The following is a 44,073-nucleotide window of genomic DNA, read 5'->3' on the forward strand; positions in this document are numbered from 1 at the left end:
CGCACGCGAACTTCTTCCTCGCGGCCGACGTCAACGTGCCTGCCGCTGTGAGCGCGTTTCCGGGTGAAAACTACCAGGCGCCGAAGAGCTGGACCGAAAAGGCGTATCACAACCTGATTTACTTCAATAAGCCCGAAACGGGTGGGCACTTTGCGGCATGGGAAGAACCGATGATCTTCGCGAATGAAGTGCGCACGGGGTTAAGGCCTTTGCGTGCGTAAAGTGCGACGCGCTCCGATGCGCATGCGTCGGAGCGCTCGTCGATGTAGTCGTGCCAGTCGGGTCCACGCGAATGTCGTACTGCGGGAGAGTCCGTTCCATTTCGATCGAAAGTACGCATTCGCACCGACGGTTTATCGTATTTACTCTATCGCGTGCGACGGAATAGCCTTGCTCAGCTACTGGGACACGATGAACTATCTTCACGTCCAAGCCGACCGGGTTGCCGTTGACGAATGTATGGTCGTCGGCAGGCGATCGACAGCGGCTTTTGCACCACACCCTGAACTATTTTTCGCCATATCCCGCTGGCTTAGTGTCTGAAGTACCTTTTGAAGAGGCGCGCATCATGAGCAGCAATACCGCTAACTTGCCGGTCATGGAGTACGACTGGAATGACAAAAGAATCCGGGAGATCGCTGAGAACATCCGGCATGCCCAGAAGGCGGGCTGGCCTGACGTCCTGACGTACGTGTACCGAGGCGACGATGACATCCGGAGATTGTCACTGCGAGGCATTCCGCGAATCCAGAGTCGGGATGAATACCCGTTTGCCAGCACTTTGGAAAATGAGGGAAGCGTCTGGGTTGGCCACGCCTCAGTAGAGCAGCAGACCGCGCAGCGCGACTTGATGAACCGTTTTTATCGGAGCAATGGCGCGTACCAGAAGGGAGCCACCTTCAAATTCCGCGTCAGCGTTATTAACTATCCTGTCCCAACGTGACGAACGACGAATTCGCAGCGGGCCTTCCTTTTGTCAAGCCGCTTGAGCCGCCTCGATCATATTGCTCGGCTGGCACGACCATGCCTTGACGCGGACGGCCGTAGCGACTCGTCAGCGCCGGTGACGCCGCGACCTCGATCACGAGTTCGCCCTCATTTCGCGGCCTGCGGCGCTTGAGGATATCCACGGCGATGCCAGATTCGATTGCGCGCGGGCCAGCCAAAACCGGCTGTGCAGCTTGCAGCCTTCGCCAATGTCCGGTCCCGCCTACCGGTGAGTTGTCGAGGCATGGACATCCGAAGTCCCGCCTCGATCTGGTGAACCTTGGCCCGGTCGTACAGGACGTCAGGACAGGGCTTCACATCGTGGCCGGCATCGCCGCGTGCATACCCACGGCCGTAATACAGACTCATCGCCCTCGAAACATGCTTGAGCTGGAACTGGAGAGACGCATCGGACACGAGTCCGGATGCCTGCATGTTGACCGTTCCCGTTCGCCTCAACTGGTGCCAGGCCAGTGGCCAGACCTTGCCCACAGCAAACCGCCCCGAATCGAGCGTGGGTGTGACGAGACGTGCCAGATCACGATCCTGTTGCGTAATGCGCAGCACGTCCAGATCAAGCAGTTTCGGATATCGACGCAGGACAGTGAGGTAACTGGGACTGACATGTCGAAGGTGGTAGTCGGGCGTGCGGCCAACGTTCCACGGCTCATGAACATGGGTCTACAAAAAGGGATTGCGCGCATGTTCTGGCGCGAGCCGTACGACTGGATTCGCTTGCGCACATGAGATCCGAAGCCGCGCAACAACGTACATTGCTTCCACGGCGACCCTGACCGAAGGCGACGCAATCCAGATCGCCTCGTTGTCCTGCATCGTCTTCGTCGTCACACCGCGCAACGTGCAGATCGGGCCGAACGCGGGATCGTCTTCGACACGAAGGCAGTCTGCCCGGAGGTTCCATCCTTCCTCGATCCGCATCAGCGTAAAGTTCAGCAGGTAAGCAAGCCCGGCACGACTGATCAGGGTCAGGTATCCGGAAAATGAATCCACACCGATCGATGCGTTGCCGTACTGGCGCCCGCGAGGTCCTACCCAGCGCTCAAGCAGTCCGTCAATACCGAACCTCCCGGCCGTCAGCGCAAAGGGGCCAAAATAGCGCTTGCGGCTTCTCGCCCCGGTAGCGGAATCTGGCTGGAAGAATGGATTGGCCGCCGATGACCTGCGCGCCTCAAACGCTGCGGAGAGCGAGCCGTAGTTCCGGGCATAGGCCTCGATGCAAAGTGGAAGCATTCCTCAACACGTTCCCGGTGTGCGAGGAAATCGTCGAGGCATGTGCGTAGCCGGTCCACCTCGTATTGCCAGATGCGCGGGGGAATATAAGGCGTCTGCCATGCCTCGTGTGCGGGAAGTGCAGCCTGCAAGCAGGCTATCCCTTCGCGGTCCAGGAGCGTGAAACCGAGATCATCGCGCTGCTCGTGGATGGCCTGCAGAATTCCCGCAAGTTCGTTCGCCCCCGCTCGGGAAATCACCTCGGGTACGACGCGTTGCCGATGCAGCAGGTAGTCGGTCCAGTGAATGAATACGTCGATGACCGTATTGAGGGTCATCGCAGCTCCGCCGTCATCCGCCCACGCGAAGAACCGGCGCACGCAATAGATGCGGGACCTGGCCGTCTCCTTGCCGCCACCACTCACAAGGACGCTGGCAATCTCTGAGTGTATCCGCTGAACGAGTGCTATCCGCTCGGGAACGGGTATCCCCAGGTCTCCGCCGGCAATCAGGGCAGAAACATGATTCGGCCGGGCTGCGGCCCCTCCGCGATAAATCAGGCCGAGTAAATTCCGGGCGCGTGCGTTGCCGCGTATTCCCCGTTCCTGTTGGGTCAACCCTACCGCAAGTGTAGGGAGGTGCCCCATCCCGCCGCCCGTTGGCCATCTGCAAAATCCTGATACGGGAAGGCGTGACGATGCACCTGGTCCCGTGATCGCAGAGCCCGACGGCAGCGCGCCCCCGGCGCTGACCGACTCCTCAGCGGAGGTCCTATGTTCAGTACCCTCGCATATCGCAACGGCGCGGCGGCGCTGTTGCTACTGCTGTTCGCGTTGCCGTCTTTCGCGCAGTCGTTCCGCGTGCAATGTCCGCTCACCACCACACTGCATCCGAATGCGTTGCCGGCAGGCGCGGGCGAACCTGCCTACACGGGCCCGTCCTTCACGGGACCGACCTCTCAGCCGACCAACGTCGTGAACGGCGCGATCAAATGCCAGCAGATCTCGGGCGGCGACGGCTATGCGACGATGGCCGACGGCACGCAGACGTATCTGTTTGCATTCGGCCCATTGTCCGGTCTCGCGGACATCAGGAAGGGACTGCCCGGTACCCAGTTCGCGTCGGTGTTCAATGTGGTCGGCACGGCCGCCGATCCCAACTACAACGGCGCGATCGGTCTCGTGCCCGATCCGGACTCGACGCCGCCGGGACAGTTGACGGGCCACGTCGATCCGCGCCAGATCATGGACGTGGGCGTGATGAACGGCAACATGCCCGCGCCGACCATGGCCATCGACGAGGACGACGAGTTCTTCCTCACGCTGACCAACGTCGGCATGATCATGCGGCCCGACCTGTTCGAGCAGCATACGGTGCACTTCCACGGCTATCCGAATGCGTCGTCGTTCTACGACGGGGTGCCGGACGCGTCGGTCGCGATCAATATCGGCGCGAGCTTCACGTACTACTACCTCGCACCCGACGCCGGCACCTACTTCTGGCACTGCCACATCACGCCGCCTGAGCATTTGCAGATGGGCATGGTCGGGCAGATCTTCGTGAGACCGCGCCAGAACCGCGTGGCGGGCGGCGCAAAGCTCTACGATGCGCTGCTGCAGCAACAAAAAGATCCGCGCACCGCGTGCGGCAACGACATTCTCTGCTCGACGCCGCTGCCGCCGCCGAACGGATACATGCACGCGAACAACAAGAACGGCACGCCGACGCTCTACGCGTACAACGACGGCGACGGCACGACGGCCTATGACGTCGAGTACCCGGTGCAGATTCACGGCTTCGATCCGAACTTCCACTTCGTGGGCATGACGTTCAATCCGGAGCCCTTCACCGACATGAAGGACAAGTACTTCCTGCTCAACGGCCGCAGCTATCCCGACACCGTCACGCAAGGTCCGATACAGACGCCCGTCGCCGACGGCTCGCAGCACTTCTCGCAGCCGCTGCCCGCGCTCATCAACATCCCGTCCGGCGGCAAGGCGCTCTTGCGGATCTCGGACCTCGACACGAGCGAATTCCAGACGCTCGCCTCGCTGGGGATTCCGATGCACGTGATCGGTATCAACGCGCGCCTGCTGCGCGACCTGGCGGGCAACGACATGACCTATATGACCAACTCGATCACGCTCGGCGGCGGCGAGTCGATCGACGTGATTCTCGATGCGAGCGATACGAGCCTCTACGCGCCGGGCTCTGTCTTCTATCTGTACACGCCGAACCTCGATCACCTGTCGAACGATGCCGAGAACTTCGGCGGATTGATGACCGAGGTCCACATCTGTCGTCATTCGGTGGACCCGACCACGAAGTCCTGCACTTAGGAGATGAGCCGTGGGCAAAATCATCGACAACCTCTGGCGCGCAAGACACGCGCGCCGCCGCCCGGCGCTGCGTTTCACGTTCGCCCACGCGCTCTTCTGCGCGGCTCTCGTCACGCTGCTGTACTGTCTGAATGCGCACGCGGCCGCGCCCGGCATCACGGGGACGAGCTTCGATCTCAGCGCCGAGGCCAACCGCATCAGCCAGCCTGACGGAACGAGCGTCTACGCGTGGGGCTACGGCTGCCACACCGCGCCGTCGGGTTTTTCTCCCGCCAACATTCCCGGCGCGAACTGCCCGAGCATGCAGGTGCCTGGGCCGACGCTGATCGTGAAGCAGGGCGACGTCGTCACCGTCACGCTGACGAACAACCTGCCCGAAGCGGCGGGCAATACGTCGATCCTGTTTCCCGGCTTCCAGGTCTGCGCCGCCGTGCTCAACACGGACGGCACCTGTCCGACGACGCTCACGGGCGTGCCCGGCCTGCTCACGCGCGAGGCGACGCACGGCAACAGCGTGACGTACAGCTTCGTCGCTTCGACGCCGGGCACGCATGCGTACTACAGCGGCACGCAGGGCGACCTGCAGGTCGAGATGGGCCTGTCGGGCGCGATCATCGTGCTGCCGACTTCGGCGCCCGGCGCGCTCGCCGTGCCCGCGGGCTGCCGCGCCGTGCAGGGGACGCTGCCCGACGGCCAGCCCGACTTCCGCAATGCGGCTGCCGCGTACAACCATCCGTCGACCTGCTACGACCGCGAGTACCTGTTCCAGTTTTCGGAGATGGACCTGCGCATCCATACGCAGGCGGAGCAGGAAGCGAGCAAGGCGTGCTCGCAGCCCACGGGCTGCATGTCAGTCGAGACCGAGCCGTATCACCCCGCGTATTTCATGATCAACGGCCGCTCGATGCCCGACGACATGGACTCGAACTACGCGCAGCAGTATCCGCATCAGCCGTACAACGGCAATCCGCACATGCATCCGGGCGAACTCGTGCTGTTGCGCGTGATCGGCTCGGGCCGCTGGCAGCATCCGTTCCACGAGCACGGCAATCACGTGCGCGTGCTCGCGCGCGACGGCAATCTGCTGCTGAGCAAGACGGACGCAACGAAGCTCGCGGGGCCGCTGCTCTTCACGACGACCACGACGCCCGGCCTCGCGATGGACGGCATCTTCTACTGGACGGGCAAGGGTCTGAACTGGGACGTCTACGGCCATACGGCGGGTGACGGCAGCGTCTGCATTCCCGATGCGAACGGCTACTACACCGTCAACAGCAATCCGCCCGCGCCACCCAATGCGCCGAACTACTACGAGTGGTGCGCCGATCACAACAAGCCGCTCGAAGCGCATCCGTTCGGCAATGTCGGCAGCGGCGGCCCCGTGACGTTGCCCGATGCGCGCGTGCTGACGAACGGCCCGTGGTACGGCGGCAGTCCGTATCTCGGCCCCGACGCGACGATCCGCGCGACCTCGTTCACAGGCACGACGCCGCCTAGCGGCACGATCGCGAATCCGCCGACCTCCGAAGCCGGATTCGCCTACATGTGGCATTCGCACAATGAGCGCGAGATCACCACGAACAACATCTTCCCTGGCGGAATGATGATGATGATGCTCGTCGATCCGCAGGCGTTCACGATCAACGAAGGCAATTAGAGAGACGGGGAGAATCGCGATGAGATCCAGCGATTTCAACAGTACGCTTGCCGGCCTCGTGAAGTGCGCCGCGGCGGCAGCGCTGATGACTGTAAGCGCGATGGTCTGCGCGCAGAGCGTGACCCTCACTGCAAAGGCCCAGACGATTGCGCTTCCCGACGGGCAGGTCGTGCCGATGTGGGGCTACGGCTGCTCGGCGGCGGCCGTTGCGCCCGCAACCTGCGCGGCGACGAATCAGGGCGCGGGCGCGAACTGGTCGCCCGTCGTGATCACGACGCCGCCCGGCTCGCTCACGATCAACCTCACGAACAGCCTGCCTGCCCAGGTGCCGACGTCGCTCGTCATCGTCGGCCAGCTGGGCGCCGGTCTCGGCAGCACGGCGACGTCGACCGCGAGCCCCGCTCACCCGACGCAGACGGCGACGACCTGGCCCATTGCCGGCACGGGCAGCGGCGCGAGCTTCACGCCGCCCGTGCAAGGTTCGCGCGTGCAGTCGTTCTCGACGGAAGTGACGATGGGCAACACGACGGCGCTCACCTGGAACAACCTGCGCCCCGGCACCTATCTGATCGAATCGGGCACGCACCCGTCGATCCAGGGGCCGATGGGCCTCTATGGCGTGCTCGTCGTCACGACGCCGCCCACGGCGGGCTCGCCGCAAGGGACGGCCTATCCGAACGTCAAATACGATGCGGACCTGCCGCTCGTGCTGAGCGAAATCGACCCCGTGCAGAACCAGGCCGTGGCGACGGCCGGCGCCACCCCGGGCTTCAGCGAGACGCGCGTGTGGTCCGGGCTGTCGGGCGGCTGCGGCGATCCCGCGTCGGCGACCTACGGTACCTGCTATCCGCCTGCCGTGAACTACGATCCGCGCTATTACCTGATCAACGGCGTCGCATTCGATCGCTCGAATGCGAATGGCTCCGCGTTCCCCGTGACGGCGCCCGCATCGACCACGACAGCGACCGGCCAGATCCTGCTGCGCTTCGTCAACGCGGGCCTGCGCATGCATGTGCCGTCCGTCGTCGGCGCGCAAACGGGCACGCCGCCCGTGTCCGGCTTCTCGCTGATCGCCGAGGACGGCAACGTGCTGCCGGGCAATCCGCGCGTGCAGAGCGCCGTGTTCCTCGCCGCCGGCAAGACCTACGATGTCCTGATGAACTCGCCGCCGACGGGTGCGTTCGCGCTGCCGCTGTTCGACCGCCAGCTGAGCCTGTCGACCAACAACCAGCGCGACGGCGGCATGCAGGGCTATATCAGCGTGAACGGCGGCGCGTTGCCGACCTCGGCGGCGGGCAATGCGAACGCGAAGGCGAACCCTGACTCGTACTACCTCGTCGCGGGCAATACGCTCTCGGTCTCCGACCCCGGCAAGGGCCTGATCGCGAACGACGTGGGCGTCTACGGCGTGCAGATCAAGACGCAGCCGACGGGCGGCACGCTGACGCTGAATCCCAATGGCACGTTCACCTATGTGCCGAATTCGGGCACCACATCGGACAGCTTCGTCTATCAGGCCAACGGCAACCCCGCATTGACGGCCACCGTGACGCTCAACGCCTGCTCGGGGAGCCAGAGCTGCCAGTCGGGTCCGCCCATCGCGTCGGATGACGCATACAGCAGCAATATCGCGTCGCAGCTTCATGTCGGCGCGCCGGGCGTGCTCGCCAACGACCATGATCCGGCGGGGCTGCCGCTCACGGCGGCCATCGTCGGTGGCGCGTCGGGCGGCACGGTGACGCTCAACAAGGACGGCTCGTTCAACGTCGCGCCCAATGCTCCGCCCGTCGGCAATGCGACGGCGACAGTCACGTTCCAGTACACGGCCGTCAATTCGCAGAGAACGGCGAGCGCAAACCCGGCGACCGTCACCGTGACCTTCAAGGGCGGCAGCGGTCTCGTCGTCGCGGTCAAGGACGCGAAGGTGGGCACCCCCATCAACGACTACCGCTGGATCATCGAGGAAGACCGCACGTTCCAGATCGATCCCGCCTGCCAGGTGAACTCGTCGACGCGGCCAGCGTCATGCCCGCCGCTGCCCGTGCCGAGCCTCGGCACGAGCTTCCACACGAGCTATATGCCCGTCGTCGCGGCGGGGTGTGTGGGCACGGTGTCGTGCGAGTCGGGACAAACCGTGTTCGATCCCGGCACGAACACGCACGTGCCAGCCGTGTGCGATGTCGGCAACGGCGTGTGCCGCACGGATGCGGCCCAGCAAACGCCTGTCGATCCATCGCAGGTCGCGCTCGATCCGACGAAACACTACTACCTGTCGATCCTGCCCGGCGACGCAGGCAACACGTTCACGGCCGGCGCGGGCGCACCACAGCCCGTCAACCCGAATAATCCGGATGGCCCGCAGAGGCAGTTCGATATCGCGAAGGATTGCCCGTCCGGTCCGGGCGGCGCGGACTTCGCGCCCGGCACGGGCACCTGCGGACACGCAATGGGCGGCGCGGCGATTGCGCCCGCGCAGCACGCCGTCAACGTGCTGTTGCAGCAGACGCCGTTGCAGACCGCGAAGATATCCGTGTTCGTGTTCGAAGACGATGCGCCCGTGAACGGCGAAGTCGACGTGAGCGGCGGCACCGACGCATTCGGCACGGCCCGCGAGCCGGGCCTCGGCGGCTTCGAAATCAAGCTCTTCGACGACGCGGGCGGCACGGGCGATGCGACGGGCCAGATGACCTACGACATGTTCAACATGCCGCTGTCGAATTCGCTGCAAGGCACGATCGATCCGAGCACCGGGCTCGACGCCTGCCCGATCACGAAGGCGGCGAACGACGGCCTCGTCGGCATGATCCCGACTTGCCCGAAGTTCGAATCGGACGGCAAGACGATGTCGCCGCTCGTGGGCCAGGCGATCATCGCGAACCTGATGCCGGGACGCTACGGCGTCGTCGCGACGCCGGCTGCGGATCGCATCGCGAGAGGCGAAGAGTGGCTGCAGACCAATACGCTCGACGGCCAGAAGGCTCACGACGCGTTCATCAAGGTGGGCGGCCCCGCGTACTTCCAGGAGTTCGGACCGGCGGGCTTCCACGTGACGATCGGCTTTGCCAATCCGAAGATCATCAACGCGCGGCTGCCGGGCATCTGCAACGGCGTGGCGTGCAATAACGGCATCACGGGCAAGATCACGAATCTGCACTACAGCCGTCCGCCCAACGAAAACCTCTACAGCAGCGGCTCGCGCGATTCGCTGGGCTTCACGCAGTGCTATGTGAGCGTCGGCGATCCCGATCTCGAGGACGTCGCGTTCACGAAGTGCAACGCGGACGGCACGTTCAGCATCAATGGCCTGCCAGACGGTCTGTTCCGCATCACGGTGTTCGACCAGTGGAACGACCAGATCGTCGACGGTCTCGCGACGGCCGTGCAACTGAAGGGCGGACAGGTGCAGAACGTCGGCGATCTGCCCGTGCTGCAATGGCATACGAACCTCTATACGCGGACCTACATCGATACGAACGCCGATGGCGTTTCGCAGGATAGCGAGCCCGGTCTCGCGCTCGTGCCGACCAATATCCGCTTCCGCGACGGCAGCTATTCGAACTTCAACAACACGGATCTGAACGGCTACGCGTCATTCAATGAAGTGTTCCCGCTCTTCAACTGGTACATCGCCGAGGCCGACACGACACGCTACAAGCAGACGGGCGTGCATGTCGTCTACGACGCGGGCGGACCGCCCGACGGCACGCCTGGCGGCGGCAACTCGTCGATTGCGGCGAACTTCGCGAACACGCAGGAATCGGCGACGTCGCATCTGCCGTCCGACCTGCGCGTGCCTGGCGCGATCTACTGCAACGACGCGGACTGCAGCGACCGCTCGGGGACGAACCCGTCGACGGGCCGCATCGATCCGCCGTGGGTCACGACGATGGGCTGGCAGGGCTTCTCGGGCCAGAACTCGTTCATCGAGTTCGGCAAGGCGCCGTTCGGTGCCAACGAGAACGGCGGCATTCATGGCGAAGTGATCTATGCGTCGACGCGACCGTTCGACGATCCCGCTCTGCTGCTGCATACGAGCTGGACGCCCAACGTGCCGAACGTGACGGTCAATCTGTACGCGGAAGGCACGGCGCCCGACGGCACGCAAAGCCTGACGCTGGTCGATACGACGAAGACGAGCAGCTGGGACGACTGGGCCCAGGGCTTCCGTTCGGACGGCAAGCCGAACATGAACTGCCCGGGCCAGGAAACCACCGATCCGTTCTTCTTCACGCTGAAGAACAGCCCGCAGTGGCTCGATCCGCAAAAGCGCCCGCTGCCTTATAACGCGCAGTTCAAGTGCTATGACGGCATGCACGCGTTCAACCAGTTGCAGCCCGCGCCGTACGACGGGATGTACCAGTTCCCGAGCGTGACGGGACGCGATCCGTCGAAAGGCATGCCGACGGGGTCGAACTGCACGATCTGCAGCAAGCAGGCCGATGGCTCGTACATGCTGCCTCCGGGCAAGTATGTGGTCGAGATCATCGTCCCGCCGGGCTATGAGCTAGTGAAGGAGGAAGACAAGAACATCCTGATCGGCGACAACTACATCGCACCCGTCACGCAGCAGTTCGGCGGGCTGGGCAACATCTTCATCCTGCCCGACCAGGCGGCCGTGAACTCGACGTACAACCGCAACAACGCGCAGAACCCGACCACCGATCTCGGCTCGTCGCCGCGTCACGAAGGCGACACGGGCAGCGTCGAGACGTTCTGGCCGTGCGTCGGCGCGCTGCGCGTCGTGCCGGATTACATCAGCCTGTTCCCCGGCTCGCAGGAAGTCGCGCCGTTCGCGGGCGCATCGCGGCACCTGTGCGATCGCAAGGAAGTCGTGCTGACGGACCAGATGTCGGTGCTCGCGAAGTTCTGGGTGTTCAGCTCGACGCACGTGGCTGCGCACTTCACGGGCTTCATGCTCGACGACTTCTCGTCGGAGTTCGATCCGTACTCGCCGCAGTTCGGCGAGAAGTTCGCGGTGCCGAACGTGCCCGTCTCGCTGAAGGACTTCGCGGGCAACGAAGTGAGCCGCGTGTATTCGGATCAGTGGGGCATCTTCAACGGGATGAACTATTCGACGTGGGAAGTGAACCCGCCGAACCCGACGGGCTACGCGCCGACGATGATGGTCGCCTGCATGAACGATCCCGACATGCCGGACCCCGCGCATCCGGGGCAGACGATCCGCGATCCGCTGTTCAACCCTGCGTACAGCCAGTTCTGCTACGAGATACCGTTCATGCCAGGCCAGACGCAATACATGGATACGCCCGTCGTGCCCGTGTCCGCGTTCGCGGACGGCTACAACCCGCCCGATTGCGCGTACCCCGATGCGACGCCCGCGATCTCGTCGGTGACGGGTGACACGAGCAACGGCGGCGCGGGTCCGTGGGTGAGCGCGGCCAACCATACGCTGACGATCAAGGCGCTCGGCGACCAGCAGGTGCTGAACCACGCGTATGGCGGTCCGGCGGCGACCACGTCGCCGTACAACCAGAAGTTCGTCACGCGGCACTATGGCTTCGGCGCGCAGCAAGGCACGGGGTCGGTGACGATCGGCGGCGTGAATGCGCCCGTGACTTCGTGGTCGGATACGCAGATCGTCGTCAGGGTGCCGTTGCTGTCGGCCACCCAGTCGAGCTGCACGATCCAGCAGCGCGGCGTCATCACGCAGACGCGCTGCGGCGAACTCGTCATCACGTCGGGCAACGGCAAGAAGTCGATCGACACCGTGACGGTGACGATCGGCGGCAAGGCGCCGACCTATGTCGCCGGCGAGAACGCAACGAACAACGCGATCCAGACGGCCATCGACAAGGCGACGCCGGGCGACATGATCATCGTCGGTCCGGGCAACTACAACGAGATGCTGCTGATGTGGAAGCCGGTGCGCCTGCAAGGCGTGGGCGCGCCCACCGTGGTCGTGAACGCGAACACGCATCCGTCGGGCAAGGTCGATCCGTGGCGCAGACAGGTCGACTGCCTGTTCGGCGTCGCGCTCAACGGCAGCCCGATCACGTCCGGCAATCCGTACGATCCGTCGGGAACGTACGCGTGCTCGGCCGCGATGCAACGCCAGGTGGATGCGATTCCGCTCGAGCCGACGGTAGGCTGGGACAACACGCTCAACGGCAATCTCGGCGAGCTGCTGATGGAGCCGACCTTGATGGGCGCGTACGAAGGCGCGGGCATCACCGTGCTCGCGAAGGGCGTGCGCGACGTGCGCGTGGGCGGCCGGCTGCAGCCCGATCCGAACTGCACGGCGAACGGCATCTGCGTGCCGCTCACGGCCAGCAACGCGGATTGCAGCACGTATTCGAGCAACTTCCTGTGCAATCCGTCACGTGTGGACGGCATCACGTTCACGAACAGCTCGCAGGGCGGCGGCGGCATCTTCCTGCACGGCTGGAACCACTATACGGAGGTGTCGAACAACCGTGTCTTCAGCAATGCGGGCACGCTGACGGGCGGGATCACGGTCGGCCAGGTCGAAGTGCCCGACGGCACGATCGCCGCCGATGGCTTCACCGAGGAGCCGTTCGCGTACAACACGCATGTCAACGTGCACCACAACTCGGTGACGTCGAATGCGTCGTACGGCGACGAGATCAACTCGACGACGCCTTCGTCGGCAGCGGGCGTCACGTTCTGCTCGGGCGCGGACAACTATCACTTCAACTACAACTGGGTCTGCGGCAACATGAGCAGCGGCGACGGCGGCGGTGTCGCGCACTTCGGCTTCAGCTACAACGGCGACCTGTCGCACAACTGGATCCTGTTCAACCAGAGCAACAACCCGACGCTGCCGACATACGGCGGCGGCGTGATCGCCCAGGGCGTGCCGCCCGACGGCACGTTCTGCGAGAACAACCCGGTCGATATCGACTGCGCGCCGCAGCTCTCGGATGGCGTCGGGCCGGGGCTCGTGATCGACGGCAACCTGATCGTCGGCAACACGGCCGAAAGCGGCAAGGGCGGCGGCCTGCGCCTGCAGAACATCAACGGCACGGACGTGCAGCGCAGCCCGCGCACCCGCAGCCGCTGGTACGAGGTGAGCGTGACCAACAACATCATCGCGAACAACGTGGCGGGCTGGTCGGGCGGCGGCGTGTCGGTGCAGGACGCCGTGCGGGTGAACTTCATCAACAACACGGTGATGTCGAACGACTCGACGGCTTCGGCGGGCGTGCTGTTCAATACCCCGCTCGCGGCGCAGGCCAACGTCGGTCCGCCGAACTGCACGACGGTCGGCTCGGAAACGACGTGCAGCCCGATCACGACGTCGACGATGCAGCCGTCCGGCCTCGAGACCGCGAAGCACACGCAGAACTTCCTGACGGCGTTCACGGCGGGCAACGCGGGCTGTCCGGCCGGGCAGGACTGCAGCCACTTCTCGTTCCCGGTGCTGAACAACGATGTGTTCTGGAAGAACCGTACCTTCTACATCACCGTGGGCGGGCTGAATCCGAACATCCCGGGCTTGCAGAACACCGTCACGCTGAACCCGACGCTGAACCAGGCGGGACATCAGACGGGCTACTGCGATCCGAATGCCGTGTACTGGGATATCGGCACCTATGGCGATACGAAGCCGTCGGATCACTCGTCGGGCATGAGGCTCACGCCGCAGTACTCGATCCTCACGGATGCGGGCGACTATCCGAACGCGCACAACAGCGGGGCGGACCCGAACGTCGTGAGCATGTACTGCAACGGCGCGCGCGTGCCGCCCGAAGGCGGAGGCAATGGCTTCGCGGTGCCGCCCGGCATTGCCGACACCGTGCTGCCCAATCCGCTGTTCGGCCTGCTGCCGTCGGCGACGCCGGATGAAGGCAACCAGTGGATCAACATGTCGTACGGGCCGCTGTCGCTCTTCAACATGACGTTGAGTTCGGGCAGCACGGGCTATGGCTTGCCGCTCGGCAACTACTCGATCAAGACGGGGTCGCCTGCCGTCAATGCGGGCACGAACGCTGGTGCGCCGAATCACGACTTCTTCGGCACGCAGCGTCCGCAGAGCGGCGCCTATGACATCGGCGCGGTGGAGCTGCCGCGCACGGGGCTCTTCGCTGGCGCCAACCTGCCGTTCGCCCCGGGCGCGCTGCTCGACCTGCTCAACCAGGTCTTGGGCACGGGCACGGCGGGAACGGGCGGTACGCAGGCGAACGCGACCACGGGAGTCGTGCAATGAGACGCGCGGCGAGAACGGCCGCGGCCGCGTGGCTCTGCTGTGCCGCATTGCCGGCGATGCCGGCAGCGGCGCAGCAGACGCAACCGGCGCAACAAGTGCAACCCGCGCAGCGGGCGCAGAAGGTTGCAATGCACGGCGGCGACCCGCACGCGTCGCACTATGTGCCGATGAAACTGCCGGGTCACGCGCGCGCTTTCTATCAATCGGTGCGCGGGATCGACAACATGAGCGTGCGGCGCACGGCGTCGGGCAATCTCCTGCGCTTCAGCTATCGCGTGACGGACCCGGCGCTCGCGAAGCTGCTCGGCGACAAGGGCACGACGCCGTATCTCTACGGCGAGGCCAATCATGTGCTGCTCGAAGTGCCCGTGATGGACAACATCGGCCAGTTGCGTCAGACGGGCACGCTTCAGGTCGGCCAGGAATACTGGATGGTGTTTTCGAACAAGGGCAATCTGGTGAAAGCGGGGGACCGCGTCCACGTGCTGATCGGCTCGTTCCATATCGACGGACTGGTCGTCGAATGACGCACGGCGCGTGCGCGGCACGACATTGAGGAGATCGACATGACTCGGGGCATTCTGATGGCGGTTTGCACGACGGGAGCGATAACGGCGAGCGCGGTCTCGCACGTCGCGCTGGCGGCGGGTGGCGGCGGCATGAGCGCGGCGCAGGTCGTCGAGCGCAACGTGGCCGCGCGCGGCGGTTTGCAGGCGTGGCGCGCCGTCGGCACGATGACGATGAGCGGACAGATCGACGTCGGCGGCAAGAAGCCCGTCAAGCTGCCGTTCGTCATGACGATGAAGCGGCCTCACAAGAGCCGCTTCGAGCTGAACTTCGACAACCAGGTCGCGTTCCAGGTCTACGACGGCGTGCAGGGGTGGAAGGTACGGCCGTTCCTCGGCCGCAATGTCGCGGAGCCTTATACGCCTGCTGAAGCGAAATCGGCGGCGGAAACAGCGGACCTCGACGGCCCGTTGATCGACTATGCGGCGAAGGGCAGCCAGGTCGCGTTGCAGGGCATGGATACCGTCGAAGGGCACCGTGCATACAAGCTTCTGCTGACGACGAAAGATCACGCGCAACGGCATGTGTGGATCGACGCGTCGAGCTATCTGGAGTCGAAGATCGAAGGCGATCCGCGCAAGCTCGACGGCCGGATGCACGCGGTTTCCGTCTACTACCGCGACTACCGTCGCGAGAACGGACTGATGGTGCCGCATCTGGTCGAGACGCAGGTGACGGGCGTGAAGCAGAAGCATCAGATGACGATCGAGCGCGTCACCGTGAACCAGCCCGCCGACGATGCGCTCTTCGCGAAGCCGCAGTTGCCCGCGCAGCCGCAGTCCGCGCCCGCGAAGGTCGCGGGCAGATGACATCGCGCGTTCGAGGGGGGCCGATCATGAAACGCTTCACGTCATGGCTGCTGGCGGGCTGTGTGTCCGCGCTCGCATGGGCGCAGATGCCCGCCGCCGAGCGGTTGCTCACGGTCGACGAGATCATCGCGAAGAACGCGGCCGCGCGCGGCGGCGACGAAGCCTGGCGCAAGGTCCGCACGATGATCTGGATGGGACATGTCGAAAGCGCGAATGCGCCGAATCCGAACGCGCCCTTCATGCTGGCGATGCGGCGGCCGAGCAGCACGCGCTTCGAGATCACTGCGATGAACCAGCGGATCGTGCGCATATTCGACGGCAAGGAAGGCTGGAAGATACGGCCGTCGTCAGGCGGCGCGCCGGATGTGCAGCCTTATACGCCTGCGGAAATCCGCTATGCGCGCGACGAGCAGGTGATCGACGGGCCGTTGCTCGATCACACGGCGAAGGGCATTGCGGTGGCGCTCGACGGCATGGAAGCCGTCGAAGGGAAGAACGCTTACCGGCTTGCCGTGACCTTGCCTTCGGGCGCGCATCGGCATGTGTGGGTCGATGCCGCATCGTTTCTCGACATCAAATACGATCGCGAAGCGCCGAGCCTTTCGCGCACGCCTGTCACGATCGAAGTGACGTATCGCGATTATCGCGAAGTCGATGGCTTGCAAGTGCCGTTCGTGATCGAAAGCGGCGTGACGGGCGCGGCGAAAAAGGACAGGCTCGTGCTCGAGCGGGTCTCGGTGAATCCGCCGCTCGAGGACGCGATGTTCATCAAGCCCGCGTTGCCGGGGCGGCGCGCATCGGTGGCCGTGGGCGTGAGCGGCATGCCGGCGCTGCGTCGCGTGCCTTAGCCATGGCGCGCGGTCTCATCGCGAGAGCGGATGCGTTGCCGGGGCGCCTGCTGCGTCTGCTGTTATCGAGCGCGCTTGCCGCCGGCTTGCTGATGTGCGCGCATCACGCTCGCAGCGCGCCGCCCATCGATGTCGGCGAAGCGATCTTTCGCGACGGCATCGCAGGCGATGGCCAACCTGTCGAGGCGACGCATCAGGGGCAAGTCGCGATGCGGGGCGCGGCGGCGGCGTGCGTGAATTGCCATCGGCGCAGCGGGCTCGGCTCGAAGGAAGGCAACACGACGATCCCGCCCATCGCCGCGCAGTATCTGTTTCATCCACCCGCGCAGAGCCCGGACGAACTCACGATACCGTTCATCGACGGCATGCGCACCAGCCGCGCGCCTTATACGGAAGCGACGCTCGCGCGCGCGATCCGCGAAGGCATCGATTCCGAAAGCAAGCCGCTCGGTTATCTGATGCCGCAATTCGCGCTCAATGACGCGGACATGCGTGCGCTGATCGATTACCTGAAGACACTCGACAGGCGCAGAGCGCCCGGTGTGACGGACACCGTGCTGCACTTCGCGACGATCATTACGCCCGACGCCGACCCTGTGAAGCGGCGCGGGATGCTCGATGTCCTTCAACATTATTTCGCCGACAAGAACGCGGCGCCGCTCGGCGCGACGCCCGCGTTGCGCTCGTCGCGCAAGATGATGTTCATGGTGAACCGCCGTTGGGAACTGCACGTGTGGGAACTGCATGGCGCGCCGGACACATGGCAGGCGCAATTGCGCGAGCATCTTGCGCGGCAGCCGGTGTTCGCCGTGCTGTCGGGCCTGGGCGGCAGGAACTGGGCGCCCGTTCACGACTTCTGCGAGCGCGAACAGGTGCCGTGTCTGTTTCCGAATGTCGAAGTGCCCGTCGAAAGCGAGCACGACTTCTATTCGATGTATTTCTCGCGCGGCGTGCTGCTCGAAGCGGAGCTGATCGCGAAGCGAATACGCGAGCCTGTGGGCCCCTCATCCGCGCGCCCCGTCAAGACGGTGATCCAGGTCTATCGGGCGGGCGACAGCGGCGAGGCGGCGGCCCAGGCGCTCGCTGCGGATCTCAGGAAGCAGGGCGTTGCCGTCGAGAATCGCGCGCTGCCCGCCAATGCGCGCGTCGCGACGGCGCTGCACGGCGCGGCACATGCGGGCGCGCTCGTGCTATGGCTCAGGCCACCCGACATCGCCGCGCTCGGCGATGCGCCGCCCGCTTCGACGGCCGTGTACTTGTCCGGGCTGATGGGCGGGCTCGACAGCGCGCCGTTGCCTTCGCGCTGGCGCGACAGCGTGCGCGTCGCGTACCCCGTCGATCTGCCGCAAGGCCGGCGTGTGCGCGTCGACTATGCATTCGGCTGGTTCGCGATACGGCACATTCCCGTCGTCGATGAACGCGTGCAGGCCGACACCTATCTCGCGTGCGGGCTCCTCGCGGAAACATTGAGCCATATGGTCGATGCTTTCGTGCGGGACTATCTCGTCGAACGCATCGACGACATGCTGGAGCATCGCATTCTCACCGGCTACTATCCGCGCCTGACGCTCGCGCCCGGCCAGCGCTTCGCATCGAAAGGCGGGTATATCGTGCGCTTCGCGCAAGCCGTCCCGCTGCACGTCGTCGCGGATAGCGACTGGATCGTGCCATAGCCTTCCCGCGTCGCATGCGGCCGTCGCGGTTTGCAGTCAACTGCTGGCAGGCAGCATCCGCCGGTATTTCTCGAGCACGCGCGGCACGTAGGCGCGCGTTTCGGGAATCAACGGAATCCGATAACCGGCGCGTATCACCGCGTTTTCTCCGGCGTTGTACGCGGCGAGCGCCAGCTCCATGTCGTTCTTGAACAGATCGAGCAGGAAGCGCAGATAACGTGCGCCTGCGAGCACGTTGTCGCGCGGGTTGAACATGTCGCCGTCGGAGAAGCGGCGCGCGGTATCGGGCATCAGCTGCATGAGGCCCAGCGCGCCTTTATCGGAAACGGCGCGCGGGTTGTAGCGCGATTCCACGTCGATGACCGCGCGCAACAACTCGGGCTGCACGTGGAAAGTCTCGCTTGCCTCCGCGATCACGGTTTCGAACTGCGTGCCGTCGACGCGAGAGGATGAAGTGCCGCCTCGCTCTTTCCCGCCGCTCGCGGATGCAGGCGCGGCGACGATCAGCGACATGCCCGCCTTGCCGGGCGTATCGGTCAGCACGACGGCGCCCGTTTTGTCGACCTTGCCGAAGATGTCGGCGTGCGCAGGCTGCGCGAGTGCGAAGAACACAACCCAGACTGCGACGGATGGCGCGGACGCCGGGTGTGCTGGTCGTGTCGCTGCATGCCCGCGCATGATCGTTCTCCGCTGGTGCTCTGATTGTGTTGCGCGGTCCAGCGGGCAGCAATGGGGCGAGTCCCCCTTTTTCGGACGCGCAAGCGGAGGGCTTTCACCCACTGTACAGAAACGTTACAGATGGGCGAGGTTTGGCGGAGGGTTGTTTTGCCGGCGTACCGGCGAGTGGATGCGAGCATGGGAAGCAAGTCAGGCGGCTCGAACCGGCATGGGTGATTTCTGCCAAACGCCCCGCGCTTTGGCATCGGTTTTCTCTTTTGGCCGATTATTACGGAGCTTTGAAATCGGGAGGAACGAATCAGAAATGAAACGTTTTTGAGGGCAGTTTTTACCGGTATTTGACGCTTCTTAAACAACCCGACACCGGGGCAGGCCGCGCAAACTTGGCAAGAAGCTTGCTGTTTAAGAGCCAAACGCGGGCCTGGACCGGGCTTGGGCGCGCGATGTCAGGTATGCGAAATATATGAGTAATGTTCACGAAAGTAACAATAGAAAGAAGAAGAATTTTGTGCTCGCTGCTCCATAGCCCGCACACTTCGGAAACCGAGGAGCCGAACGTGAATATCAAACATCGGGTGATCATCGCAGAGGACCACGACCTGCTGCGCAATGGACTGCGTTCGATGCTATCGGCGCAGGGCGAATACGAAGTGATAGGCGAGGCGCGCGACGGGAAGGAAGCATGTCAGCTCGCCATGACGCTTGCGCCCGACCTGATCCTGATGGATCTGTCGATGCGCGGCATGAACGGCATCGATGCGACGGCGGCCATCAAACGGCGTTCGCCACTCGTGCGCATCATCGCATTGACGGTGCATCAGAGCGAGGAGTATGTGCGCGAAGCGTTGCGCGCCGGTGTCGACGGCTATGTGCTGAAGGACGTGTCGTTCGACGAATTGCTCTTCGCGATGCGTACCGTGATGCACGGCAAGAAGCATTTAAGCGCCGACGTCTATGGCTTCATGGTCGACTCGTTCGTGACGGGACGCGAGATCGCCTCGCCGAAGAAGGCGTGGGACCTGCTGACGGCACGCGAGCGCAGCGTGTTGAAGCTGATTGCGGAAGGGCGGACCAACAGGCAGGTGGGCCAGTATCTGAATCTGAGTCCGAAGACGATCGAGAAATACCGCGCGAGCGTGATGCACAAGCTCGCCATCGAGAACGTCACGGAACTGGTGCTCGCAGCGATCAGCATGGGACTGCTGACGTCGCTCGCATCGAAATGCGCGGAGCCGGAGACGGACGACAAGCTGTATCACCTGCGCGTTGCGGGCGCGCAGGCCGACGAGGAAACGGGCGATGCGCAGAACGGCGCGATGCCGCGTCTGAGCGGTACGGCGGCGGGCTAGTGCTGTCCGCCTGCTACGCGTCGACAGTACCGCAAGCAACGCGTGAAGACGTAAAGACGTAGCGCTAAAGACGCCAGCGCGCGGACACTTCGGTGCCGCCGTCATCGCATGCGTTCATCGTGAATGCGCCGCCTTGCGCTTCCACGCGATGCTGCATGCCGATCAGGCCGAGCCCATTCGAACTGGCGTCGTCGGGGCGAAGGGGATGTGTGTCGTAGCCGGCGCCGTCGTCGCGTATCGATAGAAGCAGATGCGCGGCTTCGCGCTGCAATTCGATGCGGATCTCCGAAGCGGCTGCATGCTTGACGATGTTGTTGAGCGCTTCCTGGACGATGCGAAAGATGTCTGCCTTCAGATGCTCGGGGATTTCACTATCCTCGACGCCGCACGAAAGCACGACGCGCAATGTCTCGACGCTTTGCTCGACACGCCGGCAAAGCGTGCTCAGTGCAGCGGGCAGCCCCAGACGTTCCAGCGCGAGCGGCCGCAATTCCCCGCATATCTGCCGCATTTCGCCGATCGTGTCGCGTATCTGCAGCACCGCTGCATCGAGCAGTTGCGCGGCATCGTCGGCTTGTCCGCGACGCAGACGCATGCGCGCATCCTCGACCATCAGCTTGATCAGCGTCAGCGCCTGGCCCATGCCGTCGTGAAGCTCGGCGGCGAGGCGTTCGCGTTCGCGCTGCTGGCCCCGCGTGAGCCAGATCGACCGCCTGTACGCATCCTTAAGTGCTTCTTCGAGCGGCGTCGTTTCGCCATACGCGGGCAGCGGCTCGACGAACAGCAAGAGGCGCAGACGTCCATCCGCATCGCCCGACGCAAACGTCTGCTGATACACGTGCAACGGCATCCGATGGCCGGTTCGGCCTGCGAGCGTCACGTCGAACGAGCGGAAGGGCTCATTTGCATCGACGGCGTATAGCTGCCGTTCGACATCCGCGCGGTCCTCTTCGTGCGCGATGTCGGCGATGCGCTTGCCGGCGAGTTCGGCGCCCGTGTAGCCGAGCAGCGCGGCCGCGCTGCGATTCATGCTGACGATGGCGCCGCTCGATGTCGTCACGGCGAGCGCCGCGCCGCGCGCGTCGCTGACGTGCGCCGATTGCGGCTCGGTGTCGCGCATGGCTTTGCCCAGCTTGCGCATCGCATCGATCAGATCGCGCAGCTTCACGGGCGGTTCAGGCGGCGTAGTGGCATCCATGGGCGCTCCCGGCTGGTTGACCCGAAAAACTTTCAAGCCGCTCGGGGATTGTAGGCTGCGAGCCGCACGCGCCGCAACGGGTCACGTGCTGCGATACGTACGGGGGATAGCGTCCCTCATAAGGCGGGTCATCCCGCAGGTGGAAGTCTCCTACCGTGCTTTGGGTAGCTTCATCCAATGACGCTCCCAACCCGATTGACGAGACTGAACGAGCAAGGGCGAATTGCGCGCCGGGCCCTGGTTCGCAGCCCGTTGCTTCATGAAGAGGAGGTTGCGATGAACACCCGCAAGTTCGTAATCGGCGCGCTCGTCCTGACGGGCGCGGGACTGACCGCGCAAGTCGCGGTGAGCGCCGACGCGCAACAGATGCCCGCGGCCGATGCGCAGATGGAGGCGCAACATCGCGACGCTTCAATGAACATGGACGAGGCCAAAGCCGACGATGCCATTGCAGATGCCGTCGAGAACAGGCGCGATGACACGATGCAGGACAGCGCGTCGAAAAATGCCGCGATGCAAGGCATGACGGCAAAAGAGCGGGTGATGAAGGAGGCCGCGTCGGCGGGCATGGCCGCGCGGGACACGACGACGGAAGAAGCCGCCGCGCCTCATGCCCACGCAATGCCCGCCGACATGCCGATGGACAGCATGCCGATGCCCGCCGCGCACGACGCGACGGCGCCCGCCGAGGCGATGCCCACTCACGACGACCCGTCGAACGACAAGCTTCACTCGATGACGGACGGACACGAGATGCACGCTCATCATCACGACATGGCGCCGGGCACGACGCGCACCACGGCCGACTACACGTTGCCGCCCGTCACGCTCGTGCGCGACGACGGCAAGGCCGTGTCGCTCGTCGACGAACTGAACGACGGCCGCCCCGTCGTGCTGACTTTCATCTACACGTCATGCACGACGATCTGCCCGATGATCAGCCAGACCTTGGAGCAATTGCAGAACGAACTGGGCAGCGAGCGCGACAAGGTTCACATCGTGTCGATCTCCATCGATCCCGAAGAGGACACGCCCGCGCGGCTGAAGGCCTACGCGGAGCGCTTCGGCGCAGGTCCGCAATGGCAGTACTACACAGGCACGGTCGAAGCGAGCGTCGCGGCGCAGCGCGCGTTCAACGTCTATCGCGGCGACAAGATGAACCACACGGCCGTTGCATTCTTCCGCGCCGCGCCGGGCAAGCCGTGGCTGAGGCTCGACGGCCTCGCGACACCCGACGAGCTGTTGAGCGCATATCACGAGGTGGTCGGCAGCAACGGTTCGTGAACCCGCTGTGCGGAGGTGCAACGTGGAGAAGATCCACCGTGTGCTGATTGCCGAAGACCAGCCGCTGCTGCGCGGCGGACTGTGCTCGATGGTCCGCGCGCTGCCGCAATACAGCGTCGCCGGCGAGGCGAGGGACGGCGTCGAGGCGTGCAGTCTCGCGATGTCGCTGCTCCCTGATCTGATCCTGATGGATCTGTCGATGCCCGGCAGGAGCGGCGTCGAAGCGATCGCGGACATCAAGCGACAGGCGCCGCAGATACGGATCATCGCGCTGACCATCCACGCGAGCGACATGCACATGCGCGAAGCGCTGGCAGCGGGCGTCGACGGCTACGTGCTCAAGGACACATCGTTCGACGAGCTCGTCGAAGCGATGCGCGTCGTCATGCTCGGCCTGCCCAACGCGACCCTCGACGAATATGGCGCGCGGCATGGCGAGCCGCGCGGTCTCGCGTCGAACGTGCAGCACGCGCAGACCTGGAGCGCGCTCACCTGCCGCGAGCGCACCGTGCTGCGCCTCGTCGCGGAGGGATGCACCAATCGCGAAGTGGGGGAGCAACTGCGCCTGAGCCCCAAGACCATCGAGAAACATCGCGCGAGTCTGATGCGCAAGCTCGGCGTGTCGAATGCGACGGGACTCGTGCGCGTGGCGTTCGAACTCGGCGTGCTCGCGCTGCCCGAGGAGGCGGGCAATGGGTTGAACTACTTCATCTGAGGTGGCCGGAACTGGAGGGTCTTTACCCATTCGTTTGCACGAGTCTCCCTACTTCGCGCGCATGCGGACGTGAACAAGAATGCACTCAGGCGTCCTGGCCGCGCGAAGCGCGGCAGTCATAGGGAGGACAACAACGTGAGCGACATCCGGTTCATGTCCCCATGCGGCAAGCCTGGTGCTGCGCGTGCACGACAGGCCGCACAGACCGCACGCGAAGGTGGCTTCACGCTGCTCGAACTCCTCGTGGTCATGGTCATCATCGGTCTTCTGGCGGGCCTCGTCGCGCCGCGTTACTTCGAGCAGGTCGGCAAGTCGAATACGAAGATCGCGCGCGCCCAGATCGAATCGCTCGGCAAGGCGCTCGATCAATACCGGCTCGACGTCGGCGCCTATCCGACCACGGAAGAAGGCTTGCAGGCGCTGATGACGAAGCCGCAGGACGCGCTGCACTGGAGCGGCCCCTATCTGCAGAAGGCCGTGCCGCCCGACCCGTGGGACCGTCCCTATCAGTACCGCGCGCCCGGCGAACACGGCGACTACGACCTGTATTCGTATGGCAAGGACGGCCAGCCGGGCGGCTCGGGTGAGAACTCGGACGTGATTTCCTGGTAGAGGGAAAAGGGGCGCTTGAGCATGCCTGAGCAAGGCGATGTGAGGAGAAGCGACGTGAAGTACGTGCTGCGGGTCTTCGATACGAGCGGGGCGGTGCAGACAGTGCGCGTCGAAAGCGATTCGACGGCGGCTGCGGCGGCGATCGCGCGCGCACGAGGATTGAGAGTCGTGTCGGTGCGCGGCGAACGCAGCGGTACGCAGTTACGCATGCGCGCGCCGGCGCTCGTGCGCGGCAAGTTCAACGTCGAACTCTTCGCGCGCGAACTCGCGGCGCTGCTGTCGGCGGGCGTCGGTGTCGTCGATGCGCTGCGCACCCTCGCGAGCAACGAGCGGCGCGAAAGCTCGGCGGGCGTCTATCGCGGATTGCTGCGGCGTCTCGAAGAAGGACAGTCGTTGTCGGCGGCGCTCGAACAGGCCAGCGACGTGTTTCCCGCCGTGCTCGTCGCATGCGTGAAGGCGAGCGAGCAGACGGGCGGTCTCGCGGACAGTCTCACGCGCTATTCGCGCAACAGCGCGATGCTGCACGAACTGCGCGCGCGCGTGGTATCGGCGGCGATCTATCCGACGGTGCTGCTCGTTGTGGGCGCTATCGTCGTGCTCTTCCTGCTGGGCTTCGTCGTTCCGCGCTTCGCGACGCTGCTCGAACATAGCGGGCGCGAGCTACCGCTCCTTTCGCAGCTGCTGATCGCGTGGGGCAGCCTGGTTCACGCGCACGACAAGACGCTGGCGATCGCGCTCGCCGTATTGACGGTCGCGGGCGCCATCATCCTGCGTCGTCCGTCCACGCGAGACTGGATCGCCGATCGCATGCTCGCGTTGCCCGGCATCGGCCAGTACTTCCGCGTGTTTCGCCAGTCGCAGTTCTTTCGCACGACGGCGATGCTCGTCGACGGCGGCATTCCCGCCGTGCGTGCTTTCGATCTGGCGAGGGGACTCGTTGGCCGTTCCGATCAGGCGGCGCTCGGCCGCGCGCTCGATCAGGTGCGCAACGGCGCGAAGATCTCCGACGCGTTCCAGCAGGCGTCGCTCGCCGACGCGATCACGTACCGGCTGCTGACCGTCGCGGAGAAGACGGGCGGCCTCGGCCCCGTGCTCGACCGGATCGCCGCGTTTCAGGAAGCTCAGGTTGCACGAGCAATCGATCTGATCTCGCGGCTGATCGAGCCCGCGATGATGATCTTCATCGGCGTCGTGATCGGCGGCATCGTCGTGCTGATGTACATGCCGATCTTCGAAATCGCGTCGAGCGTTCAATAGCAGGCGAGGGCGTCATGGACACGGCGAGCATCGCGAACGGAATCGACGGCACAGGCAGCGTCGATCTGCGCGACGCGTTGCGCGTGCTCGCCGAACGGCATGGCTCGGGCGTGCGCGCGATCGAGGATCTGCTCTCGCAAACAGCGGCGAGCCAGGATGAAGTGCTCGCGCGGCTCGCCGCGCAATGTCACATGCAGCCCGTCACGATGCAAAGACTGAACGGCATGCAGCCGGACTTCGATATCGTGCCGTTCGTCGAAGCGACGACGCGTCTGTGCATCTGCTTTCGCGATTCCGATGAAGGTGATACAGAACCACGCCACGGCCTGCTGTTCGTGATCGCCGATCCGCTCGACCGGCGCACGCGCGGCAGCATCGAGCAGCGCATGCGCGCGCGGCCCACGGTGCCTTATCGCTGGGCGCTCGCGAGCGTCGGCGATATTACCGCGTGGCTCGCGGTGCGCGAGAAAGACGTGCGTGCGATGGACTCGCTCGCGCTCGACCAGACGAGCCAGCATGCCGTCGATCCCGCGTCGCTCGCGTTGACGCTGCAAGGCATCAGCAGCGACGACAGCGCCGTCGTGCGTCTGCTCAACTCGACGATCTACGACGCGCTGAAGATGATGGCGAGCGACATTCACCTCGAATGCCGCGCCAACGGGCTGATGATCAAATGCCGCGTCGATGGCGTGCTGACGGTGGTCGGGCGCGCCGAAGGACGAGATGTCGCCGATCAGGTGCTGTCGCGCGTGAAGGTCATCTCCGAACTCGATATCGCCGAGCGGCGCGTGCCGCAGGACGGGCGCTTCAAGGCCGTCTACGCGGGCCGCGAAATCGACTTCCGCGTGTCGATCATGCCGAACCAGTTCGGCGAAGACGCGGTGTTGCGCATTCTGGACCGCTATCAGCTTTCGCAGGCATCGGGTGGGCTCACGCTCGAAGCGCTGGGATTTCAGCACGAAGACACGCGCTTCATGCGCACGGTCGCCGCGATGCCTTACGGCATGCTGCTCGTGACCGGACCGACGGGCAGCGGCAAGACCACGACGCTCTACGCGATCCTCACGGAGATCAACGACGGCCTCGAAAAAATCGTGACCATCGAGGACCCTGTCGAGTACCAGTTGGGCGACATCCTGCAGATCCCCGTCAACGAGGCGAAAGGGCTGACCTTTGCGCGCGGCCTTCGCTCGATTCTGCGTCACGACCCCGACAAGATCATGGTCGGCGAAATCCGCGATCCGGAGACGGCGCAGATCGCGGTGCAGGCGGCGTTGACGGGCCACCAGGTCTTCACGACCGTGCACGCGAACAACGTGTTCGATGTGATCGGCCGCTTCACGAACATGGACGTCGATCCGTACAGCTTCGTGTCGGCGCTCAACGGCGTGATTGCGCAGCGGCTGTTGCGGCAGTGCTGCCCCGATTGCGTGACCGAGGATACCGTCGATGCCGACACGCTCGCGCGCTCGGGCATCGATCCCGATTCGGCGGGCGGCTATCTGTTCCGGCGCGGCACGGGATGCGCCGCGTGCCGTGGCAGCGGCTATCGCGGGCGCCGTGCCGTCGCGGAGGCGCTGCGCATGGACGATGAACTTCGCCAGCTGCTCTCGGAGCGCGCGCCGCTCACGCAGATCAAGGCAGCCGCATTCCGCCGGGGCATGAAGACGCTGCGCGGCGCGGCCGTGAAGCTCGTGCAGAAGGGCGAGACGACGCTCGAGGAGATCAACCGTGTCACCATGGTCGAATGATTCCCGCGGCAGGGCTGTCAACGTCGGCATCGGCACGCGCGAGATTGCTGTGAGTCCGCGCGCGTCGCGATCGTTGCATTGGGGGCGTTTTCGCAAGACGGCGCCGGCGAGCGAGCCGCGCAGCGTGCTGATGCCCGACGCGCAGCGCTTCACGGAGACGGGCGTTTTCGACGCCTTGCGCGCCGCGCTCGATCCGTCATCCGGCGACGCCGCGCCGCCCGCAAAGCAGGCGCCTTCGCGAAACCGTGGCGCGCACATCGTGCTCGACGACTTCTGGGGCAATCACGCGATATTGCGCGGCGACTTCCGCACGCTGCGCACGCGTGAGATCGACGAGGTCGCGCGCGCGCATTTCGTCGATACGTATGGCGTCGACGCCGAAGCGATCGTCGTGCGCGCCTGCGTGCAACGCGGAGGCCGCGCGGTGTTCGCGAGCGCGTTGCCGCGCACGCTGGTCGATGGCATCCGCGCGACGGGCACGGCGGCGGGCGTCGATGTCGAGGCGCTGAAACTGTGCCTGCCGGAAATGCTCAATCGCACGCTGAACAAAGTCCCTCGCGCAAACGCGATGCTCGTCTTCGCTGCCGATGCGCTGATGCAGGCCGTGCTGATCGAAGCGGGCCACTGGGTCGGCTATGACGCGCAGCGTCTCTTCGATGGCGACGCGGATGATCCCGCGCGGATCGCCGCGCTCGCGGAGCAGGCGTTCGAGCATTGCGCGGAAGGGTCGAAGGCGAGACGCCAGGACTGCGCGCTCGGCCTGTACGGTTTCGATGTCGATCACGCGTCGCTGGAGGCAGGCTTCGCGAGCGTGACCGTGCTTGTGTCGTCCGCTGCGGACACAGCCAATGAGAGGGGCAACGAGGCAAGCCGCATGACAGCCCCGAGCTTCGCGTGCCGTCTGCTGGAGTACGCGAAATGATCGAGCCGCTTCGCATCGACTTCGCTCGCAACCGGCCGCGACTTGCGCCGGCGGGGCTCGTCGTGCTGGGCGTTGCCGTCGTGCTGTTGCTCGCGAGCGGCATGCTGCTGTGGCAGGCCTACGACGACAACGGTCGCGTCCAGGAGCGGGTCGAAGAAGCGCGGCACCGGCTGTTCGCCAAGACACATCACGCCAGGGCGCAGGCCACGCCCGCCGCGATGCATGCGGAAAAACAGACCCTCGCGGTATTGCGCGAGCTGACCGTGCCGTGGCAAGACCTGCTGTCGATCCTCGAAGACTATCCGGACCACGACGTCGCGCTGATCGGCATCGACCACAATCCCGTGCAGAGCCAGATACGCATCACGGCGGAAGCGAAGAACTTCGACGCGATGATCGCGTACCTGCGCTACCTGCAATCGAGCAAGCTGCTGCGCGAGGCCGTGCTCAACGATCACGAGATCGAAGCCAACGTTCCGGGTACGCCTGTCCGGTTTCAGATCACGGCCGTATGGAGCCGGTCATGAACGAGCCGCTCATGACCGCCGATTCCGTGCGCGAGCGCCTTCTGACCTTGCGCTTCGAGCTGGTGCGCCGCTTCGGCGTGCCGGGACTCGCGGGCGTCGTGTTGCTGTGCGCGGCGGCCGTCGTGGCGAATGGCGCGATGCGCATGCAGGCCGGTACGCGCGATCTGTCGAATGAAGTCAGCCCCGCGCGAGCCGCGAAGAAACCGGACGTTGCCGGCGATGCGCGCGCATCCACCGACGCAGCGATGCTGGAGACCCTGCCCGATCTCTTTCCGCGCTTTGTTCATAGCGCGGACGACATTGCGGCGATACTCGCGCGTGCCAGCGAAAACAAACTGACCGTCGGTTCCGCCGAATATCTCGTCGTCGCCGACTCAGGCGGACGATACGTCCGCTATCAGATGCTGCTGCCCGTCAAGGATCAGTACGGCGCCATCCGACGTTTTCTTGCGGCGGTGCTGAACAACCTGCCGAACGCGGCATTGCGCGAGATACACGTCGAACGGCCCGCCGTCGACGGCAGCGTCCTCGATGCGCGGGTCCGGTTCGAACTCGTCTACGGGACGGCGAGGCCATGAACACGAACCTCGTTCGCCGCGGCGTGCTCGGCCTGTGCCTGATCGCAACGATCGCACTCTCGGTGAAGGAGTGGCGTGCGTCGCAAGGTTCGGCGGCGATGGCGGCCGTGAATCCCGCACGCCGTGGGGCAATGCTGCCTTCATCGTCCGCGCGCGACGCGGCGAAAGCGCACCGGGCGAAGGCGCCGGGAAAAACGGCAAGCGCAGCGAGCACGGCCGCGCCGTCCCTATCGCATGCAGCGGATACGTCAAGCGAAAAACTCGCGGCATTGCGCAAGCCCATGTCGCTCGAATCGCGCAACAACCCGTTTGCCGCCTCGTCGTGGCTGCCGCCGCCGCCTCCCGTGGTGCAGGCGCCGCCCGAGCCGCCGCCGCCGCCGACCGCGCCGCCCGTGCCTTATGTGTACCTCGGCAAGCTGGATGGGTCGACGCTCAAGCCGCGTGTATTCCTGAGCAGCGGCGACCAGTTGCTGATCGTGTCGCAGGGCGAAATCGTCGATGGACAGTATCGCGTGGAGTCGATTTCCGACGGCGATATTGTGCTGACCTATCTGCCGCTCAATCAGAAGCAGGTGATCTCCATACCAGGGGAAGGAAAACAATGACAGCCGCATGCAGCCGCGATGGGTGCCGCAACGGGGACAGCGGCTCGCCGACGCGCTATCCGCCCGATCCAGCGTCCCCCACGCGCCGTTCGCGAGGCGTGCCTCACGTGAAGCGGCAGGCCGCGTGCATCGCGCTGGCCGTGCTGGCGCTGGGCGGCTGCGTGACGCAGCCCGCAACGCGCCAGAGCGATCCCACCAACGCGCAATTGCAGATCGACTATCTGCGCGACCGCGACGCTCGCGTGAATGCGCTGCTCGACGACGCGGAAGCGTATCGCGCGAGCTACCAGTACGACCTCGCCGCGCAGAAGCTCGGCCAGGCGTACCAGATCGATCCGACGAGCGAGCGCGGCCGCAAGATCGGTGCCGCGGTCGACCGCGACCGGCGCGATCTCACCGCCTTGCAGGAAGCCGACCGCATGATGCAGCGCGGCTCGTACACGCTCGCGGAACAACGCGTGCATCGCGTGCTCGCGCAGAACCCGACTAATCCGATGGCGCAGCAGATGCTCAAGGAGATTCAGGACAAGCGCAATCAGCAGCGCGCGCTGAAGGAGGAGAAGATCGCCGCGTCGTCGATCATGCGTACGCCTGTCACGCTGCAGTTCCGCGATGCCAACGTGCGCATGGTGTTCGAAGCGCTATCGAAAACGACGGGCCTCAATGTGATTTTCGACCGCGACGTGCGCGCCGACCTGAAGACGACGATCTTCGTGACGAACGCGACGCTGCAGGACACCGTCGACATGATCCTGATGCAGAGCCAGCTCGACAAGAAACAGCTGAACGCGAATACGCTCTTCATCTATCCGGCGACACCTGCAAAAGAACTCGAATATCAGGAGCTGAAGGTGCGCACGTTCCAGCTGTCGAACGTCGATGCGAAGCAGATTCAGGGCTTGCTCAAGAGCCTGCTCAAGCTCAAGGAAGTCGTCGTCGACGAGCGCGCGAACACCGTCACGATACGCGGCACGCCCGATACGATCCGCGTGGCCGAGGAGATGATCGCCGCGCAGGATATCCCCGAGCCCGAGGTGATGATGGAAGTGCAGGTGCTCGAAGTCTCGCACGACCGCATGACCGACCTCGGCATCGAATGGCCGAATACGTTCACGATGGCGACGCCCGCGACGGCCAATACATGGGGCGAGCTGCATCATTTGCCCATCAACGCGCTGAACGTGAGCGGGCTGTCCGCGACGGCCAACTTCAAGCTGAGCGACACCGACGCGAACCTGCTCGCCAGTCCGCGCATCCGCGCGCGCAACAAGGAAAAGGCGCGCATCCTGATCGGCGACAAGGTGCCCGTGATCTCGAGTTCGAGCACGCCGAGCACGAGCGGGCCGTCCTATACGCAGATGGTTCAGTACCTCGACGTCGGCATCAAGCTCGAAGTCGAGCCGCAGGTCTATCGGGACGGCGATGTCGGCATCAAGCTGAACCTCGAAGTGAGCAACATCACGAAGGTGATTCAGAGCGATAGCTCGCAGGCGGGGCTGACGACCCTCGCGTATCAGATCGGCACGCGCAATGCGTCGACGAGCCTCCGCTTGCGCGACGGCGAAACGCAGATTCTCGGCGGGCTGATTTCCGATCAGGACCGGGAGACAGCCGACAAGGTGCCCGGCCTCGGCCAGTTGCCCGTGCTCGGACGGTTGTTCTCGAATCACAACGGCGATCACGTGAAAACCGAGATCGTGCTCCAGATCACGCCGCATATCGTGCGTCCGCAGACAGCCGCCGATGCGGATACGCAGGAAGTATGGTCGGGCACCGACGTCAACGTGCACGCGGACCAGTTGCGGCTCGATCCCGTCGTCGCGGAACTGGAGCCGCCTGCACCGAGCCCCGTGATCCGCAAGCCGGGCAGCGTGGGTGGGGGCACGACGGGAGGTGCGGCCGCCACGCCGCACAGCAGCACGCAGAACCGTCCGCAGACGTCGCCGCCCGCCAGCGCGTTTGGCCAGCCGCCCGTGCAGCCGCGTACGACGCCGCCACCGCAGCCTTACGGCGGGCGCTATTCGACCTTGCCCCCGCCGCCCCCGCCTGCGCCGGGCGGAGCCGCGCCGCCCGCCAACGAAGGCGCGCCGCCGCCTGCCGGGCAGGGCGCGGGCGAGGCGCCGGCGGGCGGAGAGAACGCCAATGCCGGCGCGCCGTCGAACGCTTACGCCGCGCCGTCGAGCGCTTACGCCGCGCCCGCTGTGCAGGGGGCGCCTCCGCCACCGCCCGCGCCTGCGCCGCCACCGATGCTCGTGATGCCGCCTGGCGACATGCCCAGCGACAACCCGCTGCGCTCGATACAGAACGGAGGGTACTAGACGATGTTTCGCGTCACGCGTCCCGACCGCTTGCGCCGCGCGCATCGAGCGGGGCAGCGCGGCTTCACGCTGATCGAACTCGTGGTCACGCTCGCGCTTGCCGGCATCCTCGCGCTTGCCATCGTGCCGTTTTCTCAACTGATCGTGCAGCGCGAAAAAGAACAGCAGTTGAGCGCGGCATTGCGTGAGATCCGTACTGCGCTCGACGCATACAAGGAAGCGAGCGACACGGGGCTGATCGAACGGGAAGCGGAAGCGTCGGGCTATCCGCCGTCGCTCACTGTGCTCGTCGATGGCGTGAAGAACGTCAAGGACCCCAAAGGCGGGCTGCTGATGTTTCTGCGCCGCGTGCCGCGCGATCCCTTCTTTACGGGCGAGCCGGATGCGCCGCCCGAAGACACCTGGAACGTGCGCGCGTTCGGCGAGCCGCCTGCGCGTGCCGATGGCGCCGATCCGTCCGCGCCCGGCACGGCGGGCAAGGACGTGTTCGATGTCACGTCGAAGTCGGATCGCGTGGGCATCAACGGCATTCCCTATCGACAGTGGTGAGTGGACAGTGGTGAGCGCGATCATGAAAGGCAACGCCATGCGCCGGCTTTGCGCCGGCTTCACGCTGATAGAACTCGTCGTCGTGATGGCGATCATCGGCCTCTTGCTGACCATCGCGCTGCCGCGCTACATGCATAGCATCGATCGCGGCAAGGAGCAGGTGCGTGCGCAGAATCTCGCCGTGATGCGCGATGCAATCGACAAATACTACGGCGACAACGGCGTGTATCCGGACACGCTCGACGAGCTTGTTACGCGCCATTATTTGCGCGCGATTCCCGTCGATCCTGTGAACGGCGACGACAAGTGGGCGGTCGTCGCTTCGCCGGACGACAGCAAGCCGGGCGTCTACGATATCCTGCCCGCAAGCAGCGCGCAGGGCGCGGCGTCGGATGCGGCGGGAGCGGGTCAGTGAGCTTCGTCGCAACGCGCGGCCGCGGCGGACGTCCGTCGAGATCGCACGCCGCACGCGAACGCGGCCTCGTGATGCTGACACTGCTGATAGCGTTGATGCTGCTTTCCATCGCGCTGATGGGCGCGCTCGACGTATGGTCGTTTCAACGCAAACGGGAAACCGAACAGCAGTTGCTGTTCGTCGGCAACCAGTACCGTCTCGCGATTCTGCGCTATTACCGCGTAGGACGTGCGTTGCCCGCATCGATCGACGATCTGCTCAACGACACGCGCTTTCCCGAGCCGCTGCATCATCTGCGGCGCGCGTACGCCGATCCCGTCAGCGGGCAGAACGATTGGGTCTACCTGTACGAGGCCGGCCGGATAGCGGGCCTGCACAGCAGTTCGACGGACGCGCCAATCAAGCGTTCGCGTTTTCCCCGGCAGTTCGAGGACTTCGAAGGGCAGCAGACCTATGCGGGCTGGCAATTCTTCTACATGCCGCCGATGCCGCGCTCCAACTCCAACCTCGATGGGCATTCCAGGAAGCCGAGACCGGGCTCGCCGGATGCACCATTCGATCCGATGAACGATGGCCTGACGCGTTTCACGCCGCGCAGCATGGGCACGTCGAACTGGTGATCGCAATTCAATCGGTATCAAGCTCATTGAAATGCGGCTTTAAGCATTCGAGCAACGTAGAATTGACGTCCGTATTCCATTCCTGACTCGCTTCGCGCGCGCATCCTCGCTTTGTTATGCGGTCTACCGCACAGTTCTCAAGCGATTTAGTCGCAAGAGCGCCTTCTTTCACGGAATAAGAAAAAGATCTTAAGGCGTTCTTCAGCTTCATTAGCCGACACTTCCTTTACAGCGCATTTCTCTTTGTTATCGAAGCGATCAGTTTTCCTTTCTAGTTCGGTCCGGCCGGAGAGGCTTCATATGGACGCGGTGACGAGAAAGCTCTATCACGTTTGCCGTGGCAACCGCGCGCTGCCCGACGCGGTGCTGCCGCACAGCGGGTGGAGAATCGACAGGATCGACGTCGGCGCGCGAACGAGACATCGGACACGGCTTGAAGCAGGAGGGGGCGGACTGATCGATTTTGCGTCGATGAAGTTTCCGCGTGACATGGAAGCGCTCACTGAGGTGATCGCCGCACGCGATGTGGGCTGGGTTGCGGCGTTGCGGCCCGAACAACTCGAAGACAATGCGATCCGCTCGCTCGTGCGGGGCCGCTGCATGAGCTACATCACGCTGCCTACGACAGCCGACGAGCTCGGACATGCGGTAGGGCACGCGCGCGGCATGTGCTCGCTGGCGGAGCCGGTGGCCGCTCATCCGTGGACGGTGACGGATGGCGAGATGGTGGGTTCGTCCGAGGCGATGCTCCGGCTCTTTCGCACGATCCGCAAGGTTGCGATATGCAACGCGCCCGTGCTCATCCAGGGCGAGTCGGGGACGGGCAAGGAACTGACGGCGCTCTCGATTCACCGCTATTCCGCGCGGCGGCATGCGCCGTTTGTCGCGATCAACTGCGGCGCAATACCCGAGCATCTCGTCATGTCCGAACTGTTCGGCTACGAGCGTGGCGCATTCACTGGCGCGAACGAACGTAAGACGGGACGCATCGAAGCGGCGAGCGGCGGTACCGTCCTGCTCGACGAGATCGCCGATCTGCCGATGAAAAGCCAGGCGAGCCTCTTGCGGTTCTTGCAGGAACAAAGCATCGAGCGGTTGGGCTGTACGGGCTCGATCGACGTCGACGTGAGAATCGTCTGCGCGACCCATGTGGACCTGAAGCAGGCGACGCTGGACGGCCGATTCCGGGAAGATCTCTATCATCGGCTGAGCGTGCTGCAAATCGACGAGCCGCCGCTGCGCGCGCGGGGTGCCGACGTCGAGCTATTGGCGCGGCATTTGCTCGATCAGTTGCGCGCGGATTCGCGTCGCCGGATTCGTGGCTTCTCCGACGACGCGATCCGCGCGATGCGCGCGCACGATTGGCCTGGCAATGTCCGCGAATTGCGCAATCGCGTGTGGCGCGCTGTCGTGCTGTTCGACAATCCGGTGATTACGGCGAGCGACCTGGGGCTTGCGCACTATGTGGGCACGCGTGCCGTATCGCTCGATCAGGCGCGTCGCCGCGCTGAACAGCTGGCAGTCGAAAGGGCTCTGATACGCCATCGCGGAAGGGTCGCGGATGCGGCGCGCGAACTCGATATTTCGCGCGTCACGCTGTACCGGCTGCTCGAATCGTACGGGTTCGATATTGCGGCTTTTCTGAGCGTCATACGTGCTGATGTTCCGTTGACAACGGCGCGATAGTCAGCGCACTGTGTGAGAGACAGTCGCGAGCGGACACGCGTATTTCTTGGCACTAGTCTTTGGCGCGGCGTGAAAGCAAGTGCCATTCCCGAATAAAAAAGCGCGAGGCCGCGCAATGCGCACCGACGCAAGCTGCATCGCAAGGCGCTCCAGCGCCGCGCATACGATGCAGGTCTCCCCGACATCGTGCAATGTCATCGCACGGACATGGGCGTTCATTTCAGCGCCGCATGAAAAACAGGCGCGAATGTCTGAAAGGAAGTCGCAAAACGTTGAGGTTCTCGATAGCTCGCCGTAAGGCCAGATGCTACTCTTCATAGCTATGACTCACACGTTTCCGATCGGCTTTGCGCGTCGTTGGCGGTTGTTATGCGCCCACGCGGAAGGGGACATCTAAGGTGTTCTGTACAACTTCGGTCCGGTAGACGCGCTGCACTGGAGGCAGTCGAGCGGACGTATCCGGCTTTTCATCGCCATTTCGCTCGCTGAACCTTCCTTCACATCTGGCAATCGCGGCGGGCTTGATCCCCCGCAAGGCGGCCGCGAACGTTGAGCAGCTTTACGCGACCGCCACATCTTGCAACCCTGCTTCAGGACCGGGACGATGAGCTTAACGGATGAACACACGACTTCAAGGAGCCCTCCACGCGAATTCGAGCGAATCGAAGAACGCGACAAGAAGCGCTTGAGCATACCTGCGCAGGCGCATGTTCCCTCTGTCACTGTGGTCATGGCCAATTTCAATGGAGAGAACTGGATCGGAGAAGCCATCGAGTCGGTCCAGAGACAGAGTCTGGTGGACTGGGAACTCATCGTGGTGGACGATGCGTCGACTGACGCGAGCGTGAAGATCGTCCGCGCCGCCGCCGATAGCGACCCACGTATCGTCCTGCTGACTTCGTCGTCCAACGCTGGGCCATCGGTCGCACGCAATCGCGCGCTGAAGTGTGCGCGAGGACGCTGGGTCACAATCCTCGACAGTGACGACGCGTTCGCGGAAGGACGCCTCGCGTCCCTGCTTGCCAGGGCGGAGGCGGACGGCGTAGGGATTGCAGCGGACGACTTGCTCATCATGAACGAGAGCGGCTCGCTCACGGGACACTCGCTGCTCGACCTTACAACCTCCAGGACTTTCGATGCGGTCGCGCTCGTCAACGCGCCGCACCTCGGCTATCTCCAGCCCATGATCAAGGCTGAGCTTTTAGGGGAGCTTCGTTATGACGCGCGGGTTCGCTCTGCGGAAGACTTCGATCTTCTATTGCGCGTGTTGGTGAGGCACGATGTGCGAATGGTTGTCTATCCGGCGATGGGTTATCACTATCGCCGACGTGGTGGTTCGCTTTCCACTGACAAGTCCGCGGATCGACGAGCGCTCCTCGGCATGCTCGACGCGAATGCCCGCTTTCGCGCGTCGCATGCCCTGTCCGGCAGGCTGGCCGACGCATGTGCGCATAGGCATCGATCGCTCGAAACCTCGCTTCGCTGGCTCGATGTCACCGAGGCGATTCGTGAAAGGCGCTTCGCGGCTGCCCTCAGGCACACAATAGATCATCCCCGAGTTCTGGGTTGCGCGGTGCAATTCGTCAAGAAGCGCGTTTATCCTCTGGTATTCAGAAGCAATCGCCGTGTTAAGACTTTAGGGTTGTGAGCAAAGAATCGAGCAGGACAGCATTCTTCCCGCGATGATGTTCCTTTTGTGGCACGTCGAAAAATGCCGAGGGCGCAGAACCAAGTTGTGGGTGCGCTCGTTCAGTCCATTCTCACGTACGGAATTCGAAAGGGCATGTCATGGCAAAAGATGCAGTTGTCTGGGGAATCTTGGGCACGGCAAAGATCAACGACAAGGTTGTCGTGCCCATGCATAAAGCGCCGAAGTGTCGCGTAAAGGGCATTGCGTCGCGAGATCCGCAGAAGGCTCGGGAAGCCGCGGCGAGCTACGGCCTTGCTGTCGCGTATGACAGTTACGAGGCACTGCTGGCAGACCCGGAAATCGACGCGGTGTATATCCCATTGCCTAATCACATTCACATGGAATGGACGATCAGGTCCGTCGAGGCCGGCAAGCACGTCCTGTGTGAAAAGCCGATCGGGCTGGATGTTCGGCAGGCTGAGCGCCTCATCGCCGCGCGCGACAAGAGCGGCCAATACGTACAGGAAGCATTCATGGTTCGCACGCATCCGCAATGGCTCAAAGTGCGAACCTTGATCGAAGAGGGCGCCATCGGCGAATTGCGGGCAGTGACGGGAGGCTTTACCTATTACAACACCGACCCGCACAATATCCGCAACCAGAGCGAACTTGGCGGCGGCGGTCTTCTGGATATTGGTTGTTATCCCGTCACGACTTCACGCTTCATTATCGGGCGTGAGCCAAAGCAGGTCGTCGCGCTGATGGAGCGTGATCCGACATTTGAGGTGGACCGGCTTGGCTCCGTGTTGATGGACTTCGACGGTGTGCAGGCGAGCTTCTTTTACTCCACGCAGATCCACAATTACCAGCGCATGCAGTTTCACGGTACCACGGGCCGCCTGGAGGTCGAAATTCCGTTCAACGCACCGAATGATCGACCGACACGTCTGTTACTGAGTGAACGCTCAAGCGCAGGAGTCGACACGGAACGCTGGCTGGAACTGCCGGTGTGCGATCAATACGGCGTGGCGGCAGCAGTGTTCGCGGAAGCAATATTGAGCGGAGGACCACAGGCCATTCCCCTTGAAGACGCACGCTCGAATATGCGGGTGATCGATGCTGTTTTCCGCTCGGCCCGGTCGGGCTGTTGGGTGAGCATTTAGGACAGTCAAAGCTCGTGTGAATGAGCGCGGTCCCGAATGCCGCGTTGCGCCCTCGATGACCGCCCTGTCAGTTCTCCGCGTGCCACGGAGTGAGCTTGCGTTGCAGCCATCGCAGTCCCAGTTCCAGGACCAATGCGATGGCGCCGATCACCAGAATCCCCGCAATCACGACGTCCGTGACGAGGAAGCGGGAGGCGGAGTAGACCATGAAGCCGAGTCCGCGCGTTGCGGCGATCAGTTCGGCGGCGACGAGCGTCGACCATCCGGCGCCGAGCGCGATTCGCAAGCCCGTCAGGATTTCGGGCATCGCGCTTGGCAACACCACATGGACAAGCAGCTTGAATCGCGTAGCGCCGAGCGACGCGGCGGCGAGCAACCGGCTTTTAGCGACGCGGCTGGCACCCGACGCCGTCGTGATCGTCAGCGGCGCGAAGATGGTCAGGTAGATGAGCAGCACCTTCGATAGCTCGCCGATGCCAAACCAGATCACCATCAACGGCAGATACGCAAGCGGCGGAACAGGGCGATAGAACTCGATCACGGGGTCGAGCGCGCCGCGCGCTATCTTGCTGGCCGCGATTGCAAGTCCGGCGGGGATGGCCGTAACGAGCGCGAGTACGAACGCCAGCGCGATACGCGAGAGACTGGCCTGCAGATGCTGCGTGAGCGTCGCGTCATCGAAGCCGTCCGTCCACAACTGACCCAGCTTGCGGACGATTGCCTCGGGCGTCGGCAGCAGTACGGGAGGAAACCATTCGAGATGACTCGCAAGCCACCACGCCGAGAGCAGCGCCAGCACGGTAATCAGTGTTGCAGCATGTCCGGGATCGATTCGAACGATGCGGGTGCGCGCATGTGCGGACGTGAGTCGGGACTCGTCGGCAAGGTTCGACGTTGGGCCTGCGTGGCTGTTCTTGAGCGATGACATGTCAAGCCTCCTGCGTCTCGCGCACGAGCTGATCGAGTAGTTGCATGTGAATCGCCGTGAACTGCGGGTCCATGCGAATGGAACGGACCGGCTCGCCGGCTGCGTAACGTCGCGCGAAATCGAGCCGATGCCGCTGCACGACACGTCCTGGACGAGGCGAGAGAATCAGCAGTTCGGTGGCGAGCAATACGGCCTCCTCGATGCTGTGTGTGATCAGAAACACACCCTTGCCGGTTGCTTGCCATACGTCGAGCAGCAGTGTCTGCATGCGTTCGCGCGTCAACGCGTCGAGTGCGCCGAGAGGCTCGTCCATCAGCAGGAACGACGGATCGGCGGCGAGCGCGCGCGCCAGTCCCACGCGTTGGCGCATGCCGCCCGAGATCTCGTTGATTCTATGATGCTCGAACCCATCGAGCTTCACGAGCCGCAAGACTTCCGCCGCGCGCGCATTGCGCGCCGCACGGCTGACGCCGCGCATCCGCAGTCCGAAGCCGACGTTGCCCAACACATTCAGCCATGGCATCAACGCATCGTCCTGGAACACCACGCCGCGATTCGCGTCGGGTCCGCACACGGGTTTGCCATCGCTCGTGACGCGGCCGGACGTCGGCGCCTGGAAGCCGGCGAGCAACGACAGCAGCGTGCTCTTGCCGCATCCGGATGCCCCGAGTGCGACGACGATTTCTCCACTGCGCACCGACACGGACGCGTCTTGCAACGCGGTCAGCGGGCCGCGCGCCGTTTCGTAGATAACGGTGGCGTGATGTGCGCTCAGTTCAGCCATGATTTGCGCGCTGTCCTGTCTTGTCAAAGAGCTTGGGTATTGCGATACCGTTACTTCGACGTAGCAGCCGCTGTCACGAAGCGCGTCGTGACGGCAGCGCTGTAGTCAGGCAATGTCTGGTCGATTTTCTTTTGCTCCTGGAGAAAGCGCGCTGTTGCTGCCACGGCTTTTGCTGTTCCTCCGCCAAGCAGCGTCGGCGCTGCCTGTTCGGATGCAATCGGATAGACATTGCCCGCGAGCAGTTGCGGCACGTCCGACGCGTTTGCGCCGCTAAGCCTTGAAATGGCTGCGACCTGCTTCGAGCCCGAAGTCCATGTCTTGCCGTTTGCCCGATAGTCCGAAATGGCGTTCAACGTAACGGACACAAACTTCGCGACGAATTCCGGATGTGCCTGCGTGAAGTCCTTGCGCACGGCCCAAAGATCGAATGTCGGCGCGCCCCACTTTCCGACTTCCGTCGAATCGACGAGGACGTGGCCCGATTCCTTGGCCTTGCCGAGCGCCGGGTCCCACGTATAGGCCGCGTCGATGTCGCCGCGCGCCCATGCCGCGATGATTTCAGTGGGTCCGAGATTGACGATGCGAACCTGATCGGGCTTGATGTCCCAATGCTTCAACGCCGCGAGCAGACTGTAATGGCTGGTCGACACGAAGGGCGTTGCAATCGTCTTGCCGACGAGATCCTGCGGCTTGTCGATATGCGCGCCATTGCGCGCAACGAGTGCTTCCGAGCCTCCCGTCAACGCATTCAGCACGACTGCTTCAATCGGCACGCCACGGCTCACGGCGGCCGAGAAGGGACTCGAGCCGACATCGCCGATCTGGATATCGCCGGAAGCGAGTGCGGCTACGATGTCCGCGCCCGTGTCGAAGCGCCGCCAGTTGATCGTCCAGCCCGTTGCCTTCTCATACGCTGCACTGGCCTGAGCGAGCTTTGCAGGATCGGCGCCGTACTGATAGGCGATATTGACGGTGTCTGCTCGCGCCGCGGTGCCATGGATGAGCAATGTTGCCAGCACTGCGTTCGCAGCGATAGCCTGGACGAAACGTTTAATGTTCATGGAAGATTTCTGGGCAGTTGGAGATGGAAGGAGGTTAGCGCGTGGAGAACCGGCCGCGAACCAATGAATCGTCAGTTGCATATGCGGCTCGAAGCATTGCTGCGCGTAGTCGTGCGGTGGTTCTATTCCACGCTCGCTTCTTTGGAAATGCCGCGCGGCGATTACATCCGATGTAATTGGAGTACTGCACGACGTTCTCTACTCTTTGGCTGTCGCGCCACCATTCCGGTGACGCTCACCGCCAAGGAGATACCATGTCCACCAGCTATCCCGTTCATACGATCGAATCGGCGCCTGCACAATCGAAGCCCGTGCTCCGGCAATTGCAAGAAGCTTTTGATCTGATTCCGAACATCGCGGCCGCAATGGCTACATCGCCGGTATTGATCAACGGCTTTATCGGCCTGTTCGAGCGCGTGCATGCGAGCAGTTTGACGGAGCCGCAGATCCAGACGTTGCTCCTGACCAACGCGGTCACGAACGCCAGCGAGTGGCCCGTCGCGTTTCACACCGCACTCTCATTGAAGCAGGGTGTACGCCGCGCCGATGTCGATGCGATCCGGCATGGCGAATTGCCTGATGACGCCGGACTCGCCGCGCTGTCAATGCTGGCGCGCACGCTGATCGAAAAGCGTGGCCGCCTTGCCGATGCGGACCAGCGGCGTTTCTTTGAAGCCGGATTCAGCGCCGAGCAGCTGTTCGAAGTCATTGCGGTGGTGGCGGCATCGACTATCACGAACTATGTCGCCAGCGTGACCCGGCCGGACCTCGAAGCACCGTTCGAGGAGTTCGTCTGGCGTGCGCCTATCGCGTGAGTCCGCTATAGTCGTGCGCGTTGATCGGGGGAAATCCAATGAATGTGACCAGCCGCGATCGGAACACGCTGCCGGGCGAACTTGGCAGCTTGTTGCGCTATTGGCGCGATGTGCGCGGCGTGAGTCAGCTCGATCTGTCGCTCGACGCAGGTATCTCGCAGCGGCAAATCAGCTTCATTGAAAGCGGGCGCAGCGTGCCGGGCAGGGAGACCTTGCTGACGCTCGCGCAAACGCTCGATGTGCCGCTGCGCGAGCGCAATGCACTGCTGCTCGCGGCAGGATACGCGCCCATGTATTCGGAGGCGCCGTGGAACGCGCAGGAGATGCACAGCGTGATCGGCGCGCTCGAGCGTGTCGTTCGCCGGCACGAACCGTTTCCCGCGATCGTGATGGACCGGCACTGGAACGTTCTGATGACCAACGACGCAGCGCCACGCTTTTTCAACTGCTTCATTGACATGGCTTCGCGCGAAGGCCCGCGCAACATGCTGCATCTGATGTTCGATCCGCAGGGGATGCGTCCGTATCTGGCCGACTGGGACACCGTTTCGCGCAGCCTGTTGCAGCGGGTGTACCGGGAGTCGGTGGGTCGGGTGATCGACGGCGATACCGCGCGTCTGCTCGACGAACTGCTCGCGTATCCCGATGTGCCGCGCGATTGGAAGAGCTGGCACGCGCCCGCCGCCGCGCCCGCGATGCCGATGATTCCGCTCGGTTTCGCGAAGGACGGAGCCGTGCTTCGATATTTCTCGATGGTCACAAGCGTCGGAGCACCGCAAAACGTTGCTGCGCAGGAACTACGCCTCGAATGTATGTTCCCTGTCGACGATGCAACGGAAGCGCGCCATCATGCGATGCTCGCAGCGCATTCATAGAAACATTGCGCGGATTGCAGAGGTTCGCGCCGCTAGCTTCGCACGCGGTCGAGCCCGGTGAGATGCAGCTCACGCCTGTCGATAAACCCCAGCGTGCGGTAGAGTGAAATTGCAGTCAGGTTCGAGGCGTAGACGTGCAGAAAAGGCGTCTCGCCTCGCGCAGTGATGGTTGAGATCAGCAGCCCCATCAGGCTCGCGGCATAGCCTCGCCCGCGAAACGCCTCGTCCACGCAGACAGCGCTGATCTCCGTGAATCCATCGAGCCTCATGCGCTCGCCCGCCATCGCGACCAGCTCGTCCTGACTGCGAACGCCAAAATAAGATCCGAGTTCGATGGTGCGCGGACCAAACGGGCCAGGCCTGGTCGCGGTGGTCAGCGCGAGCATCTCGGGAACATCGGCAACGGCCAGTCTCACGTGCTGCAATTCATCCCGTCGATCGAGCGTGCCTTGCCAGATCATTTGCAGCACGACGACGCGCCTTGTGACGGAAAAGCCGGGCGGAGGAACCACCTCGTCCGTCGTGACCAAAGTAACGGGACCTTGCGCCTCGATGAGAGAACGCAAAGCTGCAAAGGATTCAGGACTGTAGCCGGCCATCGCGGCAAACGGCGCGACGTCGGCCTGATAGCGGATTGCCCCGCTATTGCCGAGTGAAAAGCGTTGATGCGTCGCGACGAGCGCGTTCCATACTACGTCGTCGAGCGGATGAATTCCGCTCGCGTTCCTATTCGCTTCTGCTTCGAACATCGCTTTCTCCATCGAGGCGTGGGCAGCGCTTCCGCTCGCTCTTCCAGGCGTTCGATCATTGCGGCGCTGATTGCCCGGACTATGATGACGTCGACGCTGCGCCATCATTTACTTCTTCTGAATCAGGCGGCCCAGCGGCGCGAGCGGGCCGACAGGCGTCAGTTCGAACGTCATGAAGCCGCCTTCCGTCAGCGGCAGTTCGTCCACTGTCGCCTTCGCTTCATCGATCGACTCGACGTCCATCAGAAAGAACACGCCGGGGCGGTCCTGGCGAAACCAGAACTGCTCGATCTTTCCGTCGAGATAGAGCTGGAGGGTATGGGGGACTTCCTTCGCCATGAGTTGCGGCTGTTGTTCCGCAGTGGGCGGGGTGGTGATCGTTCCGACAGCAAAAACCTTCACAGTGATCTCCTTTCGATGTTTCGTTGCAGTGTGCAACGGAGATCACTCTAGCTCTCGGGTCCGGGAAGCGATATCGTCGTAAATGACAACTTTGGGGGCATTTGCGCCATGCAGGCGATGTGCGCGGCCTGCGCATGGCGCACGCGTTGCGTGCTTTGCCCCGCGACTAAAAGAATTTTAAACGACGCCTACTGCCACGAGCCGACGTCGGCATCGTTGCCTTCGCCGCCCGGCTTGCCGTCCGCGCCGTAGCTGAACACGTCGATCTCGCCGTGCACGCCCGGATTCAGGTACTGATACGTAT

The 44,073-nt window shown here is 63.9% G+C and carries 38 protein-coding genes and 1 pseudogene; 28 read left to right on the plus strand and 11 right to left on the minus strand.

Translation table 11 applies throughout. The features are described from left to right. Both AB4Y32_RS37000 and AB4Y32_RS37005 read left to right on the plus strand, forming a co-directional pair. Positions 1-221, plus strand: a pseudogene (locus AB4Y32_RS37000) (epoxide hydrolase); the annotation flags it as partial. Between the two features lie 347 nt (positions 222-568). Beyond that, the gene (locus AB4Y32_RS37005; RefSeq protein ID WP_368726025.1) at positions 569-943 is read left to right on the plus strand and encodes a hypothetical protein; all 375 of its coding nucleotides are present in this window, start codon (positions 569-571) and stop codon (positions 941-943) included. Positions 944-1,095: 152 nt separating this feature from the next. Here the strand turns inward: AB4Y32_RS37005 and AB4Y32_RS37010 are convergent, their stop codons facing one another. Together AB4Y32_RS37010 and AB4Y32_RS37015 are read right to left on the minus strand one after the other, a co-directional pair. Then, complete coding sequence (locus AB4Y32_RS37010; protein ID WP_368726026.1) at positions 1,096-1,554, minus strand: hypothetical protein; 459 nt, start codon at positions 1,552-1,554, stop codon at positions 1,096-1,098. A 114-nt stretch (positions 1,555-1,668) separates the two neighbouring features. Then, positions 1,669-2,238: a hypothetical protein gene (locus AB4Y32_RS37015; protein ID WP_368726027.1), complete on the minus strand. Its 570-nt coding sequence runs from the start codon at positions 2,236-2,238 to the stop codon at positions 1,669-1,671. Positions 2,239-2,990: 752 nt separating this feature from the next. Here AB4Y32_RS37015 and AB4Y32_RS37020 point away from each other — a divergent pair. The 7 genes from AB4Y32_RS37020 (at position 2,991) to AB4Y32_RS37050 (ending at position 18,298) form a co-directional block, all read left to right on the plus strand. Continuing rightward, entirely contained in the window at positions 2,991-4,556 is a 1,566-nt protein-coding gene (locus AB4Y32_RS37020) for a multicopper oxidase domain-containing protein (protein WP_368726028.1), read from the plus strand. A gap of 67 nt (positions 4,557-4,623) precedes the next feature. Beyond that, positions 4,624-6,213 (plus strand): multicopper oxidase domain-containing protein, encoded by a 1,590-nt coding sequence (locus AB4Y32_RS37025; protein ID WP_368726056.1) that lies wholly within the window; start codon positions 4,624-4,626, stop codon positions 6,211-6,213. Positions 6,214-6,232: 19 nt separating this feature from the next. Then, positions 6,233-14,401, plus strand: a complete 8,169-nt coding sequence (locus AB4Y32_RS37030; protein WP_368726029.1) for an Ig-like domain-containing protein — start codon at positions 6,233-6,235, stop codon at positions 14,399-14,401. Further along, positions 14,398-14,928, plus strand: coding sequence for a hypothetical protein (locus tag AB4Y32_RS37035; protein WP_368726030.1), 531 nt, complete (start codon positions 14,398-14,400; stop codon positions 14,926-14,928). The genes AB4Y32_RS37030 and AB4Y32_RS37035 overlap by 4 nt, the downstream gene beginning before the upstream one ends. 39 nt (positions 14,929-14,967) lie before the next feature. Then, on the plus strand, positions 14,968-15,777 hold the full coding sequence (locus AB4Y32_RS37040) for an outer membrane lipoprotein-sorting protein (protein ID WP_368726031.1): 810 nt from the start codon (positions 14,968-14,970) through the stop codon (positions 15,775-15,777). 26 nt (positions 15,778-15,803) lie between these two features. Continuing rightward, positions 15,804-16,625: a hypothetical protein gene (locus tag AB4Y32_RS37045; protein ID WP_368726032.1), complete on the plus strand. Its 822-nt coding sequence runs from the start codon at positions 15,804-15,806 to the stop codon at positions 16,623-16,625. 2 nt (positions 16,626-16,627) lie between these two features. Then, entirely contained in the window at positions 16,628-18,298 is a 1,671-nt protein-coding gene (locus AB4Y32_RS37050) for a c-type cytochrome (protein WP_439899891.1), read from the plus strand. A 36-nt stretch (positions 18,299-18,334) separates the two neighbouring features. Here the strand turns inward: AB4Y32_RS37050 and AB4Y32_RS37055 are convergent, their stop codons facing one another. Next, the gene (locus AB4Y32_RS37055) at positions 18,335-18,976 is read right to left on the minus strand and encodes a lytic transglycosylase domain-containing protein (protein WP_368726033.1); all 642 of its coding nucleotides are present in this window, start codon (positions 18,974-18,976) and stop codon (positions 18,335-18,337) included. Between the two features lie 557 nt (positions 18,977-19,533). Here AB4Y32_RS37055 and AB4Y32_RS37060 point away from each other — a divergent pair. Next, complete coding sequence (locus AB4Y32_RS37060) at positions 19,534-20,325, plus strand: response regulator (RefSeq protein ID WP_368726034.1); 792 nt, start codon at positions 19,534-19,536, stop codon at positions 20,323-20,325. A gap of 64 nt (positions 20,326-20,389) precedes the next feature. Here AB4Y32_RS37060 and AB4Y32_RS37065 read toward each other — a convergent pair whose 3' ends face one another. After that, a complete protein-coding gene (locus tag AB4Y32_RS37065; RefSeq protein ID WP_368726035.1) occupies positions 20,390-21,523 on the minus strand; it encodes a sensor histidine kinase in 1,134 nt (377 codons plus the stop codon). A 276-nt stretch (positions 21,524-21,799) separates the two neighbouring features. On the opposite strand from AB4Y32_RS37065, the gene AB4Y32_RS40795 reads away from it, so the two are divergent. The 13 genes from AB4Y32_RS40795 to AB4Y32_RS37130 all read left to right on the plus strand — a co-directional run bounded on the left by AB4Y32_RS40795 (position 21,800) and on the right by AB4Y32_RS37130 (position 33,676). After that, complete coding sequence (locus AB4Y32_RS40795) at positions 21,800-22,807, plus strand: SCO family protein (RefSeq protein ID WP_439899892.1); 1,008 nt, start codon at positions 21,800-21,802, stop codon at positions 22,805-22,807. A gap of 22 nt (positions 22,808-22,829) precedes the next feature. Then, positions 22,830-23,522 carry a response regulator gene (locus tag AB4Y32_RS37075; RefSeq protein ID WP_368726036.1) on the plus strand — a complete coding sequence of 231 codons (693 nt, stop codon included), beginning with the start codon at positions 22,830-22,832 and terminating at the stop codon, positions 23,520-23,522. Between the two features lie 153 nt (positions 23,523-23,675). Further along, positions 23,676-24,134, plus strand: coding sequence for a type II secretion system major pseudopilin GspG (gspG, locus tag AB4Y32_RS37080; RefSeq protein ID WP_439899893.1), 459 nt, complete (start codon positions 23,676-23,678; stop codon positions 24,132-24,134). 54 nt (positions 24,135-24,188) lie between these two features. Then, a complete protein-coding gene (locus tag AB4Y32_RS37085) occupies positions 24,189-25,391 on the plus strand; it encodes a type II secretion system F family protein (RefSeq protein WP_368726038.1) in 1,203 nt (400 codons plus the stop codon). A 14-nt stretch (positions 25,392-25,405) separates the two neighbouring features. Then, a complete protein-coding gene (locus tag AB4Y32_RS37090) occupies positions 25,406-27,142 on the plus strand; it encodes a GspE/PulE family protein (RefSeq protein ID WP_368726039.1) in 1,737 nt (578 codons plus the stop codon). Continuing rightward, positions 27,123-28,064: a hypothetical protein gene (locus AB4Y32_RS37095; RefSeq protein WP_368726040.1), complete on the plus strand. Its 942-nt coding sequence runs from the start codon at positions 27,123-27,125 to the stop codon at positions 28,062-28,064. The genes AB4Y32_RS37090 and AB4Y32_RS37095 overlap by 20 nt, the downstream gene beginning before the upstream one ends. Next, complete coding sequence (locus tag AB4Y32_RS37100; protein ID WP_368726041.1) at positions 28,061-28,591, plus strand: hypothetical protein; 531 nt, start codon at positions 28,061-28,063, stop codon at positions 28,589-28,591. Before AB4Y32_RS37095 ends, AB4Y32_RS37100 begins: the two co-directional genes overlap by 4 nt. Positions 28,592-28,602: 11 nt before the next feature. Next, positions 28,603-29,169: a hypothetical protein gene (locus AB4Y32_RS37105; protein WP_368726058.1), complete on the plus strand. Its 567-nt coding sequence runs from the start codon at positions 28,603-28,605 to the stop codon at positions 29,167-29,169. Beyond that, a complete protein-coding gene (locus AB4Y32_RS37110) occupies positions 29,166-29,774 on the plus strand; it encodes a hypothetical protein (RefSeq protein WP_368726042.1) in 609 nt (202 codons plus the stop codon). Before AB4Y32_RS37105 ends, AB4Y32_RS37110 begins: the two co-directional genes overlap by 4 nt. Before the next feature lie 98 nt (positions 29,775-29,872). After that, a complete protein-coding gene (locus AB4Y32_RS37115; protein WP_439899894.1) occupies positions 29,873-32,092 on the plus strand; it encodes a secretin N-terminal domain-containing protein in 2,220 nt (739 codons plus the stop codon). 3 nt (positions 32,093-32,095) lie between these two features. Continuing rightward, positions 32,096-32,641: a type II secretion system protein gene (locus tag AB4Y32_RS37120; RefSeq protein ID WP_368726044.1), complete on the plus strand. Its 546-nt coding sequence runs from the start codon at positions 32,096-32,098 to the stop codon at positions 32,639-32,641. A 22-nt stretch (positions 32,642-32,663) separates the two neighbouring features. Further along, entirely contained in the window at positions 32,664-33,056 is a 393-nt protein-coding gene (locus AB4Y32_RS37125; protein WP_368726045.1) for a type II secretion system protein, read from the plus strand. A 71-nt stretch (positions 33,057-33,127) separates the two neighbouring features. Next, complete coding sequence (locus AB4Y32_RS37130; protein WP_368726059.1) at positions 33,128-33,676, plus strand: type II secretion system protein; 549 nt, start codon at positions 33,128-33,130, stop codon at positions 33,674-33,676. Positions 33,677-33,683: 7 nt separating this feature from the next. On the opposite strand, the gene AB4Y32_RS37135 is transcribed toward AB4Y32_RS37130, so the two are convergent. Then, positions 33,684-33,887: a hypothetical protein gene (locus AB4Y32_RS37135; RefSeq protein ID WP_368726046.1), complete on the minus strand. Its 204-nt coding sequence runs from the start codon at positions 33,885-33,887 to the stop codon at positions 33,684-33,686. 89 nt (positions 33,888-33,976) lie between these two features. Between AB4Y32_RS37135 and AB4Y32_RS37140 the strand changes: the two genes are divergently transcribed. From AB4Y32_RS37140 to AB4Y32_RS37150, 3 genes are all read left to right on the plus strand, one after another. After that, on the plus strand, positions 33,977-35,362 hold the full coding sequence (locus AB4Y32_RS37140) for a sigma-54 dependent transcriptional regulator (protein ID WP_368726047.1): 1,386 nt from the start codon (positions 33,977-33,979) through the stop codon (positions 35,360-35,362). 604 nt (positions 35,363-35,966) lie between these two features. Then, the gene (locus tag AB4Y32_RS37145) at positions 35,967-37,010 is read left to right on the plus strand and encodes a glycosyltransferase family 2 protein (protein ID WP_368726048.1); all 1,044 of its coding nucleotides are present in this window, start codon (positions 35,967-35,969) and stop codon (positions 37,008-37,010) included. 140 nt (positions 37,011-37,150) lie between these two features. Continuing rightward, positions 37,151-38,155: a Gfo/Idh/MocA family protein gene (locus AB4Y32_RS37150; RefSeq protein WP_368726049.1), complete on the plus strand. Its 1,005-nt coding sequence runs from the start codon at positions 37,151-37,153 to the stop codon at positions 38,153-38,155. A 67-nt stretch (positions 38,156-38,222) separates the two neighbouring features. On the opposite strand, the gene AB4Y32_RS37155 is transcribed toward AB4Y32_RS37150, so the two are convergent. The 3 genes from AB4Y32_RS37155 to tauA are packed head-to-tail and all read right to left on the minus strand — an operon-like array spanning position 38,223 to position 40,928. Next, positions 38,223-39,083, minus strand: a complete 861-nt coding sequence (locus AB4Y32_RS37155; RefSeq protein ID WP_368726050.1) for an ABC transporter permease subunit — start codon at positions 39,081-39,083, stop codon at positions 38,223-38,225. Between the two features lies 1 nt (position 39,084). After that, a complete protein-coding gene (locus AB4Y32_RS37160) occupies positions 39,085-39,867 on the minus strand; it encodes a taurine ABC transporter ATP-binding protein (RefSeq protein ID WP_368726051.1) in 783 nt (260 codons plus the stop codon). A 50-nt stretch (positions 39,868-39,917) separates the two neighbouring features. Continuing rightward, positions 39,918-40,928 carry a taurine ABC transporter substrate-binding protein gene (gene tauA, locus AB4Y32_RS37165; protein ID WP_368726052.1) on the minus strand — a complete coding sequence of 337 codons (1,011 nt, stop codon included), beginning with the start codon at positions 40,926-40,928 and terminating at the stop codon, positions 39,918-39,920. Positions 40,929-41,182: 254 nt separating this feature from the next. On the opposite strand from tauA, the gene AB4Y32_RS37170 reads away from it, so the two are divergent. Beyond that, positions 41,183-41,743 carry a carboxymuconolactone decarboxylase family protein gene (locus AB4Y32_RS37170; protein WP_368726060.1) on the plus strand — a complete coding sequence of 187 codons (561 nt, stop codon included), beginning with the start codon at positions 41,183-41,185 and terminating at the stop codon, positions 41,741-41,743. Positions 41,744-41,781: 38 nt separating this feature from the next. After that, positions 41,782-42,618, plus strand: a complete 837-nt coding sequence (locus AB4Y32_RS37175) for a helix-turn-helix domain-containing protein (RefSeq protein WP_368726053.1) — start codon at positions 41,782-41,784, stop codon at positions 42,616-42,618. Between the two features lie 32 nt (positions 42,619-42,650). Here the strand turns inward: AB4Y32_RS37175 and AB4Y32_RS37180 are convergent, their stop codons facing one another. The 3 genes from AB4Y32_RS37180 to AB4Y32_RS37190 form a co-directional block, all read right to left on the minus strand. Next, positions 42,651-43,367, minus strand: coding sequence for a GNAT family N-acetyltransferase (locus tag AB4Y32_RS37180; RefSeq protein WP_368726054.1), 717 nt, complete (start codon positions 43,365-43,367; stop codon positions 42,651-42,653). A gap of 108 nt (positions 43,368-43,475) precedes the next feature. Continuing rightward, a complete protein-coding gene (locus AB4Y32_RS37185; RefSeq protein WP_368726055.1) occupies positions 43,476-43,769 on the minus strand; it encodes a muconolactone Delta-isomerase family protein in 294 nt (97 codons plus the stop codon). Positions 43,770-43,957: 188 nt separating this feature from the next. Then, positions 43,958-44,073, minus strand: a 116-nt coding sequence (locus AB4Y32_RS37190) for a type II secretion system protein GspG (RefSeq protein WP_368719971.1), incomplete at its 5' end; no start/stop codon positions are given.

Origin of the sequence: Paraburkholderia phymatum (genome assembly GCF_040965635.1) — a bacterium.
In the GTDB taxonomy this organism is placed as follows: domain Bacteria; phylum Pseudomonadota; class Gammaproteobacteria; order Burkholderiales; family Burkholderiaceae; genus Paraburkholderia; species Paraburkholderia phymatum_B.

Excerpts from the sequence above, each read along its gene's own strand:
- AB4Y32_RS37005 (WP_368726025.1), top strand. The coding sequence starts at position 569 with ATGAGCAGCAATACCGCTAACTTGCCGGTCATGGAGTACGACTGGAAT.
- AB4Y32_RS37015 (WP_368726027.1), bottom strand. The coding sequence starts at position 2,238 with ATGCTTCCACTTTGCATCGAGGCCTATGCCCGGAACTACGGCTCGCTC.
- AB4Y32_RS37020 (WP_368726028.1), top strand. The coding sequence starts at position 2,991 with ATGTTCAGTACCCTCGCATATCGCAACGGCGCGGCGGCGCTGTTGCTA.
- AB4Y32_RS37030 (WP_368726029.1), top strand. The coding sequence starts at position 6,233 with ATGAGATCCAGCGATTTCAACAGTACGCTTGCCGGCCTCGTGAAGTGC.
- AB4Y32_RS37035 (WP_368726030.1), top strand. The coding sequence starts at position 14,398 with ATGAGACGCGCGGCGAGAACGGCCGCGGCCGCGTGGCTCTGCTGTGCC.
- AB4Y32_RS37040 (WP_368726031.1), top strand. The coding sequence starts at position 14,968 with ATGACTCGGGGCATTCTGATGGCGGTTTGCACGACGGGAGCGATAACG.
- AB4Y32_RS37045 (WP_368726032.1), top strand. The coding sequence starts at position 15,804 with ATGAAACGCTTCACGTCATGGCTGCTGGCGGGCTGTGTGTCCGCGCTC.
- AB4Y32_RS37050 (WP_439899891.1), top strand. The coding sequence starts at position 16,628 with ATGGCGCGCGGTCTCATCGCGAGAGCGGATGCGTTGCCGGGGCGCCTG.
- AB4Y32_RS37055 (WP_368726033.1), bottom strand. The coding sequence starts at position 18,976 with ATGCGCGGGCATGCAGCGACACGACCAGCACACCCGGCGTCCGCGCCA.
- AB4Y32_RS37065 (WP_368726035.1), bottom strand. The coding sequence starts at position 21,523 with ATGGATGCCACTACGCCGCCTGAACCGCCCGTGAAGCTGCGCGATCTG.
- AB4Y32_RS40795 (WP_439899892.1), top strand. The coding sequence starts at position 21,800 with ATGAACACCCGCAAGTTCGTAATCGGCGCGCTCGTCCTGACGGGCGCG.
- gspG (WP_439899893.1), top strand. The coding sequence starts at position 23,676 with ATGTCCCCATGCGGCAAGCCTGGTGCTGCGCGTGCACGACAGGCCGCA.
- AB4Y32_RS37090 (WP_368726039.1), top strand. The coding sequence starts at position 25,406 with ATGGACACGGCGAGCATCGCGAACGGAATCGACGGCACAGGCAGCGTC.
- AB4Y32_RS37100 (WP_368726041.1), top strand. The coding sequence starts at position 28,061 with ATGATCGAGCCGCTTCGCATCGACTTCGCTCGCAACCGGCCGCGACTT.
- AB4Y32_RS37105 (WP_368726058.1), top strand. The coding sequence starts at position 28,603 with ATGACCGCCGATTCCGTGCGCGAGCGCCTTCTGACCTTGCGCTTCGAG.
- AB4Y32_RS37110 (WP_368726042.1), top strand. The coding sequence starts at position 29,166 with ATGAACACGAACCTCGTTCGCCGCGGCGTGCTCGGCCTGTGCCTGATC.
- AB4Y32_RS37120 (WP_368726044.1), top strand. The coding sequence starts at position 32,096 with ATGTTTCGCGTCACGCGTCCCGACCGCTTGCGCCGCGCGCATCGAGCG.
- AB4Y32_RS37125 (WP_368726045.1), top strand. The coding sequence starts at position 32,664 with ATGAAAGGCAACGCCATGCGCCGGCTTTGCGCCGGCTTCACGCTGATA.
- AB4Y32_RS37130 (WP_368726059.1), top strand. The coding sequence starts at position 33,128 with ATGCTGACACTGCTGATAGCGTTGATGCTGCTTTCCATCGCGCTGATG.
- AB4Y32_RS37135 (WP_368726046.1), bottom strand. The coding sequence starts at position 33,887 with ATGAAGCTGAAGAACGCCTTAAGATCTTTTTCTTATTCCGTGAAAGAA.
- AB4Y32_RS37140 (WP_368726047.1), top strand. The coding sequence starts at position 33,977 with ATGGACGCGGTGACGAGAAAGCTCTATCACGTTTGCCGTGGCAACCGC.
- AB4Y32_RS37145 (WP_368726048.1), top strand. The coding sequence starts at position 35,967 with ATGAGCTTAACGGATGAACACACGACTTCAAGGAGCCCTCCACGCGAA.
- AB4Y32_RS37150 (WP_368726049.1), top strand. The coding sequence starts at position 37,151 with ATGGCAAAAGATGCAGTTGTCTGGGGAATCTTGGGCACGGCAAAGATC.
- AB4Y32_RS37155 (WP_368726050.1), bottom strand. The coding sequence starts at position 39,083 with ATGTCATCGCTCAAGAACAGCCACGCAGGCCCAACGTCGAACCTTGCC.
- AB4Y32_RS37160 (WP_368726051.1), bottom strand. The coding sequence starts at position 39,867 with ATGGCTGAACTGAGCGCACATCACGCCACCGTTATCTACGAAACGGCG.
- tauA (WP_368726052.1), bottom strand. The coding sequence starts at position 40,928 with ATGAACATTAAACGTTTCGTCCAGGCTATCGCTGCGAACGCAGTGCTG.
- AB4Y32_RS37170 (WP_368726060.1), top strand. The coding sequence starts at position 41,183 with ATGTCCACCAGCTATCCCGTTCATACGATCGAATCGGCGCCTGCACAA.
- AB4Y32_RS37175 (WP_368726053.1), top strand. The coding sequence starts at position 41,782 with ATGAATGTGACCAGCCGCGATCGGAACACGCTGCCGGGCGAACTTGGC.
- AB4Y32_RS37180 (WP_368726054.1), bottom strand. The coding sequence starts at position 43,367 with ATGTTCGAAGCAGAAGCGAATAGGAACGCGAGCGGAATTCATCCGCTC.